Source organism: Variovorax sp. 01N429 (genome assembly GCF_056399425.1).
In genome coordinates this window covers 281,174-336,712 of the sequence record NZ_JBFTRG010000005.1, presented here as the reverse complement: position 1 = coordinate 336,712, position 55,539 = coordinate 281,174, and the positions used below count along the sequence as shown (strand labels likewise).

Below are 55,539 nucleotides of genomic sequence, written 5' to 3'. Positions count from 1 at the left end.
TGATGCCCGAAGTGCCGGCGGGGCATCCTGCGCTCGGCCTCATCACGCTCAACTTTGCCGCCAACGCGCTCGGCCTCGATAACGCGGCCACGCCGATCGGGTTGAAGGCGATGCGCGAATTGCAGGCGCTCAATCCCAGCACGACCACGGCGAGCAATGCGCAGATCCTGTTCCTCGTCCTCAACGCTTCATCGCTGACGCTGTTGCCGGTCACCATCTTCATGTACCGGGCCCAACAGGGGTCGGCCGATCCGACGCTGGTCTTTCTGCCGATCCTCCTCGCCACCAGCGCATCGACGCTGGTAGGACTGCTGTCGGTCGCGTTCATGCAGCGGCTGAAGCTATGGGATCCCGTGGTGCTCGCGTACCTGCTTCCTGGCGCATTGCTGCTCGGGGGGTTCATGGCGCTGCTTTCGACCTTGTCCTCGGCAGCGCTGGCTTCGCTCTCTTCGCTGCTCGGCAACCTCACGTTGTTTGGGCTGATCGTCGCCTTCCTGCTGGCGGGTGCGTTGCGACGCGTGAAGGTCTATGAATGCTTCGTCGAAGGCGCAAAGGAGGGCTTCGACGTCGCGAAGAATCTGCTTCCCTACCTGGTTGCCATGCTCTGCGCCATCGGCGCGCTGCGTGCCTCGGGCGCACTCGACCTCGCGCTGGAGAGCATCCGCTGGCTCGTGGCGCGAGCGGGTTGGGACACGCGCTTCGTCGATGCATTGCCGACCGCGCTCGTGAAGCCTTTCTCGGGCAGCGCGGCGCGCGCGATGCTGATCGAGACAATGAAGAGCCAGGGAGTAGACAGCTTCGCAGCGCGGGTTGCCGCCGTGATCCAGGGCAGCACGGAGACGACGTTCTACGTGCTCGCGGTGTACTTCGGCGCGGTCGGCATCCAGCGCGCGCGCCATGCGGTGGGCTGCGCGTTGCTGGCCGAACTGGCGGGAGTCATCGCTGCGATCGGCGTCGGCTACTGGTTCTTCGGCTGATCAACCTCCCCCGATGCTCGCGCCGGTTTTTTCGTGGGCTGCTGTGGAATCGGCTTCGCCGCGCCACCGGCAGCGCCCCCGGTAGGGGGTGGGCGGCTACACGAAGTGAGCCAACCTGGGGGCGAGTCAAGATGCCAGAATAGCCTTCCACTTTGCCGCTTCTTCGTGACTGCTCCCGCCCAGGCACAACCGCCTTCTTTCTCGACCGACGAATTTCGCGCCGCGCTCGGCATGTTCGCCACCGGTGTCACGATCGTCACCGCGCGCTCTGCCGAAGGAGCGCTGGTCGGGCTCACCGCCAACTCGTTCAACTCGGTGTCGCTCGATCCGCCGCTGGTGCTGTGGAGCCTCGCGCGCAGCGCCGCTTCGATGGCGGCGCTCAGCACCGGATCGCACTATGCGATCAACATCCTCTCGTCCAGCCAGAAGATCCTGGCAGAGCGCTTCGCAACGAAGGATGTCGACCGTTGGGCAGACGTTGCCTTCATCGAAGGCGTGGGCGGCGCGCCGGTGTTGCTCGGCGCGGCAGCCAGTTTCGAGTGCTTCAATCGCAGCCGCTATGACGAAGGCGACCATGTGATCTTCGTCGGCGAGGTCGAGCGCTGCGCGCACAGCCCGGGCGCATCTCCATTGCTGTTCCATGGTGGGCGCTTCTACACCGAGCATCCGCTTTGAATCCGGGCCGCCGCTCACGTTGGCTGACAGCGGCCGTCGTACTCGCGAGTGCGGCGGCGCAGGCGGCGCACGGTGCAGATGGCGGGGAGCGCAGCAATTTCTTCGACGACCCTTTTTTCCAGGTGTCATCAGGCCTCGCGGACTGCCCGGCGCCGCTCGGGCCGCTCTATTCCGCAGCTGAAGCACGAGAACAGATGCACAGCCGGCTCGAGCGAGGCACAAGCTGCTGGCTCGCGGGCCGCTGCAAGGACAGCAATGCCTACCTCTACGACAAGGCCATCGCGCCTGAAGTGCGCAAGGCCTTGACCGCAGTGCCCGGCCTGCGCCGCAGCAGCGTGTGGGTCACAGTTCAGCGCCGATGGGTCTATCTGCAGGGCTGTGTCCCGACGCGCGAAATGGCGCAACGCCTGGAAAGCGCAGCACGCAAGGTCAATGAGGTGGAAACCGTGGTGCCGGACCTCATGGTCGGCACCCGCGGCAAGCCACCTTACCCACCAAGAAAAACGAATCCATGATCGAACGCAAGGACCATCTCGACACTCGCGCCACCGCGCTCCTGCTTGCCTGCTGCGCATTCTGGGGACTGCAGCAGATCCTCATCAAGACGACCGTGACCGAAGTGCCGCCGCTGTGGCAGGCATCGATCCGCATGACCGGCGCAGTCGTGCTGCTGTGGCTCTGGTGCCAATGGCGTGGCGTTTCGCTGTTCGAGCGCGACGGAACGTTGCCGGGCGGCCTGCTCGCCGGCGCGCTGTTCGCAGGCGAATTCACCTGCATCTACCTCGGCCTGCAACTCACCAGCGCATCGAGGCTCACGGTGTTCCTGTACACCGCGCCATTTGTCGTCGCGGTGTTGCTCCCACGCTTTGTGCCCGCCGAGCGGCTGCGCGGCGCGCAGTGGATCGGACTCGCCATTGCATTCGCCGGCGTGGTGTTCGCTTTCAGCGAGAGCTTCGGCCATAGCACCTCGGGTCAGTTGCGCGGTGACGCACTCGCCCTCCTGGCCGGCGTCCTGTGGGGTCTCACGACCCTGGCGATCCGGACAACCCGGCTGTCGACGGCCAGCGCCGAAAAAACGCTCTTCTATCAAATCACCGTCACCGCGGCGCTCTCTCCGGTGCTGTCTCTGCTGCTGGGCGAACATTGGGGGTTCGCGTATTCGAACTACGCATGGCTCTCAATCGGTCTGCAGACCGTGATCGGCGCATTCGCCAGCTATCTCGCATGGATGTGGATGTTGCGGCACTACCCTGCGACGCGGATTTCGTCCTTCACTTTTCTCACGCCGCTGCTTGCGCTGGTCTTCGGCGTGGTGATTCTTTCGGAGCCGCTCACGCTGCAACTGGTGCTCGCGCTCACCGGCGTGGCGCTGGGGATCGTGCTCGTGAACAGACGCGGCGTGAAGGCTTGAGTATTCAACACGGGCGATCTCGTCTACGCTTGGCGCATGCTCACGTCCATGCCGCTTCTCGCCCCGCTCCTCCTCTTCATCCACATTCTTGCCGTGGCCTTCTGGGTGGGCGGCATGGCGCTCATGCACTTCGCAGTGCGGCCAGCGGCTGTTGCAAAGCTCGATCCGCCGCTGCGCCTGCCCTTCATGACGGACGTGCTCGCTCGCTTCTTCGCGGGCGTCTGGGCGGCCATCATCGTGTTGCTCGCGTCCGGCCTCGGGCTCATCTGGCGGGCCGGCGGCTTCGCGAACGTCCGCTGGAACGTGCATCTCATGTTCGGCCTGGGGCTTTTCATGATGGCGATCTACCTGCACATCCGCTTCGCCCCCTATCCTCGACTGAAGCGCGCGGTCGCGGGGCGCGAATGGCCCGTGGCAGCGGCTTCGCTCGACCTCATCCGCAAGCTGGTACGTATCAACCTGCTGCTCGGCGTGGTCGTGATCGCGCTGGCGGTGGTGGGCCGGGCGGTCTGACGCTCCGAGCTACCGCTGGGCGAATTGCATGAGGATTTTCAGCACCGTGGCCGTTGCACCATCGAGCGCCGGCCGCTGCCGATGCGCGATGCCCAGGTGGCGCGTGAGCTTCGGGCTCAATGCAAGCGCCTGCACCCGCGGATCGGCATTCGCCTCGGCGCTCGGATTGGCCGGCAGCACCGCAGCGCCGTAGCCGGCCGCGACGAGGCTGTGCATGGCCGCGTCATAGTTCAGCTCGATGCGCGGGCGCGGCGATTCACCCGCCGCGGCAAACCACTGCATCGTGAGGTGATACATGTGCGTGGTGGCATCGTTGAAGATCAATGGCCGCTGTGCAAGCCACTCTGGCGTTGCGCGTTTCGGCGGACCCCACTTGCGCGGCACGAAGGCCATCATCGGCTGACTGCGCCAGCGCGTGACGACGAGCTCGCGCACCGGCGGCTGCGGCACCGCCACCAGGCCGATGTCGAGCGTGCCCATGGCAAGGCGCGCCATGGCGTCGTTCGAACCGAGGATGACCACCTCGACATCGATCCCGGCATTGCTTGCCTCCAATGCTTCCAGTACCTGCGGGAGCAGATCGACCACCACGCCAGTGGACGTGCCCAGTCTCACCCGCCCGGTTCGCCCCTCGGCCTGGCGCCGTACCGCATCGACGGCATCGTCTGCGTCACGCAGCAAACGCCGTGCGCGCTCGACCAGGGCTGCGCCCGCGGGCGTGGGGGTCACACGACGGTTGCCGCGCACCACCAGCCGTGCACCAAGGCGCGCTTCGAGCTCGCTGATATGGAGGCTTACCGTCGGCTGCGCCAGATGCAGCGCCTTTGCGGCGGCGGAAAAGGTGCCCAGATCGGTGATCGACACCAGCGTGCGGAGTTGGTCGAGGTTGAGTTGTCTCATCAGGAAAGCTGATCATAGGCCTTGGAATTCTCAACTTCCACAATTCTGCATGGACTCGCAAGATGGCATTTCCATCCAAGGAGCCACTCATGCCGCAGTCAAAGCCCGCCCTCTTCGCCGCCTTCATTGACCTGCTCCGCAACGCCCGGCGGGAGAGGCAAGATCGAGGTTTGTTGCGCTCGATGTCGGAGCGCGAGTTGCATGACCTGGGCGTCGGCCGCAGCGAGATTCCGGCGCTGCTTCAGAAGCACTCGCCGCTCAGCGATGCATCGGCGCCGTGGAGCAGGACACGCAGGCATGCGCCGTATGCTGCGGATGCGCGGCAAGCAATGCTGCGGTAACCCCATTGGTCCAGCCGAAGCCGTCTTGCAGCGGATATTCGCCGCCGTGCCCGCCCTTGGTGTCTTCATGCTCGACGCGGCGCAGCGCGTATTTCTCGACCAGCTTGCCCTCGCGCTCGTAGAGCGCCGCGACCGTCGCAAGCCAGCGCTTGGCAATGCTGCGCGAAAGATCCTCATGGCCGTACGCGGCCAGGCCCTGCACCGCGATCCATTGCAGCCCGGCCCAGCCATTGGGCTGGTCCCATTGCTGGTCGCTGGCGCATTCAGTCGTTGAAAAGCCTCCACGCGCCAGCAGCCGGCGCGAGACGGTGTCGCCCATCGCCTGCCCTTGTGCAGGCTCTGCGGCGCCGACGAACAACGGGGTGACGCAAGCTGCGGTCAGACAGGAGCGCCGTTCGTCCTGGCGCCAGTCATAGTCGAAATAAGCCTTTTGAGCCGGGTCCCAGAAATAGTGGTTGATCGCCGCCTTGCGCGCTTCGGCAAGCTCGGCGAATGACTGCTGCGCCGCGGCGTCGCCCGCCTCGCCTGACAACGCGGCAATCATCGATTCGAGCTTGTAGAGAAAGGCGTTCAGGTCCACTGGCAGGATCTCGGTCGTGCAGATGGTCGCAAGCGATGCGGACGTGCCCGCACGCACGTTCAAGCGGCCCTGCGGGTTCGCGTGCGCTGGCGGCGGTGAACGCAGCCAGCGCGTGCTGAAGTCCCAACCCGACTCGCAGGCGGCGCGAATGTCGCGAAAGAGCTCGGCCGGGTTGCGCTTGCACGACTGCGCGGTCGTCATGTCTTCGAGCCACGACTCCTCGCGCGGCGTATCGCGTTCGTCCCAGTAGCGGTTGAGCATCGCGCCGTCCGCCATGCGCACGACGCGGCGCGCGACCTGCCCTCCCGCCAGGCCATCGCTCCCATTCATCCAAAACGCATGTTCCTGGCGAAGCTGCGGCAGGAAGTCGACTGCGCGCGCTGCGCCCCGTTGCTGGGCCAGTTCGACCATGAGTGCGAACACGGGCGGCTGCGAGCGGCTCAGGTAGTAGATGCGATTGCCGTTCGGCACATGGCCATAGGTATCGATCAGATAGGCGAAGTTCTCCAGCATGTCGCGCATGAGCCGCGCGTGGCCCTCGTCGCCTTCGCAGTTCAGCCCGAGCAGCGTGAAATACGAATCCCAGTAGTAGAGCTCCCGAAAGCGCCCGCCCGGAACGATGTAGGAATGCGGAAGCTGCAAGAGCGAAGACCGCGGTGGATGCGACTTCGGGTGCCGCGTCAGGACGGGCCAGAGATCTGCGATGTGCGCGCCGATGGGCTGCCCCGGCACGGAGGTGTAGTTGGACGGCGCCTGCTCGATGACGTCGAAATGCGCATGCACGAAGGCCACCAGGTCGAAGCCCGCCTTTGGGGACTGCGCCCGGTATGCGGCAAGGATGTCCGCCGGCTCCATGCGTGGCGCACAGTCGACGAAGGTCTTGCTGTCGGCGAAGACATGGCCCTTCTGGACCGCCACGAAGAGCTCCTGATAGCGGTCCGCCGGCGTCAGCGTGTCCGGTGCGGGCGCGGCAGCCGCGCGCGTCGCGCGCTGCGTGCCGGCCGTGCCCGCCTGGCTCACACCACGCCTGCCTCGCGCAACGCGGCGCGGCGTGCTTCGTCGAGGCCCATTTCGGCCAGCACCTCATCTGTGTGTTGCCCCAATGCGGGCGGCGCATTGCGCAGCACCGGCGGCGTGCGCTGCAGACGCAGCGGGCTCGCGACGCCGACGATGCGGTCGATGCCATCGCCCGCATCGCGCGGCAGGCTCACGGCAAGCCCGCGCGCCTTGACTTGATCGTCTTCGAAAGCCTGTGCGATGTCGTTGATCGGCCCGCAGGGCACGGCCTTGTCTTCGAGCAGCGATATCCATTCGGCCGTGGTGCGCGTGCGCGTGACGGCTTCCATCTGGGGGATCAGCACTTCGCGATGCTTGACGCGCAGCGTGTTGGTGGCAAAGCGCGGATCGCTGGCCCAATCGGCGTGCCCGGCGGCCTCGCAGAAGCGGGAGAACTGGCCGTTGTTGCCGATCGCCAGCAGCATCGAGCCGTCTTTGGTGCGGAAGTCCTGGTAGGGCGCCAGGCTCGGATGGCTGTTGCCCTGGCGCTGCGGCGCCACGCCGGTGTTGAGGAAGGCGCTCGCCTGGTTGGCGAGGATCGCCATGCCGACGTCCAGCAGCGCCATGTCGATGTGCTGGCCCTCGCCGGTGCGATGCCGCACTTCCAGCGCGGCCAGGATCGCCGTGCTCGCATAGACGCCCGTGAAGAGATCGGTGAGCGCCACACCCACGCGCAAAGGGCCACCGCCGGGCACATCGTCGGGACGCCCGGTGATGCTCATCATGCCGCTGGTCGCCTGGATCATCAGGTCGTAGCCCGCGCGCGAGGCGTGCGGACCGTCGTGGCCGAACCCCGTCACGCTGCAATAGATGAGCCTCGGATTGGCCGCGCGCAGGCTTTCATGGTCGAGCCCGTATTGCTTGAGCCCGCCGGTCTTGAAGTTCTCGACCACGATGTCGCTCTGAGCCGCCATCTGCCTGAGCAGCGCCTGGCCTTCGGGCGTCGCCATGTCGATGGTGACGGAGCGCTTGTTGCGGTTGCAGGCGGTGAAGTAGGTCGCCTGGTTGGTGTCCCTGCCTTCAGCGTCCTTCAGGAACGGCGGCCCCCAGGCGCGCGTGTCGTCGCCGACACCGGGGCGTTCGATCTTGATGACGTCCGCACCCAGGTCCGCGAGGATCTGCGTGCACCACGGACCCGCGAGCACGCGGGAGAGGTCCAGGACCTTGAGGCCCGCGAGGGCGCCTTGCGCGGCAGCGGCGGCTGACATCAGTTCGCGAAAGCTGCGATGCCCGTCTGGGCGCGACCGAGGATCAGCGCGTGGATGTCGTGCGTGCCTTCGTAGGTGTTCACCACTTCGAGGTTCACCAGATGCCGCGCCACGCCGAACTCATCGCTGATGCCGTTGCCGCCCATCATGTCGCGCGCCAGCCGCGCGATGTCGAGCGCCTTGCCGCACGAATTGCGTTTGAGGAGCGAGGTGACCTCCACGGACGCGGTGCCCTCGTCCTTCATGCGACCGAGGCGCAGGCAGCCTTGCAGACCCAGCGTGATTTCGGTCTGCATGTCGGCCAGCTTCTTCTGGATGAGCTGGTTGGCGGCGAGGGGACGGCCGAATTGCTTGCGTTCGAGCGTGTAGGTGCGCGCGCGATGCCAGCAATCTTCGGCAGCGCCGAGAGCCCCCCACGAGATGCCATAGCGGGCGCTATTGAGGCAGGTGAAAGGCCCCTTCAGTCCCTGCACTTCGGGAAAGGCGTTTTCTTCAGGGCAGAACACGTTGTCCATGACGATTTCGCCGGTGATGGAGGCGCGCAGGCCGACCTTGCCGTGGATGGCCGGAGCGCTGAGGCCCTTGGCGCCCTTCTCGAGCACGAAGCCGCGGATCGGACCGACGGCGCCACTTTCGCTGACTTCCTTGGCCCACACCACGAAAACATCGGCGATCGGGCTGTTGCTGATCCACATCTTGGCGCCGCTGAGCGAATAGCCGCCCGGCACCTTCTTGGCGCGCGTGACCATGCTGCCGGGATCGGAGCCATGGTCGGGCTCGGTGAGACCGAAGCAGCCAATCCACTCGCCGGTCGCGAGCTTGGGCAGGTATTTCTGCTTTTGCGCTTCGGTGCCGAATTCGTTGATGGGCACCATCACGAGCGAGCTCTGCACGCTCGCCATCGACCGGAAGCCAGAGTCGACGCGCTCGACTTCGCGGGCGATCAGGCCATAGCAGACATAGTTCAGGCCGGGGCCGCCGTACTGCTCGGGAATGGTCGGGCCCAGCAGCCCGAGCGCACCCATCTCGCGGAAGATCGCCGGATCGGTTTCCCCGTTGCGGAAGCCTTCGAGCACGCGCGGTGCGAGGCGCTCCTGGCAGTAAGCATTGGCGGCATCGCGCACCATGCGCTCTTCGTCCGTGAGCTGTTGATCGAGCAGGAGCGGATCGTCCCAGTGAAATGCGGCGTGCTTGGCCATGTGTGTCTCCGAAGATGAAGTGCTGAAGTTGGGTGCCATCGTAAGCGCGGGGCAACGCGAGCGCAAACGACGTTTTGACACCGAGTTATGCGCTTTGCGCACTTCAAAGCACAATACATCGCCGCCGATTCATTGACCGCGTGACGGCGGCGCCTCTCGAACTATGTAGCCTTCGCATACCATGCGCCGCAAGATCCCCTCGACCCAAGCCTTGATCTGCTTCGAGGCCGCCGCCCGCCACGAAAGCTATACGCGCGCCGCGCAGGAGTTGGCGCTGACGCAGAGCGCCGTGTCTCGCCAGATCACCGCACTGGAAGAGTTCCTCGGGATGGCGCTGTTCCGCCGCACGCGCCATGGCGTCGCGCTCACCCCGGCGGGTGCCGACTATGCGCGCCAGATCGCCCGCCAGCTCGACACCATGGAGCGCGACACGCTCGATGCCATGGCGCGGCAGGGGCAAGGCGGCTCGCTTCAGCTCGCAGCCGTGCCGACCTTCGCGACACGGTGGTTGATCCCGCGGCTGCCAGACTTTGCGGCGAAGCATCCCGACATCACCGTGCATATCGAAACGCGCACGCGGCCTTTTCTGTTCAACGACACGCCCTTCGATGCGGCGATCTATGCGGGCACCGCTTCGCAGACAGCCAACTGGGCCGGTACGCAATCGACCGTGCTGCTCAACGAGGACGTGGTTCCCGTGTGCAGCCCCGCATTGCTCACCGGGCGCAAGCCGCTGTCGCCGCTCGCGGTGGCGCGCATGCCCTTGCTTCAGCAGAGCACGCGTCCTGAGGGCTGGCGCCAATGGTTCGATGCGCAGAACGTGGACGCGCCGCGTGCCCACAGCGGCCCGCGCTATGAACTGTTCTCGATGCTGGCGATCGCCGCGGCGCATGGCTTGGGCGTGGCCCTGATCCCGAGCATGCTGATCGAAGCCGAACTGGCGCGGGGCGAGCTCGTCGTCGCGTGCGACCGGCCGCTGCGTGGCGAGCGCAGCTATTTCCTGGTGATGCCCGCGACGCAGGACGAGCGGCCCGCACTGAGGCTTTTTCGCGCCTGGCTGCTCGAAGAGGCGGGTGCCGTGGCGTCGAACCGACTCGCCGGCGCACCGTAGGAGCGTCCCCACAGCACGACGCGTTCGACGATGGCATTGCCGCTTGCCCCTGCACGGCGTATCGTGTGGGCATCATGAAGGAGCACCCCATGCCTTCACGAAGAGGTCTTGGACGCGCAGAGACAGCCGGTATCCAGCAGATGCCGATGAGCGCGCTGGGCTTTCCAGAAGCGGAAGCTCCGCTGTCGGACGGCGAGATGTGCGAGCGCGCAGTGCGCGCCATCTGGCACCGGCTGGATGAGCATGAGCTCGTGGACGAGCATGTTCGGGCCGATCTGGCGGCAATCCTCGAGCCGCTGACCTCTCTCGGATTCGGGGATCGCCCGCAGCGGCTGATCAACACGCTGAGGCTGCCGGACCCCATCGATGCGGCGCAGCTCTATTGGCTCACTCGCCGGCTGCTGACGCTCGTGCCCGAACTGCAAGCCGCAGCCGCAGCGTTTTCCAAGTCACACAGCGAACCGCCGTCGCGTCTCACCTGACCCTTCAGCGGTGGTCGTGATCGCCGTTGCCATCGCCGTCGCGGTCGCCATTGCGCCGGCCGCCGTGGTCCCTGTCATCCTCACGCACTGCGACACACGCGAAGTTGGCGGCATCCTCGATGCTCCCGTGTCCCACATAGCGCGCTTGCGCAGGGTATGCGCAGATCGGCCGCGTGCGTCCCGGCCACGGCGTGTCCGCGGGCGCGGTGCCCACAAGAGAAGCCGGCCCACTTCCGTGCTCGACCCAGTTGACCAAGGCACTGAACGCGTCGAACTGCGACGTGGCATAGCCGCCGCCGCAATGATTCATTCCCGGCACGACGAACAGACGCGCAAATTGCTGTGTCGCGCGCACACCGCCAACGCGCTCCATCAAGTCCTGGTACCAACCGATGTGGTACTTCGACGAGAAGACGGGGTCCGCCTGGCCGCTGTAGACGATGAGCTTGCTGCCGCCCGAGCGGAAGCGGCGATAGTCGGTCGAGCTGGTGCCCATGAAGTCCATGGCCGACTGCGAGAAGATGCCGCTGCGAGCGTAGATCTTCGGAGCGTCGACATCCATGCTGTAGCCGAGCAGCCAAGGCATGAAAGCGTCATTGAGTCCCGGCAGGCCGGGCGCGGGACCCGCCGTCGTGACGACCGTGCCCGGATGACCGGGCGTCCCCGCCGTCTGGGAATTGGGCGGCGTGGTGAAAACGAAGGGCAGTGCCGAGCCGCCCAAGGTGGTGTTGAGCGACGTATTGCCCGGGCCAGGAAAGAGCGGCCCGATCTTCCAGATGCGCCAGCCGGCCGCAGCAATGCCCGGATCCCAGAACCAGCCAGCGTAGAGCGCTCGGCCTTTCGAGTTCCTGGCACCGCCGAAGACGTCTTTCAAGGCCGCGACCTGATTGGCCGACAACATGCCCGAGCCCTGGGGCCCCAGCGTCTGCGGGTCGAAGCGGCAGGCTTGGGGGTTCGTCACCATGCCGTCGACGAGACCGTCCTTCCCGTCGCATTCCTTCAGGATCGCGTCGCCGATCGCGCTCAACTCCGCAGGCGTGAACGAAGTGGCGAGGTCGGGATTGCCGAATGGCGTCAACGCACGCGCGGCCTTGGCGAAAGCTTGCGTGTCCCAAGCCTCCGCGACCGCGGCCTTGGGCAGATCGATGCCGGGATTGCCGGCGATGATGCCGTCGAAGATGTCGGGATAGCGCTGCGAGAACATCAAGCCCTCGCGGCCGCCTTCGGAGCAACCTTCGAAGTACGAATACCTGATCCTCTGCCGGTAGTAGGCGCGGGTGATGGCCTTGGCCGCCTGCGCCACCCGGCCAGGTCCCTCGTAGCCATAGTCGAGGCGCGCCTGCGGATCGAATCCGAATTCGGCGTTGCCGGCGATTGCCGAGATGTTCAGCGCGGCATCGTGCCCACTGTCGGTGGACACCACGGCATACCCTTGCGCGAGTTGCGGCGAATCGGCCCCACCGACGCTGCCGTCGAGCCCGCCGCCGCCCGAGTAGTAGAAGCGCTCGCTCCAGGCGGTCGGCATGCGCAGATGGAACTTGACCGCGTAGGTCTGGCCGTCGGCGCCTGTGTGCTGGCCGATGGTGCCGAGGATCTCGCAGTGCTCGGGCAAGGTCGACGTCGGCGGGTTGAGCACGGCGCTGGTGATGGTCGCGCCCTCGATGGACTGGTTGAGCAAGGCATTGCACGCGATGGGCGTTGCCGCATGACCGGATGCCGCCGCTCCGAGCAGGAGCAAGGCAAAGGGCGCCGGGAGTCGATCCTTGAGCTTCATCCACGTCTCCTGTTGTAGTGCTGGAGCAAAGCGCGCGCGGTTGTTTTTTATAACTACTTCGCCGGCTCCGCAAGCGGGCGTTGCGCATTTCCGCCGAGCGGTCGCTGGCGCACTTGGGTATGCCGTGCAATCATTGCCCTCCCCCCAGGGGGGTGGCGGGCGATCTGCAAGTGAGGTCTCGTATGAAAAGACGATGGCTGCTTCGGATGATGATTGGAATTCAACTCGGGCTCGGCACTGCGGCCGCCCCGAGGCTCGCGTATGCGCAGACCGGGCGCTCCGCGCTGGTCGAATCCGCCATTGGCTACGTGCTGGCGCAGAGTTCCGAGCATCCGTATGCGGCCGTGCTGGACTACTCGACGCGCTCCAACCAACCGCGGTTTCACGTGATCGATCGAACGAGCGGCACCGTCATTCACAGCTTCATCGTGGCGCACGGTATCGGCTCGGAGCCCGACGACATGGATGGGGTGCCCAACGTCTTCCTGGACGAGGTCGACAGCAACGCGAGCAGCCTGGGCCTTTTCAAGACGGACGAGGTGTACATGAGCCCCACGGAAGGCAACGGCCTCTCCATGCGCTTGCGCGGCCTGTCACCAACGAACAGGAACGCATACAAGCGATTGATCGTGATCCATGCGCAGTCGTACGTGGAGCCGGAAATGATCGCCGCGCTTGGAGTTGCCGGCAGGAGCGACGGATGCATGGTCTTCTCATCCGCCGATCGCGACACGGTCATCGAGCTACTGCGCGGTGGTGCGCTCATTTATGCGGTGGCTGCAATTCCGGGCAGTTCCGCGGACTAGCGTGCGTCCGGGCTGCCGCAGTTGATGTAGCGTCGCGCGCATGACTCTCGACTATCTTGACTTCGACTACAGCGAAGACACCGAAGGCATCGGCGTGTTCGATGCCATGGCCACCGTGGGCCCACGGCATATCGCAGCGGTTCGCGCCGAAATCGAGCAGGTGCTCGCCTGGGCGCACGACACTTTTCGCGGCAGCCGCGGCGCAGTCGGCGAAGGCGGGGAGTGGGACTACGACCTGCAAGGCATGCAGGAAACGAGCGTTCCGGAGTCGCTCGAATTCAACGAAGAAACGCGAGAGCTGCGTGTGCGCGCAGGCCCGCCGAGCGAGCCCCGTCACACAGTCACGATCGCGATCAGCGGCACGCCGGACTTCTGCGCGATGTTCCGCGAGCAGTTCGAACTGGCCTGATCAGCCGCGATGATCGCGCAGCACGTGCAGCCGTCGTCCCGCGCCCCAACCGCTCCAGGCCATGCCCGCGGCCACGATCACCATCAGGATCGCGGATGACTGGAAGCCGCCTGTCCAGCCGCGCAGCAGCCCTGCGATGAGCGGCCCGGTGCTGGCGAGCACATAGCCCCAACCCTGTGCCATCGCCGACAGCCGCGCCGTCACTGCCGCGTCGGGCGAGCGCATCACGATGAGGCTGAGTGCCAGTGCGAAAGCGCCGCCCTGTCCGCAGCCGAGCAGCACGGCCCAGAACCACACACCGTTGAGCGGCGCGAAGAGAAAAGCGAGCATCGCCATCAGGATGACGACTGTAATGCCGAGCGTCAGCCCGCGCTGATCGCGGCAGCGCGCCGCGATCGAGGGCGTCACGAGGCAGGTCGCCAGTTGAACGAGGATGGAAACGCCCAGCACGTAGCCGGCAGTGGCGCTGTCGAGTCCGCGCTCGCGCAGCATGGGCGCGAGCCATCCCATCACGATGTAGGCCAGCGACGACTGCAGCCCCATGAAGCAGGTGACCTGCCAGGCGAGCCGGTCGCGCCGCAAGCTGCCGACGTGCGCGCTGGCTTGGATCTGACGCGAAGGCGATGCCAGCGCCTGTGGCGCCCAGAGCAGCACCACGAGCCCGGCGGGCAGGGCCCAGAAGGCCAGCGCAGCCGTCCAGGCCCCGCCCAAAAGATGTTCCAGCGGCACCGTGAACGCGGCGGCACTCGATGCGCCCGCACACACCGCCAGTGTGTAGAAGCCGGTCATCATGGCGGCATGGCTGCTGAAGTCGCGCTTCACAAGGCCGGGCAACAGCACGTTGCCTACAGCGATGCCCGCGCCGCCCAGGGCCGACGCGAAGAACAGCATCGGCAGGCTGCCAGTGCCGCGCAGCAGCGAACCGATGCAGATGAGCAGCAGTGCGCCCAGCAGAGTACGTTCGGGGCCGAAGCGTCGCGCCAGCGCCGGCGTCGGTGCCGCGAAAACGCCCAGGCAAAGAAGCGGCAGGGTCGTGAGCATGCTGGCACCGGTGGGTGTCAAGCCCGTGTCCTTCATGACTTCCGGCAGCAACACCGAGAGGCTGCCGAACAGCGGCCGCAAATTGAAAGCGATCAGGATCACGCTCAGGCCGAGCAGCAGCTGCCGCGCGCGCGTCTGCGCCTGGGACGGAGCGCCGAAAGACGGGGGCTTGGCAACGTGAGGAGGAGCGTCGACACCGAGAAGGTCGTCCGCGCGGGAGCCGGACGCTCGGGCTGGTTGAGGCATTTGTTTGATTGGGTTTGAGACTGCGAGGCGAAAAGGACTGTAGCCGGATCATCCGAACGGCACGGCGCGCCAGGGAGTTGTCCGCGTCCGCAGACGGGGGAAGGCTGCGGCGAGCGCCCGTCGCCTCACGCCATTTCGAGTTCGCGAAAGCAAGCCAGCATCGCAGTGAGCACTGGCGCCTTGACCGGGCCCCGCCGCCAGTCGGGCGCTTCATGGTCCATGTGCATGCAAAGGTCGTCCCACGCTTCGGCAAGCGCGGCCCATTCGGCAACGCCGCGTTCGCCCACGCGGCGCGCCAATATCGGCAACGCCTGCCGCAGTGCCGGCACTTGTTCGATCAAGAGACGGCAACGCCGAAAGGCGTTCGCGTCTCGGGGAAGATCACGCTGGGTGCCCCGGTAGTGGCGCGGACGCACTCCCGTCAGAAGCATGAAGAGCGCCAGGCTTGCGGGCCCGTGTTCGCCAGCGGCCAGCCAACGGATCGAATGGAAGTCGAGACGCAGCGCGTCCCGCCCGAGCCGCGCGCGCATGCGTTCGATGGCGGCGGGGGTTTCTTGCCGGCGCAGGCGTTCGAGCGCGTCGGGAGACCCGATGACGGCGGTCGCATCCAGCATGCGCGCGACCCCGGCGTGCAACACCTCGCTGTCGTTGGCCTGCTTCAGCAGCCGAAGAAACTCCACCAGCGGCATTTGGCCGTAGACGATCCTGCACCCTTCGCGCATCAGGATTCGATAGCTTGCTTGCTGACTGGCCGAGATGGTCACTCCGCTCTATCGGCAGGAAGCGGGCCGGAGAACAGGGGCGACGACGAGTTTTTTTGACGCGGGCGAGCGCCTCAGTCGATCTCGCGCTGCCAGGCCGCGTACGCGCCGGCAACCAGCGCAACGACCGCGATCACATGAAAACCGTCGAGCGAAGCCATGAAGGTGGCCTGCTGCTCGAGCATGCGCGAAAGCGTCGCGACCGCCATGCCGTGGGCGTCGCCCAAGGCATGCCCGCCGGCCTGGAAGCCGCGCGTCAGCATGTCGAGCGACTGCATGAAGGCAGGGTTGGATGCGCTCGACGATTCGGCCAGCCTCGTGCCGTGGAGCGCCACCCGATGCTGCTGAAGCGCGATGACGCTGGCCGTCGCAAACGAGATCGCCAATTGGCGCACCAGGTTCTTCAGCCGATAGCTGTGCGCGAAGTCATCGGCTTCGAAAGATCGAAACGTGATGCCCGCCACCGGCAGCACCACGAACAGCATCATGAGTCCGCGCAGCAGCAACGGCGCCGCCAGCTGAAGGCGGCCCACCTGGGGCGACATTTGCGCGAACCAGAGGGCCGCGGTCGCCGCGATGCCGAAGCCCGGCACGATGAGCCACTTCTTGCGCGTCACGCGCGCCGAGTACTTGAGGTAGACGAACACCAGCATGCCGCTCACCAGCGACATCGCGCCCGTGAAGTAGCCGGTGTCGCCGACGGTGAAACCGAGTCCGCCCTCCATCAGCCGTGGCAGCAGATAGCTGAAGCCGGTCGACATGTAGTAGTAGACGACGTAGAGCGCGAGCCCCACCTGGAAAGTCCGTAGCCGAAGAGCTTGCAGGCGCACGAGCGGCGCCGGATGCTGCCACTGCTGGTAGGCGAACCAGCCGAGGCCCGCCACTCCTGCAATGGCCAGCCCGATCAGCGTGGGCGATCCGGAAAAGAGCTCGTAGTGAGTGCGCGTGAGCACGACCTGCAAGGCCGCCTGCGCCAGCGCGAAGACGACGTAAGCCACGTGATGCGGCTCGGTGCGCTCGTGCGGTGCGACGTCGCCCACGTCAGGCACCGTCCAGAGCGCGAGAACGCCGGCAAGCACGGCGGCCGGTGCTGTGCAGAAGAAAAGCGAACGCCATTCGAAATGCGTGACGAGGAAGGCGCCGATGACCGGAGCCAGAGCGCCGCTGAACACGATGAGCATCATGAAGGCTCGAAGCGACTTGGCACGGCGCTGCAAAGGAATGCCGATCTGGATCAGGATGCGGCAAGCTCCCAACATGGGGCCGACGAAATAGCCCTGGAAGCCGCGCGCCAGCATCAGCTGGATGGAGTTCTCGCTGAGCGCCGCACCGATGCCGCCGGCTGCGAAGGCGAACATGGCGACGGCCAGGTAGCGGCGATAGCCCACGCGCTCGACCCAGCTGTGTTGCTGAAGGATGCCGAGCACCGCGCCCAGGGTGTAGGCACTCGATGCCCATACCAGTTCGTCGGCCGACGCACTGACACCCCCCGCGATGTAGCTCGCGAAAAAGGCAAACAGCGCGTTGTCGAAATAGTCGATCCCCGTCACGAGCCCGATGACCCAGGGCGCGAGCGCAGCGACGTCCAACTCGCGGCGGGGCAATGCGACCATGGACGTGCTCAGCCGCCCGGTTTTCGCCGGGTATTGGATGCCGGTGCGGACTGCCCGCGCTTGAGCTCCTGCAGCGCCGCCTCGACCGGCTCGCCGGCGAGCCTGCGTTCCACGTAATCGATGTCGCGGCGCAATTGCGCGCGCAGTGTGGCAGCTTCCTTGAGCTCGCGCCGAACCTGGGCGATGCGCGTGTCGAGCGCTTCGAGCTGCGTGGACAGCGTCGCCTTCAGCGTCTTGAGGGAAGCATTGGAAAGCCTCGGCCGCCCGCCCTCGGCCGGGGCGTCGAAAGGCTGCTGGACCATGGCCGTGATCGCCGTGAGCGAGAAACCAAGGGACCGCAGCCGCAGCACGCGTGCGAGCTTGTCGAGGTCGGCTGACTCATAGAGCCGATAGCGGCTTTCGCTGCGCACCGGGACCACGATGCCCAGCTCTTCGTAGTACTTGAGCGTGCGAGGCGTCACGCCCAGGCGGGCTGCGGCGTCGCGGACAGTGATGGTGCCTTCTGAATCGGCCATGCTCGCGATTCTACCCAAACGTGTACGTTCACGTATAGCTTTGGGATTTTGGCGGCGCCCACCGATGGACACGCATTCCGGCCGATATGATGAGCCGGATCAACGACAAGAGGGCTTTTCGACATGCTGAATTCCTTGACCCCTTTCCTGATCACCTGGGCGATCACCGCACTTTCGCTGTGGGTGGCCAGTCACATCTTCAAAGGGATCCAATTCGAAAGCGCCTCGTCGCTCGTGATCTCGGCGCTGCTGCTCGGCTTCGCCAACGCCATCGTCCGGCCCCTGCTCATCATCCTCACCCTGCCGCTGACGCTGGTGACCTTCGGCCTCTTCATCCTCGTGATCAACGCACTGATGATCCTGCTGGTGTCGGCGCTGGTGCGCGGTTTCAAGGTGTCGGGCTTTTGGACGGCCCTTTTCGCGAGCATCTTCATCTCGCTCTTGAGCATCTGCATCGGCGCGCTGATCAGCGGCGGCACGCCCGAGACAACCATCCAGATGCCGTCCGACGGCAAGTGGCTCTGAGCCTCAGCCAGGATCAGGCCAAGAACTAAGGCGCCGGCTTCACCAGCATCAGGCTCGCGGTGTTGCCGTGCCGCAGGGTCAGCACCGGATAGGCGGTGTCCGTGACGAAGAGCAGCTGGTCGCCCTGCAGCATGCGCGCCGACACCGTATAGCGCATGCGTGGGTCGATGCGGGTGGGGTCCACGCTCAGCTCGAACGGAAACGGCACCTGCTTGCCATTGGCCCGGAATCGCTGCTCCGCAAGCACGACCGCAGGTGCATCCATGCGGGAGACGTCGAGCAACTGGACCACGATTTCCACCGAAGGGTCGAGCGCCATCCGTTCGCGATAGGCGACGGTGCCTGTCACGCGCAGCGGTTCCGTCCTGGCCGCGGGCGATTCATTCCCCCTGTTCATCGCGCTGCCGCAAGCCACCAGCAGCGCAAGCCCGGCGGCAGCACCGGCGAGACGAAGAGCCAAGCGTCTTTTCATGCCGAAGCACTCTGCGCCTGGGCGTGCCTCGCGGCGAACGCCACATACCAGTCGAGGCTCCCCGGATTGGCCATCGCCTCCCGGTTCACGACCCGTTCGAGGGGTTGGCCCAGGAGCAGCTTTTTGATCGGCAGTTCCTGCTTCTTGCCCGAAAGCGTGCGCGGAATTTCCGCGACCTGATAGATGCCATTGGGCACGAAGCGCGGCGACAGCGAAATCTTGATGGCGTTGTTGATCTTCGCGCGCATCGCATCGTCGAGCGGCACGCCGTCGCGCAGCACCACGAACAGCGGCATGTAGCTTTCGCGGCCAAGGTATTCGAGGTCGACCACCATCGAGTCGAGCACCTCCGCAAGGCCTTCGACCGCGGTGTAGATCTCGCTGGTGCCCATGCGCAGTCCCTGGCGATTGATGGTGGCGTCGCTTCGGCCGTAGATGATGCAGCCGCCGTCTTCGCCGATCTTGATCCAGTCACCATGGCGCCAGACGCCGGGGTAGGTGTCGAAGTAGCTCGACAGATAGCGCGCGTTGCCTTCGTCGCCCCAGAAGTAGAGCGGCATGGACGGAATGGGCTGGATGCACACCAGTTCGCCGACTTCGCCGATGATCGGCTGGCCGGATTCGTTCCATGCCTCGACCGCCGCGCCGAGGAAGCGGCATTGCATCTGGCCCGGCACTTCGGGCAGTTCGCGGTTGCCGCCGACGAACGCTCCGCAAAAGTCGGTGCCGCCTGAAATGTTGTACCACCACACCGCCGGTGAACCTGCCGCGAGCACTTGCGCGGTGCCCCAGCGCTGCACGTCCTCAGCCAGCGGCGATCCCGTGCTGCCGAGCGCGCGCACCCGCGAGAGATCGCCGCAATCCTTTGCGACCAGGCCACCCTTCATGCAGTTGGCGAAATACGCCGCGCCCGCGCCGAAGAAGGTCACCTTGTGCCTCGCAACGAAGCGCCACAGCACGCCCCAGTCGATCTTTTCCCGGCTGCCCGCCGGATTGCCGTCATAGATGCAGATGGTCGCGCCGAAGGCGAGCCCCGAGAGTTGCGAGTTCCACATGACCCAGCCCGTCGAGCTGTACCAGTGGTAGCGCTCGCCGAAGTTGTTGGCGCTGTAGCTCGGGCCCAAGTCGTGGTGCAGACCGCACGCGTACATGTTGACGATGATCCCGCCCTGGCCATGCACGATCGGTTTGGGCAATCCGGTGGTGCCGCTCGAATACACGATCCAGATCGGATGGTCGAAAGGCAGCCATTCGGGCTCGAAGGCGGCGGTCGCGGCATCGTCGCGCGACGTCGCGCTTGTCCACTCGGCTTCGGCCTGCATCGGAGCCGCCGCGAAAGGCGTGCGCACCAGCACCAGCTTGCGCACGCTGGGCAATGCCTCGCGCAGTTCGCGCACCACGGCACTGCGGTCCAGCGGCTTGCCGCCATAGTGGATGCCGTCGACGGCGATCAACACCTTCGGCTCGATCTGCCTGAAGCGGTCGACCACGGCGACCGTGCCCATGTCGGGCGCGCACACGCTCCACACCGCGCCGATGCTCGAACACGCCAGAAACGCGACGAGCGTCTCCGGCACGTTGGGCATGTACGCGGCAACCCGGTCACCGCGTTCGACGCCGAGCTCGCGCAGCGTCAACGCGAAAGCGGCGACTTGCCGCCGCAGTTCGGGCCACGACATCTCGCGCACTTCGCCGAGTTCGTTCTCGCTGACGATCGCCGGCATGCCCGCAGCGTGTGCTGCATCGACGTGGCGGAACACTTCGCGCGTGTAGTTCACCTGCGCGCCGGAGAACCAGCGTGTGCCGGGCATGTGCCTGTCGGCGATGACGCTGGACGCCGCCGTCGGGGAGTGCATGCCGAAGAAATCCCAGATGCTCTGCCAGAACGCCGCAAGATCGGTGACCGACCAGCGCCAGAGGGCATCGTAGGAATCGAAAGAAAGGCCGCGCTCGTCGCGTAGCCAGTTCTGATATAGGCGAATCTGGGGAATGAAGGGTGCAGGTGTTGTCGGGTTCACCCAGCGAGCCTATCGCGCGCCGGCCCGGTCCTTCAATGCGGGTAAGCACAGAGGCGCTTCGCCGAGAGCAGGGTCACACGGCTTGTTTGTGTCATCAGATCGTGGTGTACTTTTGGGTGATCTGGCAAACCCATTTTTTGAAGGAGCGGACATGTCCCTGCGCATCAACGACGTCACCCCCGATTTCACGGCAAACACCACCCAGGGGCCGATCAAGTTCCACGACTGGATCGGCGACAAATGGGCCGTCCTGTTTTCGCACCCGAAAGACTTCACACCGGTTTGCACCACCGAACTTGGTTATATGGCGAAGATCGAGCCTGAGTTCACCAAGCGCAACGCCAAGCTGATCGGCCTGAGCATCGATCCGGTCGATGCGCACGACAAATGGGCCAAGGACATCGAGGAAACGCAGGGCTATTTGCCGAAGTACCCGATGATCGGCGACACCGACCTTGCCGTGGCCAAGCTCTACAACATGCTGCCGGCCGAAGAGCCCGGAACTTCCGAAGGCCGCACCGCGGCCACCAATGCGACGGTGCGTTCGGTCTTCATCATCGGTCCGGACAAGCGCATCAAGCTGATGCTGACCTACCCGATGACCACCGGCCGCAACTTCGACGAGATCCTGCGGGTGCTCGACTCGATGCAGCTCACGGCCGCGCACAAGGTCGCGACCCCGGTGAACTGGAAGAACGGCGACGACGTGATCATCGCCGGCTCGGTGTCCGACGAAGAGGCCAAGAAGCTCTATCCGGAAGGCTGGAAGGCGCCCAAGCCCTATCTGCGCGTGGTCAAGCAGCCGGGCTGATCGGCGCGGCCGCTCACATGATCTTCGAGCAAGTCCCCACCGGGGGTTGCCAGTCCTACCTGATCGGCTGCGGCGAGACTTGTGTGGGCGCGCTCATCGACCCGGAGCTGAGCCAGATCGACCACTACTTCGCCCTGGCCAGCCGCGACGGCGTGCGGATCCGCTATCTCATCGATACGCACACGCACGCCGACCATTTTTCAGCCACCAAGGAACTGGCCCGGCGGCTCGGCGTGCCGGTCGTGATGCATCGCGCCAGCCCCGCCCCTTTCGTCGACATGCGCATCGGCGATGGCGAAATGGTGGCCGTCGGCAAGCTGCGGCTGCAGGCGCTTCACACGCCCGGGCACACGGCCGATTCGATGTGCCTGAAGGTCGACGACCGGGTGTTTACCGGTGACACGCTGCTCATCGGCGGCACCGGACGCACCGATCTGCCGAGCGGCAACCCCGAGGCGCTCCATGACAGCCTCTTCAATCGCCTTTTGCAGCTCGATGCGGCCCTCAAGGTCTACCCGGCGCACGACTACAAGGGCCGCAGCCACTCCACTATCGGCGACGAGATCGCCAGCAACCCGCGCCTGCAAAAGCGCGACCGCGCCGAGTTCGTCGAGATGATGCGCAGCCTGAATCTCACGATGCCGACACATATCACCGAAGCGCTGCGTACCAACATGAGCGGCGGCAGGACGGTCGCGAGCCTCTTGGCCGAAGCCAGCGCGGCGGTGCCGTTCATGTCGCTTGACGAACTCAAGACGCGCGTCGAAGCCGTGGAGGACGACCTGATCGTGCTCGACGTGCGGGAGCGAGATGCCTACGAGGCAGGCCATGTCCCCGGCGCACGCCTGCTTCCGCGCGGACAGCTCGAGCTTCGCGTCAACCAGGACCTGCCCGACCCTACACGCCGCATCATCACTTGCTGCGAGCTAGGCTATATCTCGACGCTTGCAGCGGCAACGCTTCGCGCGATGGGCTTCCAGCGCGCGGTCGCGCTCGACGGCGGCATGAAAGCGTGGCGCGAATCCGGCTTTCCGCTGAAGCCGGGCAAGGAACCCTGAGCGGGATGCTCGCGATCCACGATCCCGCTCGAAGGAGACGACATGACACACCGAATCCTCACGCTTCTTCTCGTCTGCGCGACGCTGACAGCGCTTGCCGCTTGCGAGCCGAAGCCGCAGACGCCGAAGGCAGCAGCAGTCTTCGGCGCTCAGAACTGAACGCCGATCCCCGCCTGGATCAGATCGCCGTCGCGGTCGTACCGGGTCGCGAAGCGATTCCACGTCAAGCGCGCCAGCCAGCGTTGGCCGAACCTGTAGCTCGCCGAGACGGAGACCAGGCCTGAAATGCGACCGTCGCCCGTGGAATCGAAAGGCGAGTGATCTTTCTGGGTGATGGCCACATAGGGGCCGATGCCGGCGGCCAGGGTGAAGCGGTCGTTGAAGAACGCGCTCGTTGCCCATAGCTGCGCCGCAGCGCCATCGCGTCGCGCCTGGATGTCGCCGTCTTCATGGATCAGGGAGGCAGTCACGTCGAGGTGCGGAGCCAGCCCGTGCCGATACTCCAGCGAAGCAGCGGGCGACGACTGCGATCGATCGCTGTTCAGGATCGATGCTCCCAGCATCGCGGTCAATTCATTGCCAGTGACGTTCGACGTCCTCTCGATGGGGCCGTCCCGCGGTCCCGGCCTGTCAGGAGCGTCCAGTTGATAACCCACGCCGAACAGCAGTGCGGTGGTGTCCGGGCCACCGCTCACCATCACGCGATTGAGCTTCATCTCCGCGATCCAGCGGTTGTCGAAGTAGTAGGCAAGCCGCAGGCTCAGAACGCCGCCCCATCCATGGGCGTTGTCATAGCTCGGGAGGTACTGGGCCGTGATCGTGTCGAAGTAGCGGTAAGGGCCGGCGCCGGCCGAGAGTTCCAGGCGGTTCTCCGCCATCGGAAGTCGCGCCCAAAGTTGCAAGGTCTGACCGTCTCGATGGTGATACGAAAGATGACCTTCGTTGAGCCACGAAAAGCTCCATGCCGCGTAGGGGCCCAAGCCTTGGCGGTAGGCGCCTTCCCATGAATACGTACGCTCGCCCGAACTCGCGAGCGGCCCCGCAAGCAGGGACAGTTCCTGGCCGCTGGCCATCGAACAGCAGGCAAAGACGCCTGCGGCACCGAGCGATCGAAGCGGCTTCACAAATGGCTTCACGCGCAACCTCGATGCCAAGCTGGCAAATGAAGATGAATAGGCCAATGCGCACAAGCATACCGGCCGCGTGTGGGTTCGAAGGCCTCTCCTCGCTTCCCTGGCCTTGTCTGCCTCGCTTTACAGGCCCTGCCCTACAGGTCCTGCTTGTTCGGGGCGGTTTTTGCCAACTCATCCATGGCCGCTTGACGTCTTGCGCGAAGCCAGTGCCTGCGCCTCAGCAGAAAGACGACGGCGCCAATCGGGGCGCCGAAGTGCACGATATAAGGCGCGGCGGGTGCGGCCTTGGAGAAGCCTGCGCCGAGCAGCGAGACGTAGACGGGCGAAAAGTCCAGCGCCCCGGTGGTCCAGTTGAACGACCACTGCATCACTCCGACGCACACGAAGATGAGCCACGCCCATTTACGCCGCGGGATCGGCGTGCGGATGCACAGGACCAGCGCCACCAGCACCAGGACCGCAATTGCCACCGTGAGCACGAAAACGACATAGTGGCCGACGCTCTTTCCGGCAAAGGTGAATCGGTTGATGTTTTCGAGCGAATCCGCCAAGGGAGTGACGTGAACGCTCGTGACGGCGAGATTGCCGTTTCGGCGTTCGAGGTTCACGTTCGCCAGGAACCAGGCGCTCGGATAGCGATATTCGAATGTGAGATCGAAACGATCGACGTCGAACGCCTTGAACGTGAAGGCACCGACAACCCTGGTTTCTGTCGGCGCTCCGGGAGGAAATTGCGCTGCAACCTGCTGGAGCTTGGCGCGCACCTGCGGATCCCTGAGCGCCGGCGCAAGCCGGCTCTCGGCGGCGTCGAAGTCCGAAGCAGCGATCTGCGAGACAAACGCCTTGGCGAACGCGGTTTCTTCCTGGGGAGCCAGTTGATCGATCGCTGCCTGTTGGGCGCAACCTGCCAGCAGCAGCAGGGCGAGGGCGCCCCACCAGAAAACGCGCAACCCTCGGCGAGACACGTTCAGCGAGCGGTCGACATCACCGTCGCGCGGCACCGCGGCCGCTCTTGCGGGGCCAGCAGTGCGCAATTGTCCAGGGCCCGCCGCTGCATGTCGCTCAGGTTGCGCTGGGGCGGTGCGTCATATCCGCGGTGGTATCCGTAGCCGGGCGCAGGCCTGTACTCCGGCGGCGGAGCGTAGTAACCCGGAGGCGGTCCGTAGTAGACGGGTGGTGGTGGCCGTTGGTAGTAGACGGGCGGAGCGGGTTGATAGTAGACCGGCGGCGGTGCGACGTAGGCAGGCTCGGCCGGGACCACATAGGCCGGCTGGGGCTGGTAATAGCTCGGGCCGCCGAACTCGACGCCGACCGACACTTCGGCACTGGCGCTGGCCGCAGCCGAAAGGGCAGCGACGGCCACGGTGGCCGACAGGGCCCATTTGACAAACGCGGTGCCAATCAATCTCAAGGGGAGTCTCCGAACAAGGGCGAAGGCCCTGTGGTGATGGATGAAACGCTCCAGCGGCAATGCCGGTGGACATGCTGACATTCTGTGACGTATCGCAAGGAATCCGATGCAGGACATTCTCGCGTACTGCGCGAGTCGTCTTCGCCCTGCTAGGGAAGGCGAAACAGGCTCGTCGCTTCCAGATCCAGCACAGGCAGTTCGCGCTGGTTGATCAACCTCCAGCGCCAGCGCAGGATGCCGAGCGTCGGGCGCTTTTCGGAACGGCGCACCTCGACGACGTCAGCGATCAGCCGCAGGCTGTCGCCGGGGCGCACCGGATTCGGCCACTTGAGATATTGAAGTCCCGGCGATGCGAAGGACTCGGACCCGACGAGTGCGGCATCGGTGACGAGGCGCATCGCGATCGCGCTGGTGTGCCAGCCGCTCGCAATCAACCCGCCGAAAGGGCCGTCGGCGGACTGCTGTGCATCGGTGTGGAACCACTGCGGGTCATAGGCCCGCGCGAACTGGATGATCTCCGCCTCCGTCACCACGTAGGGGCCGGCCTCGATGACCTGTCCGTCGTGGAACTCGGCGAATTTCATCGTCAGTAGGTCTCCAGGTGCAGCCGGCCTTCGCGCTTGAGGCTGGCGCCCAGCGTATCCCAATCAAGGCCGGCATCGGACGCCACGTCCCGCAGCGCCAGCACCACGCCTTCTTCCATGCTCTTGAGGCCGCACACATAGAAGTGGCTTTGCCCGTCCTTCAGCAGTTCGACGAGGTCGGCTGCGCGCTCGCGCATCATGTCCTGCACGTAGCGCTTGGGCTGGCCGGGCGTGCGAGAGAACGCAAAGTTGATGTCGATGAAATCCTTGGGCAGCGTTTGCAGCGGGCCAAAGTATGGAAGCTCTTGCTGAGTGCGCGCGCCGAAGAAGAGCATCAGCTTGCCGCCTTCGAACTTGCCGCTCTTGCGCAGGCGCCGGCGCCACTCGGTCATCGCGCGCATGGGCGCGCTGCCGGTGCCGGTGCAGATCATCACGATGTGCGACTTCGGATGGTTTGGCATCAGGAACGATGCGCCGAACGGACCGATGACCTGCACCTTGTCGCCGACCTTCAGATCGCAGACGTAATTGCTGCACACGCCGCGCACCGGATTACCCTGGTGGTCCTGCAGCACGCGCTTCACGGTCAGAGAGACATTGTTGTAGCCAGGCCGCTCGCCGTTGCGCGGGCTTGCAATCGAATACTGCCGTGCAAAGTGCGGCTTGCCACTGGCATCGAGACCCGGCGGGATGATCGCGATCGATTGCCCTTCGAGCACGGGGAACGGCATGGTGCCGAAATCGAGCACGATGTGGTGCGTCTGGTTTTCGTAGCCCGCTTCGGTGCAGTTGAAGTTGCCGACCACGGTCGCGGTCGTGGGGCTCTTGGGCGGAAAAAGGTTGGTGTAGGCGTGCGCCGCCGACCACGGTGGCACGGTCGCGCCATACTGCGCCGAATTGAACACCGCTTCGCCCGGTGCCGCAGGCGGCTGCGGAGAAGCGGCGGGCACCTGCACCAGCATTTGCCCGTCGCCCGCCGATGCGACGCCTTCGGCTTCGAGCTGCTCCGGCGTGAGTTCGGCTGGCAGTTCGTCCCACGTCAACTGCTCTTCGATCGAATAGGCACGCGTCACCGGCATCGTGCGCCAGTTGTCGATCGAGCCGGTCGGGCAAGGGGAGATGCAAGCCATGCAGCCATTGCACACGTCGGCACGCACCACGTAATTGCGGTCGTCATGCGTGATCGCGTTCACCGGGCAAGTCGCCTCGCAGGTGTTGCACCGAATGCAGATCTCCGGGTCGATCAGGTGCTGCTTGATGACATTCACTTCAGCCAAATCCATCTGGTTGTCTCCTTCCTTGTCACCACCGCTGCTTCCAGAAACACCGCGGAACCGGCTTTGCCGGGCCGCCGGTGTTGCCCCCGGCCAGGGGGTTGGCGTAGCGACACGAAGTGCGCGAAGCCTGGGGGCGAGCTCAGTTCAGCCGAACCTTACATATTCGAAGTCGACCGGTTGGCGGTTGATGCCCATAACGGGGGGTGCAATCCAGCCGGCGAACTTGCCGGGGTCGACCACACGGCCCATCAACGATGCCACGAAAGCGAAGTCTTCGGGCGTCGGCAACCATTCGCTCTTCTTGGCAGCCCACTCGGCTTCGTTCACGACGCGGCCTTCGGGCGACATCTTGATGCCGGCGAGGGCGCCGATCTGGCGATTGAATGCCTTGTGGGGCACGGTCAGGCGAGTCGGGATGCCGGCCTTTTCGAGAACCTTGTTCCAGCGCGCAACGCCGGCGACGGAGTCCTTGATGAAGTCGTCGCGCAGCACTTCGTTGAGCGCGTTGAGCATCGGCACGTCCTTCTCGACGAGCTGGCCGTTCTGCACTTCGAGCACCTTGTAGGTCTGGCCCTTGAGGACGTGATCATCCGTGCGCTTGCCTTCTTCGTAGCGGCCCTTGAGGCCCGAGCTGTAGAAGGTGGCAGCGTTGCTCGACTGGTCGGCGCCGAAGAGATCGATGGTCACGCTGTAGTGGAAGTTCAGGTAGCGCTGGATGGTGCCGAGATCGATGGCACCCGCGGCGCGCACCTTCTGCGGGTCATCGGTCTTGAGCTCGTTCATGACCTGCGCGGTGCGCTGCAGCACGCGCGACACGCCGCTTTCGCCGACGAACATGTGGTGCGCTTCTTCGGTGAGCATGAACTTGGTCGTGCGCGCCAGCGGATCGAAGGCGCTTTCCGCCAGCGCCGACAACTGGAACTTGCCGTCGCGATCGGTAAAGTACGTGAACATGAAGAACGCGAGCCAGTCCGGCGTCTTCTCGTTGAAGGCGCCGAGGATGCGCGGGTTGTCCTGATCGCCCGACTGGCGCTGCAACAGCGCCTCGGCTTCCTCCCGGCCGTCGCGGCCGAAGTGCTTGTGCAGCAGATAGACCATGGCCCACAGGTGCCGGCCTTCCTCGACGTTGATCTGGAACAGGTTGCGCAGGTCGTACATGCTCGGCGCGGTGAGCCCCAAGTGCCGCTGCTGCTCGACCGACGCAGGCTCGGTGTCGCCCTGCGTGACGATGATGCGGCGCAGGTTCGCGCGGTGCTCACCGGGCACGTCCTGCCAAGCCTTCTCGCCCTTGTTGTCGCCGAAGTGAATTTCGCGGTTTGGGTCGCCCGGGTTCAGGAAGATGCCCCAACGGTAGTCGCGCATCTTGACGTGGCCGAACTGCGCCCAGCCTTGCGGGTCGACGCTCACCGCCGTGCGCAGGTAGACGTCATAGTTCGTCGAACCATCGGGACCGACGTCGTCCCACCAGTTGATGAAGTTCGGCTGCCAGCCTTCGAGCGCGCGCTGCAGCGTGCGGTCCTCGCCCAGGTTGACGTTGTTGGGGATCTTCTCGCTGTAGTTGATCGTGCTCATGACGGGGGCCTTTAACGGTGGAAGGACGGTTGAAGAAGTTTTCGCGAAACACCGCGGAACCGGCTTCGCCGGGCCGCTGGTGTTGCCCCCTGGAAGGGGGTGGAGAGCGACACGAAGTGCGCGAGCCTGGGGGTCATACCCTGTTCAAATCGAAACCGGCTTTCTCGCCGGTGCCATACACCTTGAGGGCACCCTTTTCGCCCACGGCGTTGGGACGATTGAAGATCCAGTTCTGCCACGCGGTAAGCCGGCCAAAGATGCGCGTAAGCATGTTTTCCTGGCTCGCGAATCGCAGGTTGGCTTCTAGGCCGGTGAGCGCGTCGGGCGACATCGCCACACGCTCTTCGATCGCGATGCGGATTTCGTCGTTCCAGTCGATGTCGTCCGGCGCCATCGTGACCAGACCGAGCTTCAGTGCCTCGTCCGCGTCGAGCGCCTTGCCGGCTGCCGCGCGGGCGGCTTCCATCGGCGCGGTTTCTTCATAGAAGCGGCGCTGCAACCTGCTCTGGTCGTTGACCATCGGGAAGTAGCCGAAGTTGAACTCGTTGAGCGTCAGCGTCGGGGCCTTGTCGGCATCGTCGGGCAGCGCCAGCATGTAGGCACGATCGGCGGCAAAGGCGATTTCAGCGAGCGTGCCCGCGAAGCAGGAGCCCGAGTCGATCAATGCGAAGAGGCTGCGCGAAGAGACATCGAGGCGGGCCAGCGTGCGGCGCAACGCGCCGATGGTTTCGCGCACCAGCCAGTGGTCCTTGTGGGCCAGCATCGTGGCGTCGCTTGCCAACACGGCCTGGGCATCGCCTTCGGTCTTCAGCAGCCAGGTGCCGATGTCGAGCTCGTTGGTGCGCATGCAGAGGATGGCGTCGTCGAGTTGACGAGCCATCGCGAGCGGCCACCAGTTGACACCGGCCGCTTCGATGCCTGCGATGTCAGTCGGCTGCGCGCTCTTGGGTGCCTTGACGGTGAAGGTGGCTGTGCGGCGGGCACGATCGATCTCGACGGTGACGTGCTCGTAGCGCAGGCTGTCGGGACCGTCTTCGCGCTCCACGCGGGTGAGGCTCACGCCCTTGCCATTCGCCGGGCGGTCGCTGGCTTCGGCGAGTTTGGCGGCACGTTCTTGCACGGCAGTGCCGAATTGCGCGGGCTTGGCAATTGCATCGACCAGACGCCATTCGACGGCACGCTGGCCACGCACGCCTTCGACGCTGGTGCAGAAGATGTCCGCGAGGTCATGGCGCACGTGGCGCTTGTCGGTCACGCGGGTCAGGCCGCCAGTGCCTGGCAGTACGCCGAGCAGCGGCACTTCGGGAAGCGAGACCGAAGAAGAGCGGTCGTCGACCAGGATGATTTCATCGCAGGCCAGGGCGAGTTCGTAGCCGCCGCCGGCGCAGGCGCCGTTCACCGCTGCGATGAACTTGAGCCCGGAGTGCTTGGACGAGTCCTCGATTCCGTTGCGCGTCTCGTTCGTGAACTTGCAGAAGTTCACCTTCCAGGCGTGACTCGACACGCCCAGCATGAAGATGTTGGCGCCGGAACAGAAGATCCGGTCCTTGGCGCTGGTGACGATGACTGAGCGCACCTCGGGATGCTCGAAGCGCACCCGGTTCAGGGCGTCGTGGAGCTCGATGTCCACGCCCAGGTCGTAGCTGTTGAGCTTGAGCTTGTAGCCGGGACGAATGCCGCCGTCTTCCGCGATGTCGAGCGACAGGCGGGCCACGCTGCCCTCGACGCTCAATTTCCAGTGACGGTACTGCGTGGGATCGGTGCGGTAATCCACGCGGGCGGGGTGGGCAGCGGTTTCAGCCATGACGGTCTCCTTGGGATCTTGCAGATGGGACATCTTGAACAATAGTGCATTTGCCTATCGCCATGACATGCATCATGCTGCATGTTTTCACGCCAGTCAACCTTGGAATGAATTTATTACAGCGGGGGGCGCCGGACTCAGCCTTCGCGGCTGATCGACTCTCGGACGGTGTCGCGCAGCAAGTGGAAACTCTCGGCCAGGCCGTGCCCGGTGGTGTCCACGCTCAGGTCCGCCTTCGAATAGAAAGCCGCGCGGCCACTCAGGATGCGCCGCAGGTCGTCCATGGCCTCCTTGCTCGCCGCCATCGGCCGGGTGTCGCCCTGCGCGGCGACGCGGCCCATGTGCTCTTCGGGGGCGGCCTGCAGCCACACTGTCGTGCAGTGCGCCAATAGCTGGTTGAAGGTGGCGGGGTCGGAGACGATGCCGCCGGGCGTGGCGATCACCACTTCGCTGTAGATCTGGACCGCTTCTTCGAGAGCACGCCGTTCGTAGCGGCGGTACGCATTGGTGCCGTAGAGATCGTGGATTTCGCGAACGCTGCAGCCGGCGATCTTCTCGATTTCGCGACTCAGCTCGATGAACGGCACATCCAGATCATCAGCAAGCATCTGCCCCAGCGTGGATTTGCCCGCCCCGCGCAATCCGACGAGCGCGATGCGCCGGTGCCGCGCCGGATCACCAGCGGCGGTGCCCAGCAGTTCGCCGAGGGCAATGCGGGCGCGTCGCAGGTCGGCTTCACTGCGGTGCTCGAGCAGTTCGCGGATCAACAGCCATTCGGGCGAGGTCGTCGTCACGTCGCCGACCAACTCGGCCAGCGAGCATTGCAGCGCGCTGGACACCTGCTGCAGCACCAGGATGGAAGCGTTTCCGATGCCGTATTCCAGATTGGCCAAGTGGCGCTCGGACACGTCGGCCGCCTGCGCGACGGCCTTGCGGGTCAGGCCGCGGCGTGCGCGCAGGTTGCGCACTCTTTCGCCCAGCGCGACCAGCAGCGGGTTCTTCGCGTCCTCCTCTTGCAGAGGCGCATCGGATGGCGCGGTCAACACCACGTCGTCAGCTCGCTCGTTCATGACTCTCTTTCGCTGTTCTGGTGGATCGCACTCGGGGTTAACACCCATTCATGCACTATATTGCTTGACACCTTGAGGTCCGGTGCTTATGGTTCATCTACAGGCAAGATACTGCACGCAGCCGATTGCCGCAAGTTTGTTCCCACGCACAAAGAACGCCAATGTCCAAACAAGCCTTTCACCAGCTCGTCGCCGACGTGGCGACACAGATCGCCGGCCGGCCGCTCGATCAAGATCTCGATCTCTGGCTCAACACCCATCATGGCGCTGGCAGTCCCACTTATGAGGGCCTGAAGCAGGCCTGCATCGGCGGCGTGGAGGAAGGCTGGCTGTGCGAGCGCGAGGGTGGCGGCATCCGTTACGGACGTGTGTTCAAGGCCGAAGACGCACTGAACCGGTTCTCGGTCGATGTCGTCGACATGCGCGACATTGCCGGGCCACATCACACGCATCCCAATGGCGAGATCGACTTGATCATGCCGCTCGAGGGCGACGCGACTTTCGACGGGCGCCCGGCAGGCTGGTGCGTCTATCCGGCCGGCAGCGCGCATCGCCCCACCGTGGCGCTAGGCCGTGCGCTGGTTCTCTATCTTTTGCCCGAAGGGCAAATTCAATTCAGCCAATGACCGAACTTCTTTCCAACTACGTGGGTGGTCGCTGGCAGGCCGGCAGCGGTGCGGGCACGCGGCTGTTCGATCCGGTGCTCGGCACCGAACTCGCGCGCGTCGACGCAAGCGGGCTCGACCTGGCCGATGCTTTCCGCTTTGCACGTGAAACCGGTGGCGCTGCGTTGCGCGCCCTGACCTATCGCGAGCGCGCAGGCTTGCTCGCTGGCATCGTGAAGGTGCTGCTGGCCCACCGCGACAGCTATTACGAAATCGCCACCGCGAACTCCGGCACGGTGAAGAATGATTCGGCGGTCGACATCGACGGCGCCATTTTCACGCTCGGCCAATACGCCAAGTGGGGCGATGCGCTCGGCGACGTGCGCGCGCTTCGCGACGGTGAGGCGGTCAAGCTGGGCAAGGAACCGCTGTTCCAGTCCCAGCATCTGCAAGTGCCGACGCACGGGGTCGCACTGTTCATCAATGCATTCAACTTCCCGTCGTGGGGCTTGTGGGAAAAGGCCGCGCCCGCGCTCCTGTCCGGCGTGCCTGTGATCGTCAAGCCCGCCACTTCCACCGCCTGGCTGACGCAGCGCATGGTGCGTGACGTGGTCGAGGCCGGCGTGCTGCCGGTGGGCGCCTTGTCGATCATTTGCGGCAGCTCCGCCGGGCTGATGGACCAGCTCCAGGGATTCGACGTGGTGTCGTTCACAGGCTCCGCGGAGACGGGCGCCGTCATTCGTTCGCACCCTGCAGTCGCCCAGCGCTCGGCACGCGTCAATATCGAAGCCGACAGCCTCAACTCCGCCCTGCTGATGCCGGATGCGGCTCCAGGCTCCGAGGCATTCAACCTGCTGGTGCGCGAAGTGGTTCGAGAGATGACGGTCAAGGCCGGCCAGAAGTGCACGGCGATTCGCCGCATCCTCGTGCCGGCGGCGCTCTATGACGCCGCGGCCGAAGCCATCAGTGCCAAGCTGGCTGGCATCACGGTGGGCAATCCCCGCAACGAGGCGGTGCGAATGGGTTCGCTGGTCAACCGCGCGCAGCTCGATGCCGTGCGCGAAGGCTTGGAATCGTTGAAGACGCAAGCCAGCGTTCTGCACGACGGCACGCAGAAGGCGCTGGTCGATGCCGACCCCGCGGTCGCCGCCTGTATCGGCCCGGTGCTGCTGGGCGCGCGCGATGCGGACGCGGCCGACCGCGTGCATGAGGTCGAAGTGTTCGGCCCCGTCGCCACGCTGCTGGCCTATCGCGATCTCGATCACGCCATTGCGCTCGCCCATCGCGGCCAAGGCTCGCTCGTGACTTCGATGTACGGCGCTGACGATGCGGCGCTGGGGCAGGCTGCGGTGCAGCTTGCAACCAGCCATGGCCGCGTTCACGTCATCACGCCCGAAGTGGCGCAGGCGCAGACCGGCCACGGCAACGTCATGCCGATGTCCCTGCACGGCGGCCCCGGCCGCGCGGGCGGTGGAGCGGAGCTCGGCGGCCTGCGCGCGCTGGATTTCTATCACCGGCGCAGCGCGGTGCAGGCCAGCCCCGGCGTGCTGGCGCAGCTCGGGCTTCAGTAGCGCGCAGCCGGCATCTCGAATCACGACGAACCCGAGGAGACAAAGATGAGCCTGCCCGACACATTCAATTTCGCCGAGCACCTGTTCGCGGTCAATCGCGAGCGTGCGCAGAAGACCGCCTATGTCGACGATCGGGGCGCGCTTGGCTATGGCCAGCTCGAGGACCGGGCCCGCCGGCTCGCCGCCGCACTGCTCGCAGAGGGCGTGCGGCGCGAAGACCGCGTGCTGCTGTTGATGCTCGACACCAGCGACTGGCCGGTGAGCTTTCTCGGATGTCTCTATGCCGGCATCGTGCCAGTCGCTGTCAACACGCTGCTCACCGCCGACGACTACGCCTACATGCTGGCAAACAGCGGCGCCACGGCGGCGCTCGTGTCTGGCGCGCTGCTGCCCGTGCTGCAAGAAGCGATGGGCAAGGCACCGAACGAAGTCCGCACGTTGTTCGTGTCGCAGCCCGAAGGCCCCTTGACCGCCGGCACACACAACTTCGATTCGGCCATTGCGGCGCGCGAGCCGTTGACTGCGCCTGCCGCGACGTCGCCGCGCGACCACGCCTTTTGGCTCTATTCCTCGGGCTCGACCGGCAAGCCGAAGGGCACCGTGCATACGCACGGGAGCCCCTGGTGGACAGCAGAGCTTTACGGCAAGCCCGTGCTGGGCCTGACGGAAAACGACGTGTGCTTCTCGGCCGCGAAGATGTACTTCGCCTACGGTCTTGGCAATGCGCTGACCTTTCCGCTGTCGGTCGGGGCGACGGTGCTGCTGATGGCCGAGCGGCCGACGCCCGACGCGACCTTCAAGCGCTGGACAGGCGCGCACAAGCCCACCGTCTTCTTCGGCGCGCCGACCGGCTTCGCGGGCATGCTCGCGTCCCCTCGCCTTCCGCCGCGCGAGGCCGTCGCACTGCGCATGTGCTCCTCAGCGGGCGAGGCGCTGCCGGGCGAGATCGCACAGCGCTTCAAGCAGCACTTCGGCTGCGAGATCGTCGACGGCATTGGGTCGACGGAGATGCTGCATATCTTCATCTCCAACCGGCCCGGCGACATTCGCTACGGCACGACCGGCAAGCCCGTCGAAGGCTATGCCATCGAGTTGCGCGGCGAAGACGGAAAACCCGTTGGCGTTGGCGAAGTCGGCGACCTCTATATCAAGGGCCCGAGCACGGCCGTCATGTACTGGGGCAACCCGGAGAAGAGCGCCGAGACTTTCCGCGAAGGCTGGACCAAGAGCGGTGACAAGTATTCGCGTGACGCCGACGGCTACTACACCTACGCGGGGCGCAGCGACGACATGCTGAAGGTCAGCGGCATCTACGTCTCGCCCTTCGAGGTCGAGGCCACGCTCATGCAGCACCCCGCGGTTCTGGAGGCCGCGGTGATCGGCAAGGAAGACGCCGACGGGCTGACCAAAACCAAGGCCTACGTGGTGTGCAAGGACGGCCAATCGGTGTCCGAAGACGAGCTGAAGGCGTTCGTCAAGGAACGCCTCGCGCCGTACAAATACCCGCGCTTCATCGAGTTTGTCGACGAGTTGCCGAAGACCGCGACCGGAAAGATCCAGCGGTTCCGCCTCCGCGAGCGGGAGCAGCAGGCGTGATACCCGAATCCCGATTCGCCGCCATCCAGTGGCGGGGAAAACACGTGCGCATCGAATACGTGCGCATCGCACCTGAACGGACCCATGCGCCACTGCTCGTCTTCCTGCACGAGGGGCTCGGCTCGGTATCGATGTGGAAGGATTTCCCCGAGCGGCTGTGTGAGGCCGGCGGATTTCGCGGCCTTGTGTTTTCGCGCCCCGGCTACGGCCGTTCCACGCCGCGCGATGCCGATGAAGTGTGGGACGTCGACTTCATGCATCGCCAGGCACACGAGGTGCTGCCGGCCTTCTTCGACGCCATCGGCCTCCACGAAAGCCCTTGGCTCTTCGGGCATAGCGACGGCGGATCGATCTCTCTTCTGTACGCTGCGCGCTTCCCTGATCGCGTCGCGGGACTGGTCGTCCTGGCGCCGCACATCTTCGTGGAGGACGTGACCGTCGCCAACATCGAACTCGCCCGGCAGGCCTATCTGGAGACCGACCTGCCGAAGAAGCTGGGCCGCTATCACGATGAAGTGGACTCGGCCTTCTGGGGCTGGAACCACATCTGGCTCCATCCGCCCTTCCGTCAGTGGAACATCGAAGCGGAGCTGGACGGCATTCGTTGCCCGGTTCTTGCTATCCAGGGGATCGACGACGAATACGGGACGCTCCGCCAGATTCGCGGGATTGCCGAACGCGTGCCGCAAACAAGGCTTGTGGAGGTGCCGGACTGCGGGCATTCCCCGCATCGCGATCAACCCGAAACGGCGATAGTTGCGACCGTTTCTTTCGTGAATGAACACTCGGGAAACGCAGGGAAAACGCTTGATTGAGGGATAAATAGTTTAGCTATAAAGTATTGTCGCCTCGCGCATCGGCGGACGCACCCTGGAAAACGGACCGGCAGGTCGCAACCCACTGAATTTTCAACAAGGAGTCATCCATGAGCACCCGCATCGCACGCACCACGCTGACAGCCCTCGCGCTGGCCTGTATCGCCACGCTCGGACACGCCCAACAAGGCAAGCTGAAGGTGGGCATGATGCTTCCGTACAGCGGCACGTACGCGGCGCTCGGCGTGGCGATCGAGAACGGCTTCAAGCTGCGCATCGAAGAACAGGGCGGCAAGCTCGGCGGCCGCGAGATCGAGTTCGTGAAGGTCGACGACGAATCCGATCCCGCCAAAGCGACGGACAACGTCAACAAGCTCATCAAGCGCGACAACGTCGATGTCATCATCGGCACCGTGCATTCCGGTGTCGCCATGGCGATGGCCAAGGCCGCCAAGGAAAGCGGCACCGTGCTGATCGTGCCCAATGCCGGCGCCGATGCCGTGACCGGCCCGATGTGCGCGCAGAACATCTTCCGCAGCTCGTTCTCCAATTGGCAGCCCGCCTATGCCATGGGCGACGTCGCCGGCAAGCAGGGCAAGAAGAAGGCCATGACCATCACCTGGAAGTACGCGGCGGGCGACGAGTCCGTGGCGGGATTCAAGGAAGGCTTCGAGAAGGCCGGCGGCAAGGTCGAAAAGCAACTCACGGTTCCCTTCCCGAATGTGGAGTTCCAGGCGCTCCTGACCGAGATCGCGGCAGCCAAGCCGGACGTGGTGTATGCCTTCTTCGCGGGCGGCGGCGCGGTCAAGTTCGTCAAGGACTACGCTGCGGCCGGTCTCAACAAGACCATCCCGCTCGTCGGCCCCGGCTTCCTGACCGACGGCACGCTCGAAGCGCAGGGCGAAGCCGCACAAGGCATGCAGACCACCCTGCACTATGCAGACGGCCTGAACACGCCGCGCGACACCAGCTTCCGCACCGCCTATGCCAAGTCGTTCAAGCTGCAGCCCGACGTCTACGCGGTGCAAGGCTATGACGCGGCCCAGATGCTGGCGGTCGGCCTCAATGCCGTGAAGGGCGACATCTCGAAGAAGGCCGAATTCGCGGCCGCCATCGAAAAGGCCAAGATCGACAGCCCACGCGGCACCTTCACGATGAACAAGGCGCACAACCCCGTGCAGGACATCTACCTGCGCAAGGTCGAAGGCCACGAGAACAAGCTGGTCAACATTGCCGTGAAGAACCTGGCCGACCCGGCCCGCGGTTGCAAGCTTTGACTCGCCCCCAGGCTTCGCGCGCTTCGTGTCGCTTCGCCTACCCTACCGGGGGCGACGCCAGCGGCCCGGCAAAGCCGGTTCCGCGGCGTCTCCCGGATGGGCGCTGACCCTCAACGTACTTAACCTAGAACTGCGACGTGGACTTCGGTACCTTTCTTGTTCAGTGCTTGAACTCCGTGCAGTACGGGTTGTTGCTGTTCCTCGTTGCTTCCGGCTTGACGCTGATCTTCGGCATCATGGGCGTGATCAATCTCGCCCACGGAAGCTTCTACATGCTTGGCGCCTACATGGCGTTCGCGCTGTCGCCGCTCTTTGGTGACCAGTTCATCGTGATGCTCGTGGCGGGCGTGGTGCTCGCCGCGGTGTTCGGCTACGCGCTGGAGTGGGCCTTCTTCAGCTACCTGTACCAGCGCGATCACCTGCAGCAGGTGCTGATGACCTACGGCCTGATCCTCGTCTTCGAGGAGCTGCGCTCGCTGCTGGTGGGCAACGACGTCCATGGCGTGAAGGCGCCACCATGGCTGGACGGAAGCTTTGCCCTGGGCGATCTCATGAGCTATCCCTGGTATCGGCTCTTTGCTTCCGCAGCGTGCGTGTTGCTGGCGGTCGGCCTGTACTTTGTGGTCAACCGCACGCGGCTGGGAATGATGATCCGTGCCGGCGCGAGCAACCGCGACATGGTGCGCGGGCTCGGCATTGACATCCGCAGGCTCTACCGGATCGTGTTCGCAGCCGGCGTCGCCTTGGCTGCACTGGCCGGCATGATCGCTGCACCCATGTCGTCCGTCTATCCAGGCATGGGCGCGAGCGTGTTGATCATCTGCTTCGTGGTGGTGGTGATCGGCGGCATCGGCTCGATCACCGGCGCACTGGTCGCCTCACTGCTGGTGGGCTTCGTCGACACCTTCGGCAAGGTGTTCTTCGCCGAGCTGAGCGGCATGGGTGTGTATGTGCTGATGGCGATGGTGCTCATCTGGCGCCCCGAAGGACTCATGGGGAAAAGGCTCTGAGCATGCAACGCGCTTCCTTCTTTCTGCCGCTTGCCTGCGCCATCGCATTGGCCTTGCTCGGCCCCAGCCTGAGCCCCTATGTCTCGGACTTCATCGTGAAAGTGATGATCCTTTCGATCTTCGCCCTGAGCCTCGAACTGCTGGTGGGCATGACCGGACTCGTGAGCCTTGGCCACGCGGCGTTCTACGGCATTGGCGCTTACGCGACGGTGCTCGGCTCGGGGAAGGACGGCGGCTCTATTGCCTTCCTGCTCCCACTCGCGATGGGCTCCGCCGCCGCCTACGCACTCGTCGTCGGTGCACTGAGCCTGCGCACGCGCGGCGTGTACTTCATCATGGTGACGCTGGCCTTCGCACAGATGGCCTTCTTCGTGTTTCACGACACGGCCTTTGGAGGCGGCAGCGACGGCATTTACATGTACATCCGCCCTGCCCTCGGCGCGCTCGACATGGACAACGGCCGCGTCCAGTTCTATGTCGTGCTGGCGGCGCTCATCGGCACCTACGGCTTTCTCGCGCTGGTCCGGCGTTCGCGCTTCGGTGCAGCGTTGGCCGGTATTCGCGTCAACGAGCAGCGCATGCGCGCCGCGGGTTTTCCGGTGTATGGCTACAAGCTCGCGGCCTTTGTCATCGCGGGTGCGCTGGCGGGCTTGGCAGGCTTCCTGGTGGCCGCGCGCGACGGCGTCGTCAACCCTGAACTGCTGGCTTGGCACAACTCGGGCGAGGTGCTGCTGATGATCATCCTGGGCGGTCTCGGCCATCTGCGCGGCGCGGTGATCGGCGCGATCGCTTTCACCCTGCTGAAGGAACTGTTGTCGACGCAAGCGCTGGTTGGCCCGCTCGCGGATCACTGGCAGTTGACGCTGGGCCTTGCCATCATCGCCTTCGTCGCGCTGCTGCCCAAGGGCATCATCGGCATCGCGTCGCGGCTCTCGCCGGCACCTTCGCCAAGAGGTGCGCCATGAGCGCGGAGGCCCGCATGAGCACGAGCACCTTGCTCGCAGTCGAAACACTGACTCGCCGCTTCGGCGGACTGGTGGCCGTCAACGCCGTGACGCTCGACTTGCGCCGAGGCGAAGTGCATGCAGTGATCGGCACCAATGGCGCCGGCAAGTCCACGCTGATCAACATGCTCTCGGGTGAGATCAGCGCATCGGATGGCCGCATTTCGCTCGACGGCGAGGACATCACGGGACGCGCGCAATTCCGCCGCGCGCTTGCGGGCGTGGGCAGAAGCTATCAGCGCACCACGATTTTTCCGGAGTTCACGGTCCTGGAGAACTGCCGCCTCGCCGCGCAAGCCGCAACGCCGCGGCCATGGGCGATCTGGCAGTCGTCGCGGCAGTGCGCCGACAGCAACGCGGCCGCGCGCGAGTCGCTGTCCGCCGCCGGCCTCGATGCCGTCGCCGAACGCATCGCCGGCACGTTGAGCCACGGTGCCAAGCGGCAACTCGAAGTCGCGATGTGCCTGGCCACCAAACCGCGCGTGCTGCTGCTTGACGAGCCGCTCGCGGGCATGGGCGCCGAAGAAACCGAGCGCATGCTGGGTCTGCTGACCAAGCTCAAGACTTCGCATGCGATCCTTCTCGTCGAGCACGATATGGATGCCGTCTTCCGCATCGCGGATCGAATCACGGTGATGGTCAACGGGACCGTCATTGCGACGGGCGACCCCGCATCGATCCGGCAGAACCCGGACGTGCGCACAGCCTACCTCGGCGAGGACCACTGAGATGCTTCAAGTCGAAGGCCTCAATACCTATTACGGCGACAGCCACATCCTGCGCGGCGTCGATGTCGAAATTCCTGCCGCCACTTCAGTCGGGCTGCTCGGCCGCAACGGCATGGGCAAGACCACGCTCATCCGCTCACTGATGGGCTATGTGCGTCCGGCCTCGGGACACGTGCGTCTCGACGGGCAGGAAGTCACGGCATGGCCGCCGGAAAAAATGGCGCGCCGCGGCATCGGCTACGTGCCCGAAGGCCGCGGCATCTTCCCCAATCTTTCCGTGCGTGAAAACCTCGTGATGAGCGCGCGCCCCGGCATCGACGGCAGGCGCGACTGGACCTTCGACCGTGTGATGGCGACCTTCCCGCGGCTGACGGAGCGGCTCTCGCACGGTGGCCAGCAGTTGTCCGGCGGCGAACAGCAGATGCTTTCGATTGGCCGCGCGCTGATGACGAATCCGCGCCTGATGATCCTTGACGAAGCAACCGAGGGCCTCGCGCCGCTGATCGTGACCGAGATCTGGCGCGTGATCAGCGACATCCGCGCCACCGGTATCGCGACACTGATCGTCGACCGCGATTGGCGCAAGGTTCTGTCGCACACCGAGCGGGCCGTCGTGATGGAAAAGGGCCGCATCGTGCGGCATGGCGCGTCGGCCGAGCTGCTGGTTTCGCCGGCGGTGCTCGAGGAATTGCTTGGCGTGTAGGCGCCGTCGCGAAGTACTCCGCCGCAGAGGCGAGTTCGGGAGACAAGACAATGACGATGCGCGATTTCTTCAACGACGAAACCCAGCTCGCGCCACCGCGCACGGTGCGCATCGATTTCGACGACGGCTCTTTCGCGCTGCGCTCGCCCGTCGCGCTCAAGCCTTACGCACGGTGCATCGGCGAATGGCTCGAGCGCTGGGCGCGCGAGACGCCGGATGCGCTTGCCCTGGCGGAACGCGATGACAGCGGCGAAGGCTGGCGCACTCTCGACTACCGCGGCTTGCGCCGTGCCGTCGGCGCCGTCGCGCAAGGCCTGCTGCATCTGGGCGTGCCGAAGGGCCGGCCTGTGGTGATCCTGTCGGACAACGCCATCGATCACGCGGTGCTGATGCTTGCCACGATGCACATCGGCCGCACCGCATGTTCCCTGTCCAGCGCCTATTCGCGCATGGCCAAGGACCCGACGCGGCTGCACGGCATTCTGCGTGCGCTGGATCCCGCGCTGATCTACGCGTCCGATGCGAAGGTGTACGGCCCGGCGTTGGCTGGCTGCGGGGTCGATGCGGTCACGGTGTTCAGCCGCCACGCCGACACGCACTCGGGCGCGCAAGCCTTCGAGCGCCTGATGCAGACCGTCGAGACGCCCGCCGTCATGCAGGCTTTCGAGGCCATCGTGCCGGACGACCACGCCAAGTACCTGCTGACCTCCGGCTCAACGGGCCGGCCCAAGATCGTGATCAACACGCACCGGATGCTGTGCGCCAACCAGCAGATGATGGCGCAGACCTGGCGTTTCCTCGAAAAGGAAAAGCCGGTGCTCGTCGACTGGCTGCCCTGGAGCCACACCTTCGGCGCGAACCACAACCTGAACATGGTGCTGTGCCACGGCGGCACGCTCTATATCGACGAGGGGCGGCCTGCGCCGGGGTTGATCGAGAAGACGCTGCGCAATCTGCGCGAGGTTCGGCCGACGCTGCTCTTCAACGTGCCGCGCGGCTTCGACATGCTGCTGCCATTCCTGGAAGCCGACGAGGCGCTGGCGGCCGAAGTACTGTCACGACTGAGGCTGGCGTTCTACGCGGCCGCCGGGCTGGCGCCATCGACATGGAAACGGCTCGAAGCGGTGGCGCAGCGCGCGCGGCCTTCGCGTCCGCTGTGGCTCACGACATCATGGGGCGCGACCGAGACTTCACCCGCCATCACCTCGGCGCACTGGCAGCTGGACGGCGCCGGATGCATCGGTGCGCCGCTGCCCGGGCTCGAGTTGAAGTTCGTGCCCAACGGAGACAAGCTGGAGATGCGCGTCAAAGGCGTATCGGTGTTCCCCGGCTACCGCAACGCACCACGCGAAAGCGCCGAAGCCTTTGACGAAGAGGGCTACTACCGCATCGGCGACGCCGGTTACCTCGCGGATGCGCAACGGCCCGAGCGCGGCGTGATGTTCCACGGGCGCGTGGCGGAGGACTTCAAGTTGTCCAGCGGGACCTGGGTGTCGGTCGGCACGCTGCGCGTCGACCTGATCTCGCGCCTCGCCCCCTTGGCGCAGGACATCGTGATCACCGGCCATGACCGCGCCGAGGTCGGCATGCTGGTGTTTGCCAGTCCACAGGCTGCGGCGCGACCACGCGAGGACTTGCACGCCGCGCTGCACCGGGTGATGCGCGAGTTGCAAGAGGCAGGCGCCGGCTCGTCCCAATGCCCAGTCCGCGCGCTGGTGCTCGACGCACCGCCGGACATCGACGCCGGAGAGATCACCGACAAGGGCTACATCAATCAGCGTGCCGTGCTTTCCCGGCGCGCCGCGGAAGTCGATCGCCTGCACGGTGAGGCGCCCGATCCTCACGTCGTGCGCGTGAACTGAGGGCGCGATTCGTCAGTGCAACGCAAGGCGGCTGGCTAGAATCCGCGCGATTGCCAGCATGAGGATTGGAATTGAGAAGGTGGCTTTTGTTGCTCAGCCTCGTAGGTTGCGGCGCCCAGGCAGAGAACCAATGGTTCACCGTGACCGGCAATCCGGTTGACGCGTCGGTCGACACCGTGCAGGTGAATCCCGTCGCCACGAAAGCCGAAGGCAATCTGCGGACCATGACCGTGCGCGTCAGCCGCAAGGAGCAACGCTTCAACTGGGAAAAGACGCCTTACCGTTCGTACGAGTCGAGCGTGCTGTTCGACTGCCGCGCCCGCAAGGCCAACTACATCTCCGCCACGTTCTATGCGGCGCCGCTTTGGCAAGGCCCGGCCGGCAAGACGATCAACTACGGGAACAGCCCGCCTCCGATGCTGTTCCGCGATGCCGACCCCAACCCGACGAATCGCATCATCCGGGCAGCCTGCCAGGTCACGGCAGGCTAGCCGGCGGTAAGCCGCAAAACAAGTGGCCGAAAAAAAACGGCCCGCACGAGGCGGGCCGAACGATCCCTCTTTGCAGAAGATCCCTGGAGAACCAGCCTCTTTATCGGCCGCGCCGCTGAAAAGTTGAGGACAGGGGATGGGAAGTGTGCGCGTGCTCACGAGGCACCGTATCCTATCGACCCCAAAACCACTGAACTCTTCTTTCTCTCTCATGATGAAGACAAAACTGTTTGCGCTGGCGGCTGTTGCCGCGCTTGGATCGGGCAGTGCCCTTGCGCAAAAGGCTGGCGACTGGCAAGTCGGCGCCGGCTGGTTCCATCTCTCCCCCCAGGACTCCAGCGAGCCGCTGACCTTCACCTCGCCGGTCCACACCGTCGTACCCGGCTCCGGCGCCAGCGTGAGCAATTCAGACACGCTGGGCCTCAACGCCACCTACTTCGTCGATAGCCACTGGGCCGTCGAAGGCGTGCTTGGCATCCCGCCGAAATTCAAGCTCGATGGCGTCGGCACGCTGGGCCCAATCGGCGAACTCGGCGAAGCGCGGCAGTGGAGCCCCACCCTGCTCGCCAAGTACTACTTCAACGAAGGCGAAGCCAAGTTTCGACCGTACGTCGGCCTCGGCGCCACTTACGTCTGGTACAGCGACGTGAGCCTTACGCCCGGGCTCCAGGGCGCCCTGGCCAATCGCATCGGCATCCCGGCAGCCGCGTCGTCGACCACGGCCAAGATCGACAGCAAGTTTGCGCCGGTGTTCAACGTGGGCGCCGCCTATCAGTTCGATGCGCATTGGGGCGTGTCCTTCTCGGTGTCCTACATTCCGCTGCGCACCAAGGCCAATCTGACGACGACGGCGCTCGGTGTGCCCGTTGCAACGAGCGAATCGAGCCTGAAGCTCAATCCGATCGTTCCGTACCTCGCGCTGACGTACAAGTTCTAAGCACCGCAGCGCCGGTCCCCTCAAGTTCTTCGGTTTCCAGCCGATATGCGTTGGCGCACTCCTTCGCATCTTCTGGAATCACGATCATGTTCTTGAGCAATATCTCCATTGGCAGGCGCCTGGCCTTTGTGCTGGGTGCCATCCTCGCCCTCTTTCTCGCAAGCAGCGTCTTTGCCGTACTGAAGCTGCGTGAACTTGGCGTGGAGATTGACGGCATGGTCAATGACAGCGTCAAGACCGAGCGCGCCGGTTCCGACTGGCTGCGCCACACGACCTCGGGCGTGCAGCGGGCGGCCGCCATTGCCAAGAGCAGCGATTCGAGCTTGATCGCCTATTTCGCGCCGGCGACCGCGGCTTCGATCAAGGAAACCAACGAGCTGCAGAAATTCATCGAAGGCCAGATGAACAAGCCCGAAGAGCGCGAGCTCTTCGAGAAAGTCGGCGAGCTGCGCAAAGCCTATCTCGCCGCGCGCGAAGAGGTCAGCAAGCTCAAGCTGGCTGGCGATCTCGAAGGCGCCGACAAGGTGTTCACCTCGCGCTTCGAGCCAACCTCGGTCAACTATCTCGCGGGCGTGCAGCGCATGGTGGACATGCAACGCGCAGAGTTGGATGCGGCGGCGCAGCGCGGCCAGAACCTCCGCGCGCAGACGAGCACGCTGCTGACCGTCTGCACGGCGATGTCTCTCGCGCTGGGCAGCTTGCTGGCCTGGCTTCTCGCACGCAGCATCACGCGTCCGCTGCGAAAGGCCGAGACAATGGCGCAGGCCATTGCCGCGATGGACCTGACGGACACAGCGCAAAGCAGCTATGCCAACGACGAGACCGGACGGCTGCTGCGCGCCATCGATGCGATGCGCTCGGCGCTGCACACATCACTGCATCAAGTTCAGGACGTGGTGGTGAACGTCTCCACAGCCAGCACACAGATCGCCACGGGCAACCAGGACTTGTCCTCGCGCACCGAAGAGCAGGCGAGCTCGCTGGAGCAGACCGCCGCTTCGATGGAAGAGCTCACCTCGACCGTCAAGCAGAACGCCGACAACGCGCGCCAAGCCAATCAGCTTGCGGTGTCCGCTTCCGAAGTGGCGGTCAAGGGCGGCAGTGTCGTGAACCAGGTGGTCGACACGATGGGCTCCATCAATGCATCGTCGCGCAAGATCGTCGACATCATTGGCGTCATCGACGGCATCGCCTTCCAGACCAACATCCTTGCCTTGAATGCAGCAGTCGAAGCCGCCCGCGCTGGCGAGCAAGGCCGCGGCTTTGCCGTCGTGGCCTCCGAAGTGCGCAGCCTGGCCCAACGCTCAGCCGCCGCAGCCAAGGAAATCAAGACGCTCATCGGCGACTCGGTAGAAAAAGTCGAGGAAGGCAGCAAGCAGGTGGCCGAAGCCGGCAAGACCATGGAAGAGATCGTCGACAGCGTCAAGCGCGTGACGGACATCATGGGCGAGATCACTGCCGCGAGCCAGGAGCAGACCTCGGGCATCGAGCAGATCAACCAGGCTATCACGCAGATGGACCAGGTCACGCAGCAGAACGCGGCGCTGGTCGAAGAAGCATCGGCAGCAGCGCAATCGCTGCAGGAGCAGGCCGGCAGTCTCTCGCACGTCGTGAGTGTGTTCCGTCTCGCTGATGGGCGGAAAGCGCAACAGACGCCGCCCGCGCGAACCGCGCCTGCACCTTCCGCAAGCGGCAAGGCCAAGTCGGCTGCGAAGCCGGCGCCCCAGGCGTCCACTCCCGTCGCGCTCGCATCGGGCGGTGATTGGGAATCTTTCTGAACGCTTGAAAGCGACAGGGGTCAAGCGTCCCGGGTCTCTAGACCTCCGGGCCGGACCCAGGATCGGACTGCTCCTCGCGAAAGCGCTTTTCGGCCGCGGTCAAATGCGTTGTCAACACGTGCGAGATCACGTTGATGCCGAGGCCGGCGAACAACGCTGGAAGCAGGTAAAGCGCAACGCGGAGTTCCGAGATGAAGAGCACGTCGTCAGCGAGTGACGGCGTCGCAGCCGCTGTCGTGGCCAGTCGCTGGAGCAAGTACACGTCCACCCCGGCGATGGCGACCAGCGAGAACCCGAGCACGAGCACAGTCATTCGCGAGATGGCCTGCTTGGCAATCAGGACCGCATAGATGCAGAACGGCAGCACCACGGAGACAGCCACCATCACCCAGAACCTTGCTTCCGTGAAGACCGAATAGCTGACGTGCATGGCTGGACACCTCGTAGGGCTGCGTGATCTAGCGAAAGCGGCGAGCTTGGCATCAAGCTGCTCCGGGATTGTCTAGCCAGCGTAAAGAAAATTGAACGACGCGATCACCTGGGCTTCGGCGCGGGCGCGCCAGGGCTGCGCTTCCTGGCTTCTTCGTCGCCCAGGAGCTTGTCCATCTGCTGGCCGATGCGAGCACCGATCGCAGTGCCCACGCCGGGCAGCACCGCGGTCCCGACCGCGGCACCTGTGAGCGCCGCGCCGGTCAGCGAAACGACAGGCGCGTCGAGCGTGCCACCGAGCTTGAGGGGCACGCCAAGCACTCCGTCGACGACGTCGATCGCTGCTTCCCCGTCCAGCCGGCGATTGACCACGGTCGCGCTGCCGCTGGCTTTGAGGACACCGGAGCGTGCCTTCAATCCGATGTAGTGGAGGATCACGCCGTCGTCCGAATTCTGCGTGTCCAGTGTGCCGCTTAGCGAGTCGAGGGGCGTCTGGCCGCCGCGCGCGGAATTGCCGGTCACGGCCTTCGTCAGATCGAAGCCCATGAGAGTGGCGGGCGCCACCGTGAATCGCGTGCGCGTATGCAATCGCCTGAAAAGTTCGCCCACGTCGTCGCCTTCCGAATCGATGTCGGTCTGCCCCTGAATGCGGCCGTCGACAACACCATGGCGGCCGAAACTACGGACCAGCAAACGCACATCCACATTCTTTGGCGTCAGTTGCGCCATAAGCCGCAGGCGACCTTTGTCATCGATTTGAAGTTCGCTGGTGCCGTTCCACGTGCCGTCTGCCACGTCGATCAATGTGCGCCAGCGGTCCTCTTTGCCTTCACGCTCGATGCGCAGGCGGGCGGGCGGCGTGATGCCCGACCTCTGGATCTCGCCTGAGCGCGGCCGCCAGTTCTGATCGAAGCGAAGGTCGAGATCGTAGGTAAGCGCAATGTCGCGGCGGTCGATCCATGTCACATCGCGCATGCGCACGCGTTCGACGGGGACGTCGGCGAGCTTCCATGCGCCCGCCAGAACGATCGGGCCGTTCTCGCCTTTCCATCGCCCGCGGAAATCGCGCACCGACGCCCTGGGCAGCGTCGCCCCGTCGATCTCGATCAGCGCGATGGACACCTGTCGATGCCAGAGCGAAGACAGCCTCGGCCGCACAACAAGTCGCCGGACGGTGATCGGCCGTGCCTGGACCGTGGCGACATCCTCCAGCACGATCACCGGCGACGGCCGCAATGCCCAGTGGGCTGATCCGACCCGCAAGCTGATCCCAGAGGCTTTCTCGAAGCGCGATGCAACTTCAGCGGCGAAGGCTTCGTCGCTCGGCAGGAGTTGGCGGATCCACAGGGCCGCCCCGAGAAGCAGCAGTACCGCCAAGGCAACGGAAAAAGCCATCCAACGGCGAGCCTGCGTCATGATGCGAGCTTCGCCGGTCCGGGTGGTCGGCGCTGTCAGCCGTGAGCGCGTCGTTTTCAGCGGTAATCGCTATAGTTTTGGCCAACTCAACTGGAGACATGTTCAATGCGCATCTGGAAAAAAGATATCTCGATCGAAGAACTGACCCGAAGCCACGTGGACACGACTGTCGCCAACCTCGGCATCGAATTCATGGAAGTCGGGGACGATTTCATCCGTGCGCGCGTGCCGGTGGACAAACGCACCGTACAGCCCTACGGCATCCTGCACGGCGGTGTGTCGGTAGTGCTGGCTGAAACGCTCGGATCGTGCGGCGCCCATTATTCGGCGCCCGAGGGCCACCGCGCAGTGGGACTGGACATCAATGCGAACCATCTCAAGTCGGCCTCCAGCGGCTGGGTGACCGGCACGGCGCGCCCGGTGCATCGCGGCCGCACGACGCAGGTGTGGCAGATCGACTTGACCAACGAAGACGGCGAACTGACCTGCGTCTCCCGCATCACGATGGCGGTGCTGGCGCCGCGCGGTGGCTGACGCACCCTGCTTCCGGTTCCACAAGATTTTGACAACAACAACGAGGAGCGAAAACCATGAGCGATACGGATTCCTACCTTCCCCGGTGGCGCAAAGTCTCGGCTTCCGCGGGCAGCATCGTCGCGCCCGACGAGCGGCTGGCATGGCCGCAGACCACCGCAATGGGCGTTCAGCATGTGATTGCAATGTTCGGCTCGACCGTGCTGGCGCCAATCCTGATGGGCTTCAACCCCAACATCGCAATTCTGATGAGCGGCATCGGGACGCTGTTGTTCTTCTTCATCACCCGCGGACGAGTGCCGAGCTATCTTGGATCGAGCTTCGCCTTCATCGGGGTGGTGATCGCCGCCAGCGGCTATTCGGGATCAGGGCCCAACACCAACTTGGGCGTCGCACTCGGCGGCATCATCGTCTGCGGCCTGGTCTATGTGCTGATCGGCATCCTGGTTGCATTCACCAATGAGCGGCGCACCCGCCGCGCTCCCGTGCGCGGCCTCGAAGGCATCGAGGTGGAGGAAGTCGAGCAGGACGTCGCGGTGCATTGGATCGAGCGGATGATGCCGCCGGTGGTCACCGGCGCAGTGGTCGCCGTGATCGGGCTCAATCTGGCGAGCGTGCCGATCAAGAACATGGCGCCCACCGGCTTCGACACCTGGATGCAGGCGTTGACCTTCCTCTGCGTGGGCCTGATCGCGGTCTACACGCGCGGCATGATCCAGCGGCTGTTGATCCTCATGGGCTTGATTGCCGCGAGCGTGATCTATGCGGTGCTGACGAATGGCTTGGGCCTGGGCAAACCCATCGACCTCGGTCCGCTGGCAGCGGCGCCATGGTTCGGCATGCCGACCTTCTCGTCGCCGGTGTTCCAGGTCAACGCGATACTGCTGATCGCGCCGGTGGCGGTCATCCTCGTGGCCGAGAACCTCGGCCATCTGAAGGCAGTCGGCGCGATGACCGGACGCGATCTCAACCCATACCTCGGGCGCGCGTTCATCGGCGACGGCATCGCGACCATGGTGAGCGGCGCTGTCGGCGGCACCGGCGTGACGACCTACGCCGAGAACATCGGCGTGATGGCTGCAACCAAGATCTACTCGACCGCCATCTTCGTCGTGGCAGCGCTGATCGCGCTAGTGCTGGGCTTCAGCCCGAAATTCGGTGCGCTGGTGCAGGCGATCCCGCTTTCGGTCATGGGCGGCGTGAGCATCGTAGTGTTCGGCCTCATTGCCGTGTCGGGCGCGAAGATCTGGGTCGACAACCGGGTCGACTTCTCGCAGAACAAGAACTTGATCGTGGCCGCAATCACGCTGGTCCTCGGCACAGGCGACTTCACGCTCAAGTTCGGCCAGTTCGCGCTCGGCGGCATCGGCACCGCGACCTTCGGTGCGATCCTGCTCTATGCACTGCTGGCGCGAACCCGCGACTGAGAAGAGAACGAAAAACGGGACTCCAAAGGAAATGCAACGTCGTGAAAGAGATGTTGTGCCGCGTCATAGAGACCGCAGAGTTTCACGGCGCGGAAGCCACTCCCGTTAGACTCCAACGCTTTTCGAACCTACGTTTTCCATGGCCGATGCTTCCGCCGCGCGCACCAAGGCGGTATTCGAATTCAAGAGCGCCACGCTGCCGCTGATCGCCGTCATTCTCAAGACGGTTGATCTCGATGTACTGGCGGAAGCGCTCGACGCCCAATTGGCGGACTCGCCCGACTTCTTCGAACAGGAGCCGGTGGTCATCGACCTCTCGCAACTCCAGGAAGACCAGTCTGAAGCCGACATCGATTTCGCGGCGCTGCGTGAGCTGCTGGCGCGGCATCAGACACAGCCCGTCGCGGTGCGTGGCGGCAGCAATGCCCAGAACATCGCCGCGCGGGCGGCGGGACTGTCGATCACCGCGATGCCGGCCACACCTGCTCCACGTGCGCCTGCACCGCCGGCCGAGCCGCCAAGCGAAGCTCCGCAGATCGTTCGCGAGGTACCGGTGCCGGCCAACGGCACGCTCGTCATCGACAAGCCCTTGCGTTCGGGCCAGCAGGTGTACGCGCGAGGCGGCGACGTGATCGTGACCGCCGTGGTGAGCTTCGGCGCCGAAGTCATCGCTGACGGCAACGTGCACGTCTACGCGCCGTTGCGCGGCAAGGCGATCGCCGGAGCACGCGGAGACACGGGAGCACGCATCTTCACGACCTGCATGGAGGCGCAGCTGGTGGCCATCGCCGGCATCTACCGCACGGCCGAAGTCGCACTGCCGGACGAGATCGCCGGCAAGACGGCGCAGATCTCGCTGGATGGCAAAAAGATCGTGATGAATCCGATCCTCTGATCCGGCTTCGAAAAGCAGAACAACCCAAACGAACAAAGAAGGAATGGCAATGGCCAAAATTGTGGTGGTGACCTCGGGCAAAGGCGGCGTTGGCAAGACGACCACGAGCGCGAGCTTTGCATCGGGGCTCGCCCTCGCGGGCAAGAAGACGGCCGTGATCGACTTCGACGTCGGGCTGCGGAACCTGGACTTGATCATGGGTTGCGAGCGCCGGGTGGTGTTCGACCTGATCAACGTGATCCAGGGCGAAGCCAACCTGAGTCAGGCGCTCATCAAGGACAAGCATTCCGACAACCTGTACGTGCTGGCCGCTTCGCAAACCCGCGACAAGGACGCACTCACACAGGAAGGCGTCGAGAAGATCCTGAAGGAGCTCGCCGACCAAGGCTTCGACTACATCGTGTGCGACTCTCCCGCGGGCATCGAGGTCGGCGCGCTGATGGCCATGCACTTTGCCGACGAGGCACTTGTCGTGACCAACCCCGAAGTCTCTTCGGTGCGCGACTCCGATCGCATCCTGGGAATGCTGAGCTCCAAGACCAAGCGCGCCAAGGAAGGCGGCGAGCCCATCAAGGAGCACCTGCTGATCACGCGCTACAACCCCAATCGGGTGGCAGGCGGCCAAATGCTGTCGCTGGAAGACATCCAGGACATCCTGCGCATCAAGCTCATCGGCGTGATTCCCGAATCAGAGAGCGTGCTGCAGGCTTCCAACCAGGGCGTGCCTGCCATCCACGACAAGGAAACCGACGTGGCCCAGGCCTACAGCGACGTGGTGGCACGCTTCCTCGGTGAGGAAAAGCCGATGCGCTTCATCGACGCCGAGAAGCCCGGCTTCTTCAAACGAATCTTCGGAACGAGGTAGCCATGTCACTTTTTTCCTTTCTGCTGGGCGAAAAGAAGAAGACGGCAAGCGTCGCCAAGGAACGGCTGCAGATCATCCTCGCGCACGAGCGCAGCAGCTTGGGCGGAAAGCGCCCCGACTACCTGCCCGAGTTGCAGCGCGAACTGATTGCCGTGATCTCGAAGTACGTGTCGATCAAGGCCGAGGACATCAAGGTTCACCTCGAAAAGCAGGACGACCTCGAGGTGCTCGAGGTCAAGATCGAGCTGCCGGACGCCGCACTCGCGGCGCGCTGAACGCGGATTGTGCGGAGTCGCACGGCTTCGCCGCGCGGCGAAATCGTCATGCGGGGCTTCCATCGGACGGCACTGTGGGCGTATCGTGCTGACTCCAACATCAACCTGGAGACACCGCACCATGGCAACCAGCAAAACGAGCGCCACCGCCGCGAAAAAGGCGAGCTCCCCGCGGGGCGCGGCCGCTGAAGACATTCAGGACGCCTTCATCAAGCCGCTCAAGGGCATGGCCGATCGCCTTCAGAACCTGCCTCTGGCAGGTGCCGCCGGCGCCATCGTCGAAGGCGGGCGCAAGGATCTGCAGGCCCTCATGCAGGCCAACGAGAAGTCCTACCAGGGACTGCAAGCGGTGGTGCAACGCCAGACGGAAATGCTCAAGACATCGATCCAGGAGTGGCAAGGCACGGTGAAAGGCATGTCGGCCGGCGACCCACGCGAGAACATCGCCAAGCTCGATGCAATGGGAAAGGCAGCTTTCAAGCAAGCCCTGGATGACATCCGCGAGCTGTCGGAGATGGCGGCCAAGTCGCAGGCGGAGGCCTTCGATGTCGTCCGCAAGCGCATCAGCGACAACGTCGACGAAGTCAGCAAGCTTTTGCGCGTGCGCAAGTAGCGCGCCGTGAGCCCCGGCGGCTCAGTGTTTCTCCTGCGCGAAAACGAGAAATAGGTCCGCGACGTCGGCAGCAAGAGGCGTACATTGGTGCGGTTTACCTTTGCGATCCGACTACCTACGTATCAGCCATGGCATCGATTTCTCAGACGCGCGCATCTTCCAAGGCGGCCAGCGAGGCCGCCGACCGTGAACGGTTGCGGCAGGCACTGCCCGCCACCGTCGATCACCTCCAAAATCATCAGGCCGGCCTGATCGACGGCGACGACATCGATGCCTATGTGAAACTGAACTGGCTCGAGTGGCACGGTGGCGGACTTCGGCTCACCATCACGGGCCGCAATGTCTGCGCACAGATGGCGCCATCGGCCAGCTGATCAGGACTCGACTTTGCGGGGTTGCCCGGAAAGGCGATTACCGCGGTGCCACTCGGCGTAAGGCTGCAAGTACCCACGGCCAATGAACTGCGGCTGCTGGTGGACTTGCCGATGCTCGCCGTCCGCGGCCGGTGAATGGCCGGTCTGCGGCGGCGCTTGCTCACTGCGGGTGCGCTGGTCGGGGGTCACCGGGCGCTGATGATCTCTCGCAAAAGCGCCTCCGGCCATGGTCATCGCCAGGACGCAGACAACGGCAGTCAAGCTTTTCGACTTGCTCATCTGGAACTCCCTCCATATTGAAGTGGCGCACAGTGTGGGCCGGACATGTATGCGTCGGATGAAGCAAAGGTAACTTCTGGTTCATGTCGGCCCTGCCCCGTCGTCGGCGGCTGCGCGCGCCATGCGCTCGCTCTTCCAGTACACATCGTCGCCGCCGTCCACACGATTCAGCACGCGCGCCAGCACGAACAGCAGGTCGCTCAGCCGATTCAGGTAACGCCGCAGCGTATCGTTGATCTCGCTCTGCGCGCCAAGGGATACGACCGCTCGCTCCGCGCGGCGCGCTACCGTTCGGCACACGTGCGCGAGAGAAGCGGCGCGAGTGCCCGCCGGCAGGATGAATTCGGCCAGCCTGGGCAAAGTGGCGTTGTGATCCGCGAGTGCGTTGTCGATCTGCAGCAGCGCCTCTTCCTTGAGCAGCGTGAATCCCGGCATGGACAATTCGCCGCCGAGGTTGAAAAGCTGATGCTGCACGTCGACCAGCAGGTCGCGCACCCTGGCGGGCATCGGCTCACAGAGCAGCACGCCAATGTGCGAATTGAGTTCGTCGACGTCGCCCATCGCCTGAACACGCAGGTGATCCTTTGGGACGCGTGTGTTGTCGCCCAGGCCGGTGGTGCCGTCGTCGCCAGTGCGCGTCGCAATTTGTGTGAGTCGGTTGCCCATGGGTGCCCTGTATCTTCCGGGTGATTCGTAGAATGGTAGACCCTTCAGGAGACAGCCGATGAACGCCCCCACCGCCCTTTCGCATCTGACGCCGGAGATTGCGCTGCGAGAGGTACCCGACGCACTGCTCCAGGCTCTGAAGGCGCGCTTCGGCGATCAATGCTCCACCGCACTTGCAGTGCGCACGCAACACGGACGCGACGAATCGTCTTTCGACGCGCCTCCTCCTTCGGCGGTGGTCTTTGCCGAGAGCACGCAGGACGTGGCCGATGCGGTCAAGCTGGCAAGCGACTTCAGCGTGCCGGTGATTCCCTTCGGCGTCGGTTCGTCGCTCGAGGGGCACTTGCTGGCCGTGCAGGGTGGTATCAGCATCGACGTGAGCCGCATGAACCGCGTGCTGTCGATCAACGCCGACGATCTGACCGTGACCGTGCAGCCTGGCGTGACGCGCAAACAGCTCAATGAAGAAGTCAAGAGCACGGGGCTGTTCTTCCCGATCGATCCGGGCGCGGACGCCTCGATCGGCGGCATGGCGGCGACGCGGGCCAGCGGTACAAACGCCGTTCGCTATGGCACCATGCGCGAGAACGTCCTGGGGCTCGAAGTCGTTACGGCGAGCGGCGAGGTGATCCGCACGGGCACGCGCGCCAAGAAATCTTCGGCCGGCTACGACCTCACGCGTCTGCTGGTCGGCAGCGAAGGCACGCTCGGTGTCATCACCGAAGTCACCCTGCGCATCTATCCCTTGCCCGAAGCCGTATCGGCTGCCATTTGCTCATTCCCGAGCATCGAGGCGGCTGTGCGCACCACCATCGAAATCATCCAGCTGGGCGTTCCGATCGCACGCGTGGAACTGATCGACGTGAATACAGTGCGGATGGTCAATGCCTACGCCAAGCTCAACCTGCGCGAAGAACCCATGTTGCTGATGGAGTTCCATGGGTCGCCGGGCGGGGTGAAGGAGCAGGCTGAAACCGTGCAGGAACTGGCGAGCGGCCACGGCGGAAACGCCTTCGAGTGGGCCAGCACACCCGAAGAGCGCACACGGCTCTGGACTGCGCGCCACAACAGCTATTTCGCGGCGGTGCAGTCGCGCCCGGGTTGCCGCGTGATTTCGACCGACACCTGCGTGCCTATATCGCGCTTGGCCGATTGCCTGCTGGAGTCTGTCGCGGAAGCTGACGCGAGCGGCATTCCCTATTTCCTCGTCGGCCATGTTGGCGACGGCAATTTCCACTTTGGCTATCTTCTGGACCCCAACGCACCGGAAGAGCGCGTAACAGCGGAGAAGCTGAATCACTCCTTGGTGTCCCGGGCCTTGGCGCTCGAAGGAACCTGTACCGGCGAACACGGGGTCGGCCTGCACAAGATGGGCTTCCTGGTGACGGAAGCCGGTGCCGGAGCGATCGACATGATGCGGACGATCAAGCGCGCACTTGACCCGAAAAACATCATGAACCCCGGGAAGATCTTCAGCCTCTGAGGTTCACCTGCGGCTGGGGACCTTGGTTTATCCAGTGACCCGGTTATCTGACACCTTGTCAGGCCGTCTGGCGGATGCGCTCGATGAGCCCGTTGAGTGCGTCCAGCGAGCCGAAGTGGATCGCCAATTCGCCGCTCTCCTCAATCCGGCCGTTGCGCTTGCTCCGCTTCTTGATGCGAACCTCGACCTCGGCGGCGAGCAGGTCCGCAAGCTCCTCCTCCACACGGAGCAAGTCGCGCGATTTCTCCGCGGCGCCGCGCTTTGATGAAGGCGTGAGGCTGAACTCGGCCGCTAGTTTCTTGACCAGCGCCTCGGTCTCTCGCACCGACATTTTCTTGGCTGCAATCTGATTGGCAGCGGTGATCTGCGTCGCCTTTTCGAGCGAGAGCAGCGCACGTGCATGGCCCATGTCGATGTCGCCCGCCATCAGCATTGCCTGAGCCGGTTCCGCAAGATTCAGCAGGCGCAACAGGTTGCTGGCCGCACTGCGCGAGCGCCCGACAGCCTGCGCCGCAGATTCGTGAGTAAGCCCAAACTCAACGACCAGACGGTG

The 55,539-nt window shown here is 64.7% G+C and carries 58 protein-coding genes (2 of these 58 only partly in view); 34 read left to right on the top strand and 24 right to left on the bottom strand.

Annotated elements, in window-relative coordinates:
* The 5 genes from AC1DSF_RS12085 to AC1DSF_RS12065 all read left to right on the top strand — a co-directional run.
* Nucleotides 1–977, top strand: partial view of a nucleoside recognition domain-containing protein gene (locus tag AC1DSF_RS12085; protein WP_478128500.1) — the 3' portion only. 253 nt of this gene lie to the left of the window's left edge; only the last 977 of its 1,230 coding nucleotides appear in the window; its start codon lies beyond the left edge, outside the window; the stop codon is at nt 975–977.
* Between the two features lie 231 nt (nt 978–1,208).
* Nucleotides 1,209–1,652 carry a flavin reductase family protein gene (locus tag AC1DSF_RS12080; protein ID WP_478128501.1) on the top strand — a complete coding sequence of 148 codons (444 nt, stop codon included), beginning with the start codon at nt 1,209–1,211 and terminating at the stop codon, nt 1,650–1,652.
* Nucleotides 1,649–2,167: a BON domain-containing protein gene (locus tag AC1DSF_RS12075; RefSeq protein ID WP_478128458.1), complete on the top strand. Its 519-nt coding sequence runs from the start codon at nt 1,649–1,651 to the stop codon at nt 2,165–2,167. The genes AC1DSF_RS12080 and AC1DSF_RS12075 overlap by 4 nt, the downstream gene beginning before the upstream one ends.
* Nucleotides 2,164–3,063 (top strand): DMT family transporter, encoded by a 900-nt coding sequence (locus AC1DSF_RS12070; RefSeq protein WP_478128459.1) that lies wholly within the window; start codon nt 2,164–2,166, stop codon nt 3,061–3,063. The genes AC1DSF_RS12075 and AC1DSF_RS12070 overlap by 4 nt, the downstream gene beginning before the upstream one ends.
* A 48-nt stretch (nt 3,064–3,111) precedes the next feature.
* Complete coding sequence (locus tag AC1DSF_RS12065) at nt 3,112–3,576, top strand: CopD family protein (protein WP_478128460.1); 465 nt, start codon at nt 3,112–3,114, stop codon at nt 3,574–3,576.
* Nucleotides 3,577–3,585: 9 nt separating this feature from the next.
* Here the strand turns inward: AC1DSF_RS12065 and AC1DSF_RS12060 are convergent, their stop codons facing one another.
* Entirely contained in the window at nt 3,586–4,476 is an 891-nt protein-coding gene (locus AC1DSF_RS12060; protein WP_478128461.1) for a LysR family transcriptional regulator, read from the bottom strand.
* A 62-nt stretch (nt 4,477–4,538) separates the two neighbouring features.
* On the opposite strand from AC1DSF_RS12060, the gene AC1DSF_RS12055 reads away from it, so the two are divergent.
* Nucleotides 4,539–4,817: a DUF1127 domain-containing protein gene (locus AC1DSF_RS12055; RefSeq protein WP_478182882.1), complete on the top strand. Its 279-nt coding sequence runs from the start codon at nt 4,539–4,541 to the stop codon at nt 4,815–4,817.
* On the opposite strand, the gene treF is transcribed toward AC1DSF_RS12055, so the two are convergent.
* The 3 genes from treF to AC1DSF_RS12040 are packed head-to-tail and all read right to left on the bottom strand — an operon-like array spanning nt 4,735 to nt 8,860.
* Complete coding sequence (gene treF, locus AC1DSF_RS12050) at nt 4,735–6,417, bottom strand: alpha,alpha-trehalase TreF (RefSeq protein WP_478128463.1); 1,683 nt, start codon at nt 6,415–6,417, stop codon at nt 4,735–4,737. The genes AC1DSF_RS12055 and treF overlap by 83 nt on opposite strands.
* Nucleotides 6,414–7,661 carry a CaiB/BaiF CoA transferase family protein gene (locus tag AC1DSF_RS12045; protein ID WP_478128464.1) on the bottom strand — a complete coding sequence of 416 codons (1,248 nt, stop codon included), beginning with the start codon at nt 7,659–7,661 and terminating at the stop codon, nt 6,414–6,416. Before AC1DSF_RS12045 ends, treF begins: the two co-directional genes overlap by 4 nt.
* On the bottom strand, nt 7,661–8,860 hold the full coding sequence (locus AC1DSF_RS12040; protein ID WP_478128465.1) for an acyl-CoA dehydrogenase: 1,200 nt from the start codon (nt 8,858–8,860) through the stop codon (nt 7,661–7,663). Before AC1DSF_RS12040 ends, AC1DSF_RS12045 begins: the two co-directional genes overlap by 1 nt.
* A gap of 181 nt (nt 8,861–9,041) precedes the next feature.
* Here AC1DSF_RS12040 and AC1DSF_RS12035 point away from each other — a divergent pair, with 181 nt between their 5' ends.
* Entirely contained in the window at nt 9,042–9,971 is a 930-nt protein-coding gene (locus AC1DSF_RS12035) for a LysR substrate-binding domain-containing protein (protein ID WP_478128466.1), read from the top strand.
* Between the two features lie 89 nt (nt 9,972–10,060).
* The gene (locus AC1DSF_RS12030) at nt 10,061–10,453 is read left to right on the top strand and encodes a hypothetical protein (protein WP_478128467.1); all 393 of its coding nucleotides are present in this window, start codon (nt 10,061–10,063) and stop codon (nt 10,451–10,453) included.
* 4 nt (nt 10,454–10,457) lie between these two features.
* Here the strand turns inward: AC1DSF_RS12030 and AC1DSF_RS12025 are convergent, their stop codons facing one another.
* Complete coding sequence (locus AC1DSF_RS12025; protein ID WP_478128468.1) at nt 10,458–12,227, bottom strand: tannase/feruloyl esterase family alpha/beta hydrolase; 1,770 nt, start codon at nt 12,225–12,227, stop codon at nt 10,458–10,460.
* 182 nt (nt 12,228–12,409) lie between these two features.
* On the opposite strand from AC1DSF_RS12025, the gene AC1DSF_RS12020 reads away from it, so the two are divergent.
* Complete coding sequence (locus AC1DSF_RS12020) at nt 12,410–13,033, top strand: murein L,D-transpeptidase catalytic domain-containing protein (RefSeq protein WP_478128469.1); 624 nt, start codon at nt 12,410–12,412, stop codon at nt 13,031–13,033.
* 40 nt (nt 13,034–13,073) lie between these two features.
* Nucleotides 13,074–13,442, top strand: coding sequence for a hypothetical protein (locus AC1DSF_RS12015; protein ID WP_478128470.1), 369 nt, complete (start codon nt 13,074–13,076; stop codon nt 13,440–13,442).
* Here AC1DSF_RS12015 and AC1DSF_RS12010 read toward each other — a convergent pair whose 3' ends face one another.
* From AC1DSF_RS12010 to AC1DSF_RS11995, 4 genes are all read right to left on the bottom strand, one after another.
* Entirely contained in the window at nt 13,443–14,729 is a 1,287-nt protein-coding gene (locus AC1DSF_RS12010; RefSeq protein WP_478128471.1) for a CynX/NimT family MFS transporter, read from the bottom strand.
* A gap of 125 nt (nt 14,730–14,854) precedes the next feature.
* The gene (locus AC1DSF_RS12005) at nt 14,855–15,493 is read right to left on the bottom strand and encodes a hypothetical protein (protein WP_478128472.1); all 639 of its coding nucleotides are present in this window, start codon (nt 15,491–15,493) and stop codon (nt 14,855–14,857) included.
* Nucleotides 15,494–15,564: 71 nt separating this feature from the next.
* On the bottom strand, nt 15,565–17,103 hold the full coding sequence (locus AC1DSF_RS12000; protein WP_478128473.1) for an MFS transporter: 1,539 nt from the start codon (nt 17,101–17,103) through the stop codon (nt 15,565–15,567).
* An 8-nt stretch (nt 17,104–17,111) separates the two neighbouring features.
* The gene (locus tag AC1DSF_RS11995; protein ID WP_478128474.1) at nt 17,112–17,618 is read right to left on the bottom strand and encodes a MerR family transcriptional regulator; all 507 of its coding nucleotides are present in this window, start codon (nt 17,616–17,618) and stop codon (nt 17,112–17,114) included.
* A gap of 123 nt (nt 17,619–17,741) precedes the next feature.
* Between AC1DSF_RS11995 and AC1DSF_RS11990 the strand changes: the two genes are divergently transcribed.
* On the top strand, nt 17,742–18,143 hold the full coding sequence (locus AC1DSF_RS11990; protein WP_478128475.1) for a phage holin family protein: 402 nt from the start codon (nt 17,742–17,744) through the stop codon (nt 18,141–18,143).
* A gap of 25 nt (nt 18,144–18,168) precedes the next feature.
* On the opposite strand, the gene AC1DSF_RS11985 is transcribed toward AC1DSF_RS11990, so the two are convergent.
* Nucleotides 18,169–18,603 (bottom strand): YbaY family lipoprotein, encoded by a 435-nt coding sequence (locus AC1DSF_RS11985; RefSeq protein ID WP_478128476.1) that lies wholly within the window; start codon nt 18,601–18,603, stop codon nt 18,169–18,171.
* Between the two features lie 8 nt (nt 18,604–18,611).
* Nucleotides 18,612–20,633: an acetoacetate--CoA ligase gene (locus tag AC1DSF_RS11980; protein ID WP_478128477.1), complete on the bottom strand. Its 2,022-nt coding sequence runs from the start codon at nt 20,631–20,633 to the stop codon at nt 18,612–18,614.
* Between the two features lie 151 nt (nt 20,634–20,784).
* On the opposite strand from AC1DSF_RS11980, the gene AC1DSF_RS11975 reads away from it, so the two are divergent.
* Both AC1DSF_RS11975 and AC1DSF_RS11970 read left to right on the top strand, forming a co-directional pair.
* Nucleotides 20,785–21,444, top strand: a complete 660-nt coding sequence (locus tag AC1DSF_RS11975) for a peroxiredoxin (RefSeq protein WP_478128478.1) — start codon at nt 20,785–20,787, stop codon at nt 21,442–21,444.
* A 17-nt stretch (nt 21,445–21,461) separates the two neighbouring features.
* A complete protein-coding gene (locus AC1DSF_RS11970; protein ID WP_478128479.1) occupies nt 21,462–22,502 on the top strand; it encodes an MBL fold metallo-hydrolase in 1,041 nt (346 codons plus the stop codon).
* 149 nt (nt 22,503–22,651) lie between these two features.
* Here the strand turns inward: AC1DSF_RS11970 and AC1DSF_RS11965 are convergent, their stop codons facing one another.
* The 8 genes from AC1DSF_RS11965 to AC1DSF_RS11930 form a co-directional block, all read right to left on the bottom strand.
* Nucleotides 22,652–23,575, bottom strand: a complete 924-nt coding sequence (locus tag AC1DSF_RS11965) for a hypothetical protein (protein WP_478128502.1) — start codon at nt 23,573–23,575, stop codon at nt 22,652–22,654.
* Nucleotides 23,576–23,769: 194 nt separating this feature from the next.
* Complete coding sequence (locus tag AC1DSF_RS11960) at nt 23,770–24,636, bottom strand: hypothetical protein (protein ID WP_478128480.1); 867 nt, start codon at nt 24,634–24,636, stop codon at nt 23,770–23,772.
* Nucleotides 24,603–25,046 carry a hypothetical protein gene (locus AC1DSF_RS11955; protein ID WP_478128481.1) on the bottom strand — a complete coding sequence of 148 codons (444 nt, stop codon included), beginning with the start codon at nt 25,044–25,046 and terminating at the stop codon, nt 24,603–24,605. Before AC1DSF_RS11955 ends, AC1DSF_RS11960 begins: the two co-directional genes overlap by 34 nt.
* Nucleotides 25,047–25,195: 149 nt before the next feature.
* Nucleotides 25,196–25,630, bottom strand: coding sequence for a MaoC family dehydratase (locus AC1DSF_RS11950; RefSeq protein WP_478128482.1), 435 nt, complete (start codon nt 25,628–25,630; stop codon nt 25,196–25,198).
* A 2-nt stretch (nt 25,631–25,632) separates the two neighbouring features.
* A complete protein-coding gene (boxA, locus tag AC1DSF_RS11945; protein WP_478128483.1) occupies nt 25,633–26,913 on the bottom strand; it encodes a benzoyl-CoA 2,3-epoxidase subunit BoxA in 1,281 nt (426 codons plus the stop codon).
* A gap of 138 nt (nt 26,914–27,051) precedes the next feature.
* Nucleotides 27,052–28,479: a benzoyl-CoA 2,3-epoxidase subunit BoxB gene (boxB, locus tag AC1DSF_RS11940; protein WP_478128484.1), complete on the bottom strand. Its 1,428-nt coding sequence runs from the start codon at nt 28,477–28,479 to the stop codon at nt 27,052–27,054.
* 133 nt (nt 28,480–28,612) lie between these two features.
* The gene (gene boxC, locus AC1DSF_RS11935) at nt 28,613–30,283 is read right to left on the bottom strand and encodes a 2,3-epoxybenzoyl-CoA dihydrolase (RefSeq protein WP_478182881.1); all 1,671 of its coding nucleotides are present in this window, start codon (nt 30,281–30,283) and stop codon (nt 28,613–28,615) included.
* A 137-nt stretch (nt 30,284–30,420) separates the two neighbouring features.
* Nucleotides 30,421–31,353 (bottom strand): helix-turn-helix transcriptional regulator, encoded by a 933-nt coding sequence (locus AC1DSF_RS11930; RefSeq protein WP_478182880.1) that lies wholly within the window; start codon nt 31,351–31,353, stop codon nt 30,421–30,423.
* 161 nt (nt 31,354–31,514) lie between these two features.
* On the opposite strand from AC1DSF_RS11930, the gene AC1DSF_RS11925 reads away from it, so the two are divergent.
* From AC1DSF_RS11925 to AC1DSF_RS11865, 13 genes are all read left to right on the top strand, one after another.
* Entirely contained in the window at nt 31,515–31,979 is a 465-nt protein-coding gene (locus AC1DSF_RS11925) for a 4-hydroxylaminobenzoate lyase (protein ID WP_478182879.1), read from the top strand.
* A complete protein-coding gene (locus tag AC1DSF_RS11920; protein ID WP_478182878.1) occupies nt 31,976–33,529 on the top strand; it encodes a 3,4-dehydroadipyl-CoA semialdehyde dehydrogenase in 1,554 nt (517 codons plus the stop codon). Before AC1DSF_RS11925 ends, AC1DSF_RS11920 begins: the two co-directional genes overlap by 4 nt.
* Nucleotides 33,530–33,574: 45 nt before the next feature.
* Nucleotides 33,575–35,125, top strand: a complete 1,551-nt coding sequence (locus AC1DSF_RS11915; RefSeq protein ID WP_478144823.1) for a benzoate-CoA ligase family protein — start codon at nt 33,575–33,577, stop codon at nt 35,123–35,125.
* A 44-nt stretch (nt 35,126–35,169) separates the two neighbouring features.
* A complete protein-coding gene (locus AC1DSF_RS11910) occupies nt 35,170–35,940 on the top strand; it encodes an alpha/beta fold hydrolase (protein ID WP_478182877.1) in 771 nt (256 codons plus the stop codon).
* 110 nt (nt 35,941–36,050) lie between these two features.
* Complete coding sequence (locus AC1DSF_RS11905) at nt 36,051–37,217, top strand: ABC transporter substrate-binding protein (protein WP_478128491.1); 1,167 nt, start codon at nt 36,051–36,053, stop codon at nt 37,215–37,217.
* Nucleotides 37,218–37,354: 137 nt separating this feature from the next.
* Complete coding sequence (locus AC1DSF_RS11900) at nt 37,355–38,227, top strand: branched-chain amino acid ABC transporter permease (protein ID WP_478128492.1); 873 nt, start codon at nt 37,355–37,357, stop codon at nt 38,225–38,227.
* Nucleotides 38,228–38,229: 2 nt separating this feature from the next.
* Nucleotides 38,230–39,192: a branched-chain amino acid ABC transporter permease gene (locus tag AC1DSF_RS11895; RefSeq protein WP_478182876.1), complete on the top strand. Its 963-nt coding sequence runs from the start codon at nt 38,230–38,232 to the stop codon at nt 39,190–39,192.
* A 14-nt stretch (nt 39,193–39,206) separates the two neighbouring features.
* A complete protein-coding gene (locus AC1DSF_RS11890; RefSeq protein WP_478182875.1) occupies nt 39,207–39,959 on the top strand; it encodes an ABC transporter ATP-binding protein in 753 nt (250 codons plus the stop codon).
* A 1-nt stretch (nt 39,960) separates the two neighbouring features.
* Nucleotides 39,961–40,662: an ABC transporter ATP-binding protein gene (locus tag AC1DSF_RS11885; RefSeq protein WP_478128495.1), complete on the top strand. Its 702-nt coding sequence runs from the start codon at nt 39,961–39,963 to the stop codon at nt 40,660–40,662.
* Between the two features lie 56 nt (nt 40,663–40,718).
* Nucleotides 40,719–42,524: a feruloyl-CoA synthase gene (locus AC1DSF_RS11880; RefSeq protein ID WP_478182907.1), complete on the top strand. Its 1,806-nt coding sequence runs from the start codon at nt 40,719–40,721 to the stop codon at nt 42,522–42,524.
* A gap of 71 nt (nt 42,525–42,595) precedes the next feature.
* Nucleotides 42,596–43,015, top strand: a complete 420-nt coding sequence (locus tag AC1DSF_RS11875) for a surface-adhesin E family protein (protein ID WP_478182874.1) — start codon at nt 42,596–42,598, stop codon at nt 43,013–43,015.
* A 214-nt stretch (nt 43,016–43,229) separates the two neighbouring features.
* A complete protein-coding gene (locus AC1DSF_RS11870) occupies nt 43,230–43,952 on the top strand; it encodes an OmpW/AlkL family protein (protein WP_478128504.1) in 723 nt (240 codons plus the stop codon).
* An 86-nt stretch (nt 43,953–44,038) separates the two neighbouring features.
* Complete coding sequence (locus AC1DSF_RS11865) at nt 44,039–45,730, top strand: methyl-accepting chemotaxis protein (RefSeq protein ID WP_478182873.1); 1,692 nt, start codon at nt 44,039–44,041, stop codon at nt 45,728–45,730.
* Between the two features lie 37 nt (nt 45,731–45,767).
* On the opposite strand, the gene AC1DSF_RS11860 is transcribed toward AC1DSF_RS11865, so the two are convergent.
* Nucleotides 45,768–46,160, bottom strand: a complete 393-nt coding sequence (locus AC1DSF_RS11860) for a hypothetical protein (RefSeq protein WP_478127632.1) — start codon at nt 46,158–46,160, stop codon at nt 45,768–45,770.
* 104 nt (nt 46,161–46,264) lie between these two features.
* A complete protein-coding gene (locus AC1DSF_RS11855) occupies nt 46,265–47,575 on the bottom strand; it encodes an AsmA family protein (RefSeq protein ID WP_478182872.1) in 1,311 nt (436 codons plus the stop codon).
* Nucleotides 47,576–47,680: 105 nt separating this feature from the next.
* Here AC1DSF_RS11855 and AC1DSF_RS11850 point away from each other — a divergent pair, with 105 nt between their 5' ends.
* The 7 genes from AC1DSF_RS11850 (at nt 47,681) to AC1DSF_RS11820 (ending at nt 52,558) form a co-directional block, all read left to right on the top strand.
* Entirely contained in the window at nt 47,681–48,109 is a 429-nt protein-coding gene (locus tag AC1DSF_RS11850) for a hotdog fold thioesterase (protein ID WP_478127630.1), read from the top strand.
* 56 nt (nt 48,110–48,165) lie between these two features.
* Entirely contained in the window at nt 48,166–49,536 is a 1,371-nt protein-coding gene (locus AC1DSF_RS11845) for a solute carrier family 23 protein (protein WP_478127629.1), read from the top strand.
* A gap of 139 nt (nt 49,537–49,675) precedes the next feature.
* The gene (gene minC / locus AC1DSF_RS11840) at nt 49,676–50,431 is read left to right on the top strand and encodes a septum site-determining protein MinC (protein ID WP_478127628.1); all 756 of its coding nucleotides are present in this window, start codon (nt 49,676–49,678) and stop codon (nt 50,429–50,431) included.
* 49 nt (nt 50,432–50,480) lie between these two features.
* Entirely contained in the window at nt 50,481–51,296 is an 816-nt protein-coding gene (gene minD / locus AC1DSF_RS11835) for a septum site-determining protein MinD (protein ID WP_478127627.1), read from the top strand.
* Nucleotides 51,297–51,298: 2 nt separating this feature from the next.
* Nucleotides 51,299–51,571: a cell division topological specificity factor MinE gene (minE, locus tag AC1DSF_RS11830; protein WP_478127626.1), complete on the top strand. Its 273-nt coding sequence runs from the start codon at nt 51,299–51,301 to the stop codon at nt 51,569–51,571.
* Nucleotides 51,572–51,692: 121 nt separating this feature from the next.
* Entirely contained in the window at nt 51,693–52,184 is a 492-nt protein-coding gene (gene phaP / locus AC1DSF_RS11825; RefSeq protein ID WP_478127625.1) for a TIGR01841 family phasin, read from the top strand.
* A 128-nt stretch (nt 52,185–52,312) separates the two neighbouring features.
* Nucleotides 52,313–52,558, top strand: coding sequence for a hypothetical protein (locus tag AC1DSF_RS11820; RefSeq protein ID WP_478127624.1), 246 nt, complete (start codon nt 52,313–52,315; stop codon nt 52,556–52,558).
* Here the strand turns inward: AC1DSF_RS11820 and AC1DSF_RS11815 are convergent, their stop codons facing one another.
* Together AC1DSF_RS11815 and AC1DSF_RS11810 are read right to left on the bottom strand one after the other, a co-directional pair.
* On the bottom strand, nt 52,559–52,837 hold the full coding sequence (locus AC1DSF_RS11815) for a hypothetical protein (RefSeq protein ID WP_478127623.1): 279 nt from the start codon (nt 52,835–52,837) through the stop codon (nt 52,559–52,561).
* An 81-nt stretch (nt 52,838–52,918) separates the two neighbouring features.
* Nucleotides 52,919–53,503: a cob(I)yrinic acid a,c-diamide adenosyltransferase gene (locus AC1DSF_RS11810; RefSeq protein ID WP_478127622.1), complete on the bottom strand. Its 585-nt coding sequence runs from the start codon at nt 53,501–53,503 to the stop codon at nt 52,919–52,921.
* A 58-nt stretch (nt 53,504–53,561) separates the two neighbouring features.
* Between AC1DSF_RS11810 and AC1DSF_RS11805 the strand changes: the two genes are divergently transcribed.
* On the top strand, nt 53,562–54,986 hold the full coding sequence (locus AC1DSF_RS11805) for an FAD-binding oxidoreductase (protein WP_478144810.1): 1,425 nt from the start codon (nt 53,562–53,564) through the stop codon (nt 54,984–54,986).
* Nucleotides 54,987–55,044: 58 nt separating this feature from the next.
* Here AC1DSF_RS11805 and AC1DSF_RS11800 read toward each other — a convergent pair whose 3' ends face one another.
* A protein-coding gene (locus AC1DSF_RS11800) for a ParB/RepB/Spo0J family partition protein (RefSeq protein WP_478127620.1) crosses the window boundary here: on the bottom strand, nt 55,045–55,539 show its 3' portion. The gene runs 447 nt beyond the window's last position; only the last 495 of its 942 coding nucleotides appear in the window; its start codon lies beyond the right edge, outside the window — the gene reads right to left on this strand; the stop codon is at nt 55,045–55,047.

Excerpts from the sequence above, each read along its gene's own strand:
- AC1DSF_RS12055 (WP_478182882.1), top strand. The coding sequence starts at position 4,539 with ATGGCATTTCCATCCAAGGAGCCACTCATGCCGCAGTCAAAGCCCGCC.
- minD (WP_478127627.1), top strand. The coding sequence starts at position 50,481 with ATGGCCAAAATTGTGGTGGTGACCTCGGGCAAAGGCGGCGTTGGCAAG.
- AC1DSF_RS12020 (WP_478128469.1), top strand. The coding sequence starts at position 12,410 with ATGAAAAGACGATGGCTGCTTCGGATGATGATTGGAATTCAACTCGGG.
- AC1DSF_RS11920 (WP_478182878.1), top strand. The coding sequence starts at position 31,976 with ATGACCGAACTTCTTTCCAACTACGTGGGTGGTCGCTGGCAGGCCGGC.
- AC1DSF_RS12060 (WP_478128461.1), bottom strand. The coding sequence starts at position 4,476 with ATGAGACAACTCAACCTCGACCAACTCCGCACGCTGGTGTCGATCACC.
- AC1DSF_RS11820 (WP_478127624.1), top strand. The coding sequence starts at position 52,313 with ATGGCATCGATTTCTCAGACGCGCGCATCTTCCAAGGCGGCCAGCGAG.
- AC1DSF_RS11855 (WP_478182872.1), bottom strand. The coding sequence starts at position 47,575 with ATGACGCAGGCTCGCCGTTGGATGGCTTTTTCCGTTGCCTTGGCGGTA.
- AC1DSF_RS11865 (WP_478182873.1), top strand. The coding sequence starts at position 44,039 with ATGTTCTTGAGCAATATCTCCATTGGCAGGCGCCTGGCCTTTGTGCTG.
- AC1DSF_RS12030 (WP_478128467.1), top strand. The coding sequence starts at position 10,061 with ATGCCTTCACGAAGAGGTCTTGGACGCGCAGAGACAGCCGGTATCCAG.
- AC1DSF_RS12070 (WP_478128459.1), top strand. The coding sequence starts at position 2,164 with ATGATCGAACGCAAGGACCATCTCGACACTCGCGCCACCGCGCTCCTG.
- AC1DSF_RS12010 (WP_478128471.1), bottom strand. The coding sequence starts at position 14,729 with ATGCCTCAACCAGCCCGAGCGTCCGGCTCCCGCGCGGACGACCTTCTC.
- minE (WP_478127626.1), top strand. The coding sequence starts at position 51,299 with ATGTCACTTTTTTCCTTTCTGCTGGGCGAAAAGAAGAAGACGGCAAGC.
- AC1DSF_RS12025 (WP_478128468.1), bottom strand. The coding sequence starts at position 12,227 with ATGAAGCTCAAGGATCGACTCCCGGCGCCCTTTGCCTTGCTCCTGCTC.
- AC1DSF_RS11990 (WP_478128475.1), top strand. The coding sequence starts at position 17,742 with ATGCTGAATTCCTTGACCCCTTTCCTGATCACCTGGGCGATCACCGCA.
- AC1DSF_RS11970 (WP_478128479.1), top strand. The coding sequence starts at position 21,462 with ATGATCTTCGAGCAAGTCCCCACCGGGGGTTGCCAGTCCTACCTGATC.
- AC1DSF_RS11815 (WP_478127623.1), bottom strand. The coding sequence starts at position 52,837 with ATGAGCAAGTCGAAAAGCTTGACTGCCGTTGTCTGCGTCCTGGCGATG.
- AC1DSF_RS12065 (WP_478128460.1), top strand. The coding sequence starts at position 3,112 with ATGCCGCTTCTCGCCCCGCTCCTCCTCTTCATCCACATTCTTGCCGTG.
- boxB (WP_478128484.1), bottom strand. The coding sequence starts at position 28,479 with ATGAGCACGATCAACTACAGCGAGAAGATCCCCAACAACGTCAACCTG.
- AC1DSF_RS11810 (WP_478127622.1), bottom strand. The coding sequence starts at position 53,503 with ATGGGCAACCGACTCACACAAATTGCGACGCGCACTGGCGACGACGGC.
- AC1DSF_RS12000 (WP_478128473.1), bottom strand. The coding sequence starts at position 17,103 with ATGGTCGCATTGCCCCGCCGCGAGTTGGACGTCGCTGCGCTCGCGCCC.
- AC1DSF_RS12045 (WP_478128464.1), bottom strand. The coding sequence starts at position 7,661 with ATGTCAGCCGCCGCTGCCGCGCAAGGCGCCCTCGCGGGCCTCAAGGTC.
- AC1DSF_RS11880 (WP_478182907.1), top strand. The coding sequence starts at position 40,719 with ATGCGCGATTTCTTCAACGACGAAACCCAGCTCGCGCCACCGCGCACG.
- boxC (WP_478182881.1), bottom strand. The coding sequence starts at position 30,283 with ATGGCTGAAACCGCTGCCCACCCCGCCCGCGTGGATTACCGCACCGAT.
- AC1DSF_RS11845 (WP_478127629.1), top strand. The coding sequence starts at position 48,166 with ATGAGCGATACGGATTCCTACCTTCCCCGGTGGCGCAAAGTCTCGGCT.
- AC1DSF_RS11965 (WP_478128502.1), bottom strand. The coding sequence starts at position 23,575 with ATGGCCAGCGGCCAGGAACTGTCCCTGCTTGCGGGGCCGCTCGCGAGT.
- AC1DSF_RS11950 (WP_478128482.1), bottom strand. The coding sequence starts at position 25,630 with ATGAAATTCGCCGAGTTCCACGACGGACAGGTCATCGAGGCCGGCCCC.
- AC1DSF_RS11905 (WP_478128491.1), top strand. The coding sequence starts at position 36,051 with ATGAGCACCCGCATCGCACGCACCACGCTGACAGCCCTCGCGCTGGCC.
- AC1DSF_RS12035 (WP_478128466.1), top strand. The coding sequence starts at position 9,042 with ATGCGCCGCAAGATCCCCTCGACCCAAGCCTTGATCTGCTTCGAGGCC.
- AC1DSF_RS11975 (WP_478128478.1), top strand. The coding sequence starts at position 20,785 with ATGTCCCTGCGCATCAACGACGTCACCCCCGATTTCACGGCAAACACC.
- AC1DSF_RS11915 (WP_478144823.1), top strand. The coding sequence starts at position 33,575 with ATGAGCCTGCCCGACACATTCAATTTCGCCGAGCACCTGTTCGCGGTC.
- AC1DSF_RS11995 (WP_478128474.1), bottom strand. The coding sequence starts at position 17,618 with ATGGCCGATTCAGAAGGCACCATCACTGTCCGCGACGCCGCAGCCCGC.
- AC1DSF_RS12040 (WP_478128465.1), bottom strand. The coding sequence starts at position 8,860 with ATGGCCAAGCACGCCGCATTTCACTGGGACGATCCGCTCCTGCTCGAT.
- AC1DSF_RS11885 (WP_478128495.1), top strand. The coding sequence starts at position 39,961 with ATGCTTCAAGTCGAAGGCCTCAATACCTATTACGGCGACAGCCACATC.
- AC1DSF_RS12080 (WP_478128501.1), top strand. The coding sequence starts at position 1,209 with ATGTTCGCCACCGGTGTCACGATCGTCACCGCGCGCTCTGCCGAAGGA.
- boxA (WP_478128483.1), bottom strand. The coding sequence starts at position 26,913 with ATGGATTTGGCTGAAGTGAATGTCATCAAGCAGCACCTGATCGACCCG.
- AC1DSF_RS11850 (WP_478127630.1), top strand. The coding sequence starts at position 47,681 with ATGCGCATCTGGAAAAAAGATATCTCGATCGAAGAACTGACCCGAAGC.
- phaP (WP_478127625.1), top strand. The coding sequence starts at position 51,693 with ATGGCAACCAGCAAAACGAGCGCCACCGCCGCGAAAAAGGCGAGCTCC.
- AC1DSF_RS11930 (WP_478182880.1), bottom strand. The coding sequence starts at position 31,353 with ATGAACGAGCGAGCTGACGACGTGGTGTTGACCGCGCCATCCGATGCG.
- AC1DSF_RS11890 (WP_478182875.1), top strand. The coding sequence starts at position 39,207 with ATGAGCACGAGCACCTTGCTCGCAGTCGAAACACTGACTCGCCGCTTC.
- AC1DSF_RS11870 (WP_478128504.1), top strand. The coding sequence starts at position 43,230 with ATGAAGACAAAACTGTTTGCGCTGGCGGCTGTTGCCGCGCTTGGATCG.
- AC1DSF_RS12015 (WP_478128470.1), top strand. The coding sequence starts at position 13,074 with ATGACTCTCGACTATCTTGACTTCGACTACAGCGAAGACACCGAAGGC.
- AC1DSF_RS11925 (WP_478182879.1), top strand. The coding sequence starts at position 31,515 with ATGTCCAAACAAGCCTTTCACCAGCTCGTCGCCGACGTGGCGACACAG.
- AC1DSF_RS11895 (WP_478182876.1), top strand. The coding sequence starts at position 38,230 with ATGCAACGCGCTTCCTTCTTTCTGCCGCTTGCCTGCGCCATCGCATTG.
- AC1DSF_RS11860 (WP_478127632.1), bottom strand. The coding sequence starts at position 46,160 with ATGCACGTCAGCTATTCGGTCTTCACGGAAGCAAGGTTCTGGGTGATG.
- AC1DSF_RS11805 (WP_478144810.1), top strand. The coding sequence starts at position 53,562 with ATGAACGCCCCCACCGCCCTTTCGCATCTGACGCCGGAGATTGCGCTG.
- minC (WP_478127628.1), top strand. The coding sequence starts at position 49,676 with ATGGCCGATGCTTCCGCCGCGCGCACCAAGGCGGTATTCGAATTCAAG.